The sequence below is a fragment of the Pseudoalteromonas sp. TAE56 genome (genome assembly GCF_000497955.1).
Classification (GTDB): Bacteria; Pseudomonadota; Gammaproteobacteria; order Enterobacterales; family Alteromonadaceae; genus Pseudoalteromonas.
The window spans coordinates 1-48961 of sequence record NZ_AUTN01000131.1 but is presented as its reverse complement, the minus strand read 5'-3'; the positions used below and the strand labels follow the sequence as shown (position 1 = coordinate 48961).

At 37.5% G+C, this 48961-nt stretch carries 39 protein-coding genes and 2 pseudogenes; 32 read left to right on the top strand and 9 right to left on the bottom strand.

Annotation, left to right across the window (positions count from 1 at the left end; genetic code table 11):
- The first annotated feature begins 256 nt into the window (after nt 1–256).
- A complete protein-coding gene (locus tag L656_RS0115425) occupies nt 257–823 on the top strand; it encodes a phosphoribosyltransferase (protein WP_007377478.1) in 567 nt (188 codons plus the stop codon).
- Nucleotides 824–871: 48 nt separating this feature from the next.
- On the opposite strand, the gene L656_RS0115420 is transcribed toward L656_RS0115425, so the two are convergent.
- Nucleotides 872–1528, bottom strand: coding sequence for a Crp/Fnr family transcriptional regulator (locus L656_RS0115420; protein WP_002962665.1), 657 nt, complete (start codon nt 1526–1528; stop codon nt 872–874).
- Between the two features lie 288 nt (nt 1529–1816).
- Between L656_RS0115420 and L656_RS0115410 the strand changes: the two genes are divergently transcribed.
- Nucleotides 1817–2053 carry a YgjV family protein gene (locus L656_RS0115410; protein WP_002962663.1) on the top strand — a complete coding sequence of 79 codons (237 nt, stop codon included), beginning with the start codon at nt 1817–1819 and terminating at the stop codon, nt 2051–2053.
- 533 nt (nt 2054–2586) lie between these two features.
- Here the strand turns inward: L656_RS0115410 and rdgC are convergent.
- Together rdgC and L656_RS0115395 are read right to left on the bottom strand one after the other, a co-directional pair.
- Nucleotides 2587–3504 carry a recombination-associated protein RdgC gene (gene rdgC, locus L656_RS0115400; RefSeq protein ID WP_024599872.1) on the bottom strand — a complete coding sequence of 306 codons (918 nt, stop codon included), beginning with the start codon at nt 3502–3504 and terminating at the stop codon, nt 2587–2589.
- 112 nt (nt 3505–3616) lie between these two features.
- Entirely contained in the window at nt 3617–5386 is a 1770-nt protein-coding gene (locus L656_RS0115395) for a sensor histidine kinase (protein WP_024599871.1), read from the bottom strand.
- Between the two features lie 363 nt (nt 5387–5749).
- Between L656_RS0115395 and L656_RS0115390 the strand changes: the two genes are divergently transcribed.
- From L656_RS0115390 to L656_RS0115320, 14 genes are all read left to right on the top strand, one after another.
- Nucleotides 5750–6118, top strand: coding sequence for a response regulator (locus tag L656_RS0115390; RefSeq protein ID WP_007587152.1), 369 nt, complete (start codon nt 5750–5752; stop codon nt 6116–6118).
- Nucleotides 6119–6346: 228 nt separating this feature from the next.
- Nucleotides 6347–8764 (top strand): bifunctional aspartate kinase/homoserine dehydrogenase I, encoded by a 2418-nt coding sequence (gene thrA, locus L656_RS0115385; protein WP_024599870.1) that lies wholly within the window; start codon nt 6347–6349, stop codon nt 8762–8764.
- 9 nt (nt 8765–8773) lie between these two features.
- The gene (thrB, locus tag L656_RS0115380; RefSeq protein ID WP_024599869.1) at nt 8774–9709 is read left to right on the top strand and encodes a homoserine kinase; all 936 of its coding nucleotides are present in this window, start codon (nt 8774–8776) and stop codon (nt 9707–9709) included.
- Nucleotides 9710–9720: 11 nt separating this feature from the next.
- Nucleotides 9721–11004 (top strand): threonine synthase, encoded by a 1284-nt coding sequence (gene thrC / locus L656_RS0115375; RefSeq protein ID WP_024599868.1) that lies wholly within the window; start codon nt 9721–9723, stop codon nt 11002–11004.
- A 269-nt stretch (nt 11005–11273) separates the two neighbouring features.
- Nucleotides 11274–12530: a serine hydroxymethyltransferase gene (gene glyA, locus L656_RS0115365; RefSeq protein WP_024599866.1), complete on the top strand. Its 1257-nt coding sequence runs from the start codon at nt 11274–11276 to the stop codon at nt 12528–12530.
- Nucleotides 12531–12898: 368 nt separating this feature from the next.
- Nucleotides 12899–13348 carry a transcriptional regulator NrdR gene (gene nrdR, locus L656_RS0115360; RefSeq protein WP_002961761.1) on the top strand — a complete coding sequence of 150 codons (450 nt, stop codon included), beginning with the start codon at nt 12899–12901 and terminating at the stop codon, nt 13346–13348.
- A 164-nt stretch (nt 13349–13512) separates the two neighbouring features.
- Nucleotides 13513–14637: a bifunctional diaminohydroxyphosphoribosylaminopyrimidine deaminase/5-amino-6-(5-phosphoribosylamino)uracil reductase RibD gene (gene ribD / locus L656_RS0115355; protein ID WP_024599865.1), complete on the top strand. Its 1125-nt coding sequence runs from the start codon at nt 13513–13515 to the stop codon at nt 14635–14637.
- A 27-nt stretch (nt 14638–14664) separates the two neighbouring features.
- Nucleotides 14665–15318 carry a riboflavin synthase gene (locus L656_RS0115350; RefSeq protein ID WP_024599864.1) on the top strand — a complete coding sequence of 218 codons (654 nt, stop codon included), beginning with the start codon at nt 14665–14667 and terminating at the stop codon, nt 15316–15318.
- A gap of 29 nt (nt 15319–15347) precedes the next feature.
- Nucleotides 15348–16460: a bifunctional 3,4-dihydroxy-2-butanone-4-phosphate synthase/GTP cyclohydrolase II gene (gene ribBA, locus L656_RS0115345; protein WP_024599863.1), complete on the top strand. Its 1113-nt coding sequence runs from the start codon at nt 15348–15350 to the stop codon at nt 16458–16460.
- Between the two features lie 101 nt (nt 16461–16561).
- A complete protein-coding gene (ribH, locus tag L656_RS0115340) occupies nt 16562–17026 on the top strand; it encodes a 6,7-dimethyl-8-ribityllumazine synthase (protein ID WP_002961753.1) in 465 nt (154 codons plus the stop codon).
- Nucleotides 17027–17041: 15 nt separating this feature from the next.
- Nucleotides 17042–17452: a transcription antitermination factor NusB gene (gene nusB / locus L656_RS0115335; RefSeq protein WP_024599862.1), complete on the top strand. Its 411-nt coding sequence runs from the start codon at nt 17042–17044 to the stop codon at nt 17450–17452.
- Between the two features lie 45 nt (nt 17453–17497).
- On the top strand, nt 17498–18472 hold the full coding sequence (gene thiL, locus L656_RS0115330) for a thiamine-phosphate kinase (protein WP_024599861.1): 975 nt from the start codon (nt 17498–17500) through the stop codon (nt 18470–18472).
- Complete coding sequence (locus tag L656_RS0115325; RefSeq protein ID WP_024599860.1) at nt 18469–18954, top strand: phosphatidylglycerophosphatase A family protein; 486 nt, start codon at nt 18469–18471, stop codon at nt 18952–18954. Before thiL ends, L656_RS0115325 begins: the two co-directional genes overlap by 4 nt.
- 38 nt (nt 18955–18992) lie before the next feature.
- A complete protein-coding gene (locus L656_RS0115320; protein WP_024599859.1) occupies nt 18993–22079 on the top strand; it encodes a ligand-binding sensor domain-containing diguanylate cyclase in 3087 nt (1028 codons plus the stop codon).
- Between the two features lie 73 nt (nt 22080–22152).
- Here L656_RS0115320 and dxs read toward each other — a convergent pair whose 3' ends face one another.
- From dxs to L656_RS0115305, 3 genes are all read right to left on the bottom strand, one after another.
- Nucleotides 22153–24015: a 1-deoxy-D-xylulose-5-phosphate synthase gene (dxs, locus tag L656_RS0115315; RefSeq protein WP_024599858.1), complete on the bottom strand. Its 1863-nt coding sequence runs from the start codon at nt 24013–24015 to the stop codon at nt 22153–22155.
- Nucleotides 24016–24121: 106 nt separating this feature from the next.
- On the bottom strand, nt 24122–25009 hold the full coding sequence (gene ispA, locus L656_RS0115310; RefSeq protein WP_024599857.1) for a (2E,6E)-farnesyl diphosphate synthase: 888 nt from the start codon (nt 25007–25009) through the stop codon (nt 24122–24124).
- 2 nt (nt 25010–25011) lie between these two features.
- Complete coding sequence (locus tag L656_RS0115305) at nt 25012–25254, bottom strand: exodeoxyribonuclease VII small subunit (RefSeq protein WP_024599856.1); 243 nt, start codon at nt 25252–25254, stop codon at nt 25012–25014.
- Between the two features lie 321 nt (nt 25255–25575).
- Here L656_RS0115305 and pomA point away from each other — a divergent pair, with 321 nt between their 5' ends.
- The 11 genes and pseudogenes from pomA (at nt 25576) to L656_RS0115250 (ending at nt 40288) form a co-directional block, all read left to right on the top strand.
- Nucleotides 25576–26343 carry a flagellar motor protein PomA gene (gene pomA, locus L656_RS0115300; protein WP_024597197.1) on the top strand — a complete coding sequence of 256 codons (768 nt, stop codon included), beginning with the start codon at nt 25576–25578 and terminating at the stop codon, nt 26341–26343.
- Nucleotides 26344–26345: 2 nt separating this feature from the next.
- Complete coding sequence (locus tag L656_RS0115295; protein WP_024597196.1) at nt 26346–27266, top strand: flagellar motor protein MotB; 921 nt, start codon at nt 26346–26348, stop codon at nt 27264–27266.
- Nucleotides 27267–27478: 212 nt separating this feature from the next.
- Nucleotides 27479–27985 carry a hypothetical protein gene (locus L656_RS0115290; RefSeq protein WP_024599855.1) on the top strand — a complete coding sequence of 169 codons (507 nt, stop codon included), beginning with the start codon at nt 27479–27481 and terminating at the stop codon, nt 27983–27985.
- Between the two features lie 45 nt (nt 27986–28030).
- A pseudogene (locus L656_RS0115285) lies at nt 28031–29014 on the top strand (DNA topoisomerase); the annotation flags it as partial.
- 80 nt (nt 29015–29094) lie between these two features.
- On the top strand, nt 29095–30681 hold the full coding sequence (locus L656_RS0115280) for a site-specific integrase (protein WP_024599853.1): 1587 nt from the start codon (nt 29095–29097) through the stop codon (nt 30679–30681).
- Nucleotides 30671–32551 carry a hypothetical protein gene (locus tag L656_RS0115275; protein ID WP_024599852.1) on the top strand — a complete coding sequence of 627 codons (1881 nt, stop codon included), beginning with the start codon at nt 30671–30673 and terminating at the stop codon, nt 32549–32551. Before L656_RS0115280 ends, L656_RS0115275 begins: the two co-directional genes overlap by 11 nt.
- On the top strand, nt 32544–34502 hold the full coding sequence (locus L656_RS0115270; RefSeq protein ID WP_024599851.1) for a tyrosine-type recombinase/integrase: 1959 nt from the start codon (nt 32544–32546) through the stop codon (nt 34500–34502). The genes L656_RS0115275 and L656_RS0115270 overlap by 8 nt, the downstream gene beginning before the upstream one ends.
- Nucleotides 34495–34947 (top strand): hypothetical protein, encoded by a 453-nt coding sequence (locus L656_RS0115265; protein ID WP_024599850.1) that lies wholly within the window; start codon nt 34495–34497, stop codon nt 34945–34947. Before L656_RS0115270 ends, L656_RS0115265 begins: the two co-directional genes overlap by 8 nt.
- 147 nt (nt 34948–35094) lie before the next feature.
- Nucleotides 35095–35385 carry a hypothetical protein gene (locus L656_RS0115260; RefSeq protein WP_198923574.1) on the top strand — a complete coding sequence of 97 codons (291 nt, stop codon included), beginning with the start codon at nt 35095–35097 and terminating at the stop codon, nt 35383–35385.
- A 44-nt stretch (nt 35386–35429) separates the two neighbouring features.
- Nucleotides 35430–37379 carry a site-specific DNA-methyltransferase gene (locus tag L656_RS0115255; RefSeq protein ID WP_024599848.1) on the top strand — a complete coding sequence of 650 codons (1950 nt, stop codon included), beginning with the start codon at nt 35430–35432 and terminating at the stop codon, nt 37377–37379.
- Nucleotides 37379–40288 carry a type III restriction-modification system endonuclease gene (locus L656_RS0115250; protein ID WP_024599847.1) on the top strand — a complete coding sequence of 970 codons (2910 nt, stop codon included), beginning with the start codon at nt 37379–37381 and terminating at the stop codon, nt 40286–40288. The genes L656_RS0115255 and L656_RS0115250 overlap by 1 nt, the downstream gene beginning before the upstream one ends.
- Nucleotides 40289–40366: 78 nt before the next feature.
- Here the strand turns inward: L656_RS0115250 and L656_RS0115245 are convergent, their stop codons facing one another.
- The gene (locus L656_RS0115245; protein ID WP_024599846.1) at nt 40367–42322 is read right to left on the bottom strand and encodes a DNA topoisomerase III; all 1956 of its coding nucleotides are present in this window, start codon (nt 42320–42322) and stop codon (nt 40367–40369) included.
- A gap of 198 nt (nt 42323–42520) precedes the next feature.
- Here L656_RS0115245 and L656_RS0115240 point away from each other — a divergent pair, with 198 nt between their 5' ends.
- Together L656_RS0115240 and L656_RS0115235 are read left to right on the top strand one after the other, a co-directional pair.
- Entirely contained in the window at nt 42521–43627 is a 1107-nt protein-coding gene (locus tag L656_RS0115240) for a hypothetical protein (RefSeq protein WP_024599845.1), read from the top strand.
- Nucleotides 43624–44064 carry a hypothetical protein gene (locus tag L656_RS0115235; protein ID WP_024599844.1) on the top strand — a complete coding sequence of 147 codons (441 nt, stop codon included), beginning with the start codon at nt 43624–43626 and terminating at the stop codon, nt 44062–44064. The genes L656_RS0115240 and L656_RS0115235 overlap by 4 nt, the downstream gene beginning before the upstream one ends.
- 124 nt (nt 44065–44188) lie before the next feature.
- Here L656_RS0115235 and L656_RS0115230 read toward each other — a convergent pair whose 3' ends face one another.
- The gene (locus tag L656_RS0115230) at nt 44189–44437 is read right to left on the bottom strand and encodes a helix-turn-helix domain-containing protein (RefSeq protein ID WP_442961390.1); all 249 of its coding nucleotides are present in this window, start codon (nt 44435–44437) and stop codon (nt 44189–44191) included.
- A gap of 153 nt (nt 44438–44590) precedes the next feature.
- Between L656_RS0115230 and L656_RS1000000122625 the strand changes: the two genes are divergently transcribed.
- Both L656_RS1000000122625 and L656_RS01000000122340 read left to right on the top strand, forming a co-directional pair.
- The gene (locus L656_RS1000000122625) at nt 44591–45121 is read left to right on the top strand and encodes a hypothetical protein (protein ID WP_024599842.1); all 531 of its coding nucleotides are present in this window, start codon (nt 44591–44593) and stop codon (nt 45119–45121) included.
- A gap of 194 nt (nt 45122–45315) precedes the next feature.
- Nucleotides 45316–46279: pseudogene (locus tag L656_RS01000000122340) on the top strand (DNA topoisomerase); the annotation flags it as partial.
- A gap of 138 nt (nt 46280–46417) precedes the next feature.
- Here the strand turns inward: L656_RS01000000122340 and L656_RS0115215 are convergent.
- Nucleotides 46418–47728, bottom strand: coding sequence for a M20 metallopeptidase family protein (locus tag L656_RS0115215; RefSeq protein ID WP_024599841.1), 1311 nt, complete (start codon nt 47726–47728; stop codon nt 46418–46420).
- Between the two features lie 111 nt (nt 47729–47839).
- On the opposite strand from L656_RS0115215, the gene L656_RS0115210 reads away from it, so the two are divergent.
- Nucleotides 47840–48697, top strand: coding sequence for a tetratricopeptide repeat protein (locus L656_RS0115210; RefSeq protein WP_024599840.1), 858 nt, complete (start codon nt 47840–47842; stop codon nt 48695–48697).
- Nucleotides 48698–48961: the final 264 nt, after the last annotated feature.

Genomic DNA, 48961 nt, shown 5'->3' with positions numbered 1-48961 from the left:
AAGCCAATGGGCAGCGGGCGCAACAACGCAAGGTATGCGTACGGTTGCTCGTACTTTACAAGAAAAAGCATAATATTTACTAAATTACGCTTTTTACACTAAAAATAGGCACCCTCGGGTGCCTATTTTTTAATTTACAGACAAGCAATTTTATTTCATTTACGGTAAAATCCGTCGCCAATACCTGTTTGAGTTTAATTTTTGCTTAACTCTAAGCTGCGCTCAAATCTTATATCCACCACTGGGGTTTCTAATTATGTCAGATAAGTGCTACATCACAGCTCAACAGCTGCTTGAAGATTCGTTCCGCGTAGCGGCACAAGTATACCAAGATGGCTTTCGTCCTGATTTTATTATTGGTATTTGGCGAGGTGGTGCACCGATCGGTATTGCTGTTCAAGAGTATTACGATTACAAAGGCATTGAGACTGACCACATTGCAGTACGTACATCGTCTTATTACGGTATTGGTAAGCAGTCGAAAGAAATTAAAGTACACGGCTTACATTACATTGTAGAGAACGCAAATGCAGGTGATTCATTACTAATTGTTGATGATGTGTTTGACTCAGGTCGTAGTATTGTTGCATTAAAAGAAAAGCTTTCAGAGCTTATGCGCTTAAACTTGCCACGTGATATTCGTATTGCATGTCCGTACTACAAGCCAAAAAACTCAAAAGTAGACACTGTTCCAGATTATTATATTCATGAGTCTGAAGAGTGGTTAGTGTTCCCGCATGAACTATCGGGTTTAACACCGGATGAAATTATTGCTGGTAAATCTGATCTTGCGAAAATTCATGACATTTTGCTAGAGAAGTAATTAGTAATTTGTATAAATAAAAAAAGGCCGTTAAGGCCTTTTTTTATTTTAAAGCTGAGCAAAGCTATCTACATATTCACTTAGCTTTGGAATATCGACGGCTTGTAAGCCATCGTTACTTCTAAGTACCAAGCCTTTTTCTACGAGTTCTGTAACAACACGTCTGTAAGCTCGCTCAGTGGTAGCAAAGCGTTCGGCTTCAGCATTTACAGTTGGGTAGGCTCTAAGTAGCGTAGGGTTGTTGTTCTCGGCCCTTAGTAAGCAATCTTTAGCTATGTTATAGCTAAGTGGTAGTAATAACTTATCTAAATTGATTTTTTGGTTTTCCTGAAACTTAGCCGCAATAGTTTGTGCGGTGTATAAGCTTAGTTCTGGTTTTTCAAGCAGTAGAGCACGCCAATGCCTTAATTCAATAAGGTTATAAGTTACATCGCTAAAGCACGTTACCGTATATATACACGGATTATTATTTAGCGCTTCTATTTCACCAATAAGGGTGTTGTTACAATCCAATTGTCCTAACAGCAGGCGTCGTCCATTACCTACGTCGTAACTAAACGACACAGTGCCACTGCGTACAAGCACAAGCTTGCTTAAAGGCTGATCTTGATGGATCAGGACTTCTTTTTTTGATTGTTGATAGCTACTACCGGCAAAGGTTAAAAGCTGATCAACCAGGTAACTAGAAAAATGGTATTGAAACATCAATGTGCTCTTCGGACATTTGTCCTATTTATTACATCTTAATGACGATAGCATTAAGACACTAAGAATTTACGCTAACTTGCTATTAATATAATTAGCTTTGCTAAGAGTATTATTTTACCTTCATTTCCCGTGTAATGATTTAAGAATTTGCTGGTATTTTCCGGCAAACTTTTTCAGGTTTTTTAAGCAGGTTAGCTTTTTTATTTTGTTGTAACTTTGCAATACTTATAAGTGCCATAAGCTAGCAGTACATGTAATGCTAACCTAAAGGCTAGGAGAGAACAATTGAGTTGGGAATATTTAGGTTATATTGCATCAGCTTTATTGGTTGCATCGTTAACAATGACAGATGTAGTAAAACTACGTTGGTACAACATGTTTGGTTGTATTGTATTTACTGCATACGGTGTTGCCATTGGCGCAGTGCCTGTTATTTTTACCAACGGCTTATTGTCGCTTGTAAATTTATACCACATTATAAAAATATATCGCCAACCTAAAGTTGAAGACGCTAAAAGCTAAAATAAGTTATCTGCACAAAGTAAGTTAATGGTTTTAATTAAAATCAAAAACTTTAGTTTTTGTGCAGTCCAGCTTGAAGCGTATATAGATAATCTCATATCACTCTACATAACTTATCTTGATGATCCTTTGAACCATTCTGTAACCTCCTATTTGAAAGGTGATTACCATAGGTTTTAATACGTCGAACGTTAGCTAATACCAACCTGCATAAATCTTTGATCAATTTAACGAATTAAATTGCACTATAACGTCGTTAAAAATTTTTTATTTAGAACAACTAGATACAAAAATTTTTGCCTAGTTCTAGCGTAATTTTCTCAACGTTAAATAGACCCCGTATATAAGCAGATTGGTATAAACTCTGTTCGCGGTTAATAAATATATAAATAAGTGCTTCAAAAAATTCCATAAAAAAATCCGATAACAGTAAACTGCTATCGGATTTTTATCTGTTATAACAACCTGCTTATATATGGGGCTATTTAACTCGTTAAATATTTACGCAGGTTGGTACTATGGTATTTAGGTATTTACGCTTTTTCTAAATCTTCAACGTCACCTAAGCCAGCAGTTAGTTCTTCAAGTAATTGCTTTATCTCTTCAGAAGCTAAAATAAAGTCAGCATCAAGTTTTAAAGCCATATCTTCTTTAGGAATATCTGCGTTTTCTTCTTTTAGAGTTTCAGAGTAGCTTAAACGTTTGATAGAGCCATCGTTTTGTAGCATAAACTTAAGACGCTCTTGCCAATCAAGTGCAAGTTTAGTTACGCGTTTACCACTTTCTAAATGCGATTTAACTTCATCACACGATAGGTCATGACCTTTGAGCTTTACTTGTGCGCCGCTGTCGTCTGCTTCTTCAAGTTCAGCGTCTGAGCCAATAGCAAAGCCTTCTGGTGTACTAAAGTTAGTTAACCAATCAGTTAAAAACACATCTAAATCGTAGTTAGCAAACGCAGGTACAACCGGAAGCGTTCCTAGCGATTTACGAAGTAGTGCTAGTAGCTCTTCTGCTTTATTAAAGCTGCCACTATTTACAACAACCCAACCGTTTTCTTGGTCAATAAAGGCAAATTGTAAGCTCGACTTTTTAAATGCTTGAGGTAGAAGAGTATGAAGAATGTTTTCTTTTAATTCGTCTTTTTCTTTCTTTTTAACTGGGCGGTTTTCTTCAGCTTCTATCAGATCAACTTTCTCAGCGACTAGTTCGTTGATAACAGAAGCAGGGAGTACTTTTTCTTCACGTTTAGCGCAAACTAAAATACTTTTTTGAGAAAAGTGAGCTAGCGTTTCGCCGTGTTTTCCAAATGCTTTTGTCCAACCAAATGTTGCAAGCTCTTGACCAGTACATGGGCGAAATAAATCTTGCTCTAATGCTTTATCAAAATCTTCTTGAGTGTATGAAACGTCTTGCTTAAAGCGGTAACAAATAAGGTTACTAAACCACATAGGGGAATTGATCCATTTAAAAATTTGTACAATCATAGCAATAAAAACAGTATCTCGAAATGACTGATTTGTTACCGTTGAATATGAACAAATTTAACGCATGTAGTTTTATTTATTCATATTTATCAAAAATAGGCAGTGGCTTAGCCATGTTCTTCGGAAATTGAATATAGTAACGCAGACCTCTGCCTGGTTCACTCGTTGCATCAATCGATCCACTTAGGGTTTGCTTAACTAAATTAAGCATTATATGGGTACCTAATCCGCTACCGCCTTCATCGCGCTTGGTAGTAAAAAATGGGTCGAATAATTTTTTCAATTGCTCGTTGGTAACGCCATTCCCATCATCTTTGTAATCAATAGTTAAATTGGTGTCATCTGCGCTGATTTTAATATCCATTACACCGTTACTTTTACCTTCAAAGCCATGAATAAGTGAGTTCATAATTAGGTTAGTAAAAATTTGGCTTATAGCCCCTGCGGGTAAATTTAAAACTAAATCATCTGGGCATTCTAATTTTATAGTATGAGATGTCTTTTTTAATTTTGGGTGCAGTGAGCGTATGACTTCGTTAGTGTAATCTTTGAAGTTAATTGTTCTCACTGCCTCACTGGCCTGATCGACCGCTATTTGTTTAAAGCTAGCAATAAGTTCAGAGGCTCTATCTAAATTAGTTGTTAGTAAGCTAGCGCTTTGCTTCGCTTCGTTAATGAATTCTTCTAGTGCTTTTGGCGAAAGCGTTTTTTCGGTATAAGCGTTTTCGAGTTTATTTAAGCGTTCTTGTAAAAATGATATTGCCGTTACACCTATACCAATAGGGGTGTTTATATCGTGTGTAATACCTGCGACAAGTCCACCTAGCGCGGCCATTTTTTCTGTGCCTAATAAACGTTCCTGTGCAAGGCTCAACTCTTCTATATAACGCTGAGATTCAGTTTGCTTTGTAATTAGTTCTTGTTCTGTACTTCGGCGTAAATCAACTTCTTCTGTGAGTACAATTTTTTGTTTTTCGAGTTCGTACTTTTGCTGCTGTAAATCCATCATTGCTTGGCTTAAATTTGATGTTTTACGGGCTACATCTTGTTCAAGTTGTATGTTGTGCTGATCGAGCTTTTCGTTACTTATAATGAGTTCTTTTTGGGTGTGTTCCAGCTCTTTTCTATACTGAACTACTTTATCAATTAGTTTGTTAAACGACTGCTCCATCACTTTTAGTTCGTTATGCTCCTCTGTTTCTATTTCTATGTGTTGACCTTCTAGCTCATCCAGTTCTAAATTTTCTAGCTGCTCAGTGAGCTCAGCTAAAGGGTCTGTAAGAAGTTTTCTAAATGCCATTAAAAATAAAATGATCAAAAAAGTGGTTTTAATCATTGCGTTACCAATCAAAAAGTAGATTGATACCATAATGCGGCTAAAAACAACTTCTCGACTTGAGAATAAGGTAACGTCGCCAACTTGGGTTGCACGGCCTGAAAATTCGAAAATAAGTGGAAAGGTATAACCAAATAAACCCGATTTACTATCTTCTAAAATTACTTCTTCTTGTACTAATTGTTGGTTATATAGTTTATGTATATCGAGCGAACGTCCTAGCTGTGAAATAATTTCACCGCTGTCATCTCGAACTATAATCCCTTCAATCATGGGGATGGCGAGTAGACCTTCTGCTGTTGTAATTGTTTGCTTGGTATTAAGTTCCCAAATAGCGCGTGTTAAGCTGCGACTAAAGGTTTTTTGTAATGTACTCAATTCATCACGGATATAGTCTTTAGTATTAACGTATTCAGCAAGCACTTGTCCGCAAGTCACTACAAAGGTAAGCAAAAAATAGACGGATAAAACGCTAGTCAGCAGCTTCTTAGAAAGACTTTTTTGTAACATGAGTGACTTGTTCATCCTTTATTATTTTTGTAACGTTACGATAGTAATTTAAAAGTTAGTCAATAAACCTCTAAAAATAAATAAAAAAGTTAAAATTTAACAAGATAAGCCCAAAAAGCAGGCGTGTAGCATCAAAGCAATTAAAACAAGCTATGAGTTAGTAAGTTTGTTATCTATTAAGTATTTAAGGTTTTATTGGTATTTGCCTTGGTTAATTATATCTTAAACGGATTTATTCTATATTTATCATTGTATTAAATTATTAATGCGCTGAGTGCTTGGAGGCGTGTTAAAGTGTCTAAAATGCGAAGGAAGGTATTTTAGTAACCTTTTAATAAATTTGATGGTTGTGTAGTAGTAAACATGATGAAATTTTCGATATTAGTCTGTGACGATTCTGCAGTCGCCCGTAAACAAGTTGTGCGGTGTTTGAATGAATGTATAGACGCTCAAATACAACAAGCTACAAATGGAGCGCATGCTCTAGAACTTTTACGGGCACAAAGCTTTGATTTGCTATGCTTAGACCTCACGATGCCCGAAGTTGATGGTATACAAGTACTCGAGACTATAAAAACAGAAAAAATAGAGTGTTTTGTTTTAGTTATTTCCGCCGATATACAAGAGAAAATGAAGCAACGAGTCGCTCAACTTGGCGCAATAGACTTTATCGATAAACCTATCAATAAATCTAACTTAAACGAAATATTGCATAAATTTGGCATTCATTAGGTTTTTTCATGTTAAAAAAGGATGTTTTATCTTTTGATTTAGGGTTGACAGCATAGCCTTTGTTAAGGCAGTCTTAACATATGAAAACAATTAATCGCGTACTGACCATAATTATTACAACCATCATTCTTACTGGATAGTGGCATAGGTCGGTGCAACAAATTTAAAGGCCTGTGTTCACTTAGAACACAGGCCTTTTTTCGTTTTATGGGATGAGGAACATAAACAATGCGAGTTTTAAAATTTGGTGGGTCTTCGCTTGCCGACTATGCATGCTTACAACAGGTAGCTCAGCTAGTTAAAGCACAATTAAAAGATGAAATGTTATTGGTACTTTCTGCTCCCGGTGGAATGACCGATTCGCTAGTTGCACTTGCAAGTGCCGCAGAGCAAGGCTCAGATTTTTCGCAGCAATGGCAAGCATTGGTTAGCCGCTGTGAAGGTTTAAAAGCTGACGTTGAAAAAAGTGGTGGTGTAGTTACAAGTTGGCCAAACTTAGGCGAGCTTAAAAATAAACTAGATGGCGTGTCACTTATACAGTGTTGCCCTGATCAGGTTCGCGCATTTGTGATTAGCTTTGGAGAGCGCGTGAGCGTTTCTTTAATGCAGGCTTTATTGAGCTCGCATGATGCAAGATACTTAGAAGCAACCAGCTGCATTGCTTCAACGGGTGGCTACATTGATGCAGAGGCTGATTTAGTAACAAGTAAAGCGCGCTTTCAAGCTGTGCTTAAAGAAAGCCCTGCAACTATTTATATCATGCCTGGTTTTACAGCGAGTAATGATAAAGGTGAGCTTACAACGCTTGGTCGTAATGGCTCAGATTACTCAGCAGCAATTGCAGCAGCATGTTTAGAAGCTGAAATTTGCCAAATTTGGACAGACGTTGATGGTGTATACAGTGCTGATCCTCGTTATATTAAAAAAGCGACTAAAGTAGATTTTTTATCTTATAAAGAAGCGATGGAGCTTTCTTACTTTGGTGCAAAAGTACTTCACCCTAAAACAATTTTACCATGTGCTAAAGCGGGCGTGCCGTGCGAAATTAAAAATACGCATAACCCAGACGCACAAGGCTCATTAATTGGTAACGATTATTCATCAGATGAGCCAGTAAAAGCGCTTTCGAGCCTACAAGACCTTGCAATGTTAACTGTTTCAGGGCCAGGCATGAAAGGCAAAGTAGGTATGGCGTCTAAGGTATTTAACGCGCTTGCTCACGATAACGTATCAATTGTATTAATCACTCAGTCATCATGCGAGTTTAGCATTAGCTTTTGTGTGCACGAAACAGACCTAGCACTTGCACTTGACGCGCTACAAACTGCATTTGAGCTTGAGTTACAAGCAGGGCTTATTGAGCCTGTACAAGTGCAGCGCAATTTAGCCATTGTTACTTTAGTGGGCGATAACATGCGCGCGCACCGTGGCTTAGCGGCTAAGTTTTTTGCATCTCTTGCACAAGCTCAAGTAAATATTGTGGCAATTGCACAGGATTCTACAGAAAGTGCTATTTCTGCGGTAATTGATGGTGAGTTATGTAACGACGCCGTGAAAATATGCCATGAAAACTTTTTCACGCATGTGCCGTCAATTGATGTGTTTTTACTAGGTTGTGGCTTAGTAGGGCAAGAGCTTATTAATCAGCTTGAGCGTCAGCAAGCGTGGCTTGAAAAACGTAATATTAAACTTAACTTGTATGGTGTTGCTAACTCTCGTCAATTACACCTAGATAGTGAAGGTATTGCTTTTGGCGATTGGCAGCAAAAATTGGCCTCATCTGAGCAGGCATTTGATTTAAAACTAGTAGAGCAGTTTGTTAAGCAAAATCATTTAGTAAATCCTGTACTTGTTGATTGTACGTCGTCGGATGCACTTGCTGCGCAGTATGTAGACTTTTTAAATGCAGGTTTTCATGTGGTTGCTGCCAATAAAAAAGCAACAACAAGCTCATACACGTATTACCAAGATTTAATTGCAGCAACGCAAAAGAATAATCGTAAATTTTTATACGAAACAAACGTAGGTGCAGGCTTACCAGTAATCGACAACTTACAGTCATTATTTGGTGCGGGTGATGAGTTATTAGAGTTTAGCGGTATTTTATCAGGTTCACTTTCGTATATGTTTGGCGCACTTCAAGATGGTTTATCACTTTCTGAGGCAACTATTAAAGCCAAAGAAAGCGGTTTTACTGAGCCCGATCCTCGTGATGATTTATCGGGTACCGATGTAGCACGTAAGTTATTGATCATTGCTCGCGAAGCCGGTATGAAATTAGAGTTAAGCGATATTGAAGTTGAGTCTGTATTACCATCAGGTTTTGCACAGGGCGATAGCGTTGATGAGTTTATGGCAAAACTACCAAGCTTAGATGCTGATTTTAACAAGCTTATTCAAAGTGCTGCTAGTGAAGGCAAAGTACTTCGCTATGTAGGCACAATTAAAGAAGGCCACTGTAAAGTAGGTATTGAAGCAGTAGATGCCAAACATGCACTTAGTGTCATTCGTGATGGTGAAAACGCGCTGGCTATTTTAAGCCAATATTATCAGCCACGTCCGTTTGTAATTCGTGGTTATGGCGCTGGCTCAGAAGTAACAGCCGCAGGTGTATTTGCTGATATTTTAAAAACGTTATCGCGCTAGGAGATCGTTATGATTGAAGTATATGCTCCGGCGTCTATTGGTAATTTTGCTGTAGGTTTTGATGCACTTGGCGCAGCGCTTGCGCCAATTGATGGCAGTTTATTAGGCGATGTAGCCGTTGTAAGCGCAGCACCAAGCGACGAATTTATTTGCACAGGCGAGTACGCTCACAAGTTACCAAGTGATGCTAATGAAAATTTAGCGTACCAGTGCTTAGTGCATTTTAGAGCGCATGTTGCGCCTAATATGCCAAGCGTAAAGCTCGAGCTTAAAAAGAACTTACCAATTGGATCTGGACTTGGCTCTAGTGCGTGTTCGGTTGTGGCTACTTTTGCTGCCCTTGATAAGTTTGCAAAAACTAATTTAAGTCAGGTTGAGCTTATTGAACTGATGGCTGACTTTGAAGCTGTAGTAAGCGGCGGTCGTCATTACGACAACATCACGCCATGTTATTTAGGTGGTTTGCAGTTAACTGGTGATTTAATTCCTGATAAATCAATTACACTGCCTGTTGATGAAAACTGGTACTACGTTGCTGCGTTTCCTGGTTTTTCGCTTAATACCGCAAAAGCGCGCTCTGTTTTACCAAAAGAGTTGAGCATGCATGCAAGTGTTGAGTTTGCTCAGCGTTTATCGGCATTTAGTAGCTTGCTGTTAACTAATCGTTTTGACGATGCGCTAAGCATAATGAAAGATGAAATAGCAGAACCTTACCGCGCACCGCTTATTAAAGGTTTTAGTGAAGCCAAAGCAAGCTTGCCAGCGCTGGGCGCTGAAATAGTCAGTATTTCGGGCGCAGGACCCACCTTGTTTAGCGTATGTAAAACACTTGAAGCTGCACAGCAATGCGCGCAGTGGTTAGAAACCAATTACATTAACGAGCAAGGCTTTTGCCACATTTGTAAATTAGATAACGACGGCACGCGTCAACTAACAGTTTTATAGGATAGGTAGTCATGCAATTACATAATTTAAAAGATAGCTCACAAAAAGTGTCGTTCGTTGAAGCCGTAAAAACAGGTTTGGGTCGTAACCAAGGTGTATTTTTTCCAGAATCACTAGCCCCACTGTCCGATGTTGATGCATTGCTTGATATGGACTTTGTTACGCGCAGCGGCAAAATATTATCTCACCTAATTGGAGATGAGCTACCAAGCGATACTGTGGCACAAATGGTTAAAAATGCATTTAACTTTCCCGTTAAGCTGGTGGAAGTACAAGATAACACATACTGTTTAGAGCTGTTTCATGGTCCTACACTTGCGTTTAAAGACTTTGGTGGTCGCTTTATGGCAGAGTGTTTAACGCAGTTTAATAAAGATGAAAAAGTAACTATTTTAACAGCAACATCGGGCGATACCGGTGCAGCTGTAGCGCATGCTTTTTACAATAAACCAAATATCGACGTAGTAATTTTATACCCTAAAGGCAAAATTTCACTTGCTCAGCAAAAGCTATTTACTACGCTAGGTAACAATATTCATTGTTATGCAGTTGAGGGCAGCTTTGATGATTGCCAAGAGCTAGTTAAAAATGCCTTTTTAGATGAAGAAGTTAAATCAACACTTGGGCTTAACTCAGCTAACTCAATTAATATTAGCCGTTTAGTTGCTCAGGTTTGTTACTACTTTGAAGCCATTGCACAGTTACCGAAAGAAAAACGCGCAACAGCGCATATATCAGTGCCTAGTGGTAACTTTGGTAATGTGTGCGCCGCAATGATTGGTGCGGTTATTGGTTTACCTGTAGGTAAATTAAGCGCAACAACAAACCAAAACGATACTGTGCCGCGCTTTATGCTTGATAAAAACTGGACGCCAAATGCAACACTTGAGTCGCTTTCAAATGCGATGGATGTAAGTAAGCCAAACAATTGGCCGCGTGTACAAACAATGTTAGATAATAACTGGTTTAGCTACGATAATTTTTATTCAACAAGCGTAAACGAGCAAGACACGCAAGCCGTGATGAAAAAAATTCAACAAACTGGCTATATTGCAGAGCCTCATACTGCTATTGCTTACCAAGGTCTTGTTGAAAATCGTGCACCTGGTGCCGCGGGTATCTTTTTAGCGACCGCTCATCCTGCTAAGTTTAAAGAAAGCGTAGAGGGTATTCTAAATATTGAATTAGGTATGCCAAAACCACTTGCTGATGCACTAGCAAAACCATGCCTAGCAAGCGATATGAACGCCGATTACGACGCGTTACGTACCGAAATACTTGATAAACTAGGCTAAGTTAAATTACAAGAAAAAGCGGCTTGAGCCGCTTTTTTTATAACTTTAAACGGATGAATACATTTAGTTATATTTACTAATTAAATGTAGTAAATATAATTCATTTAAAATTATTATGGCTTTATAAAAAAATATCATCTTAAAAGGGCTGTGAAATAGTTTCAATCCCTGTTTAAATATCCTCAACTTAAGAGCGTAGGCAAAGAGTCGTTTAAAGCGTACAATAAAGCCTCTAAAAAACACCATACACGTTGCCCTAGGAGACCCCAATGTTAGAACGTAGCATGAATATTTCGGATTTTGATCCAGAGTTATTTGACGCGATAACCAAAGAAACTGCTCGCCAAGAAGAGCATATCGAACTAATCGCTTCAGAAAACTACTGTAGCCCACGCGTACTAGAAGCGCAGGGTTCACAGCTTACAAACAAATACGCAGAAGGTTACCCTGGCAAACGTTATTATGGCGGTTGTGAGCATGTAGATGTTGTTGAGCAATTAGCAATTGACCGTGCTAACGAATTATTTGGTTCTGACTACGCTAACGTACAGCCACATGCTGGTTCGCAAGCAAATGCAGCTGTTTTTCTAGCATTATTAGATGCTGGCGATACTGTACTAGGTATGAGCTTAGCTCATGGTGGTCACTTAACTCACGGTTCTCACGTAAGTTTTTCTGGTAAGCTTTACAACGCAATCCAATACGGACTAGATGAAGCTACGGGCGAAATTGATTATGCACAAGTTGAAGCACTAGCACTTGAGCACAAACCAAAAATGATCATTGGTGGTTTCTCAGCGTACTCAGGTATTGTTGATTGGGCTAAATTCCGTGAAATTGCTGACAAAATCGGTGCTTATCTGTTTGTTGATATGGCTCACGTTGCGGGTTTAATTGCGGCAGGCGTTTACCCAAGCCCAGTTCCTCATGCACACGTTGTAACTACAACTACGCATAAAACACTTGCAGGCCCTCGTGGTGGTTTGATTATTTCTGCATGTGGCGACGAAGCAATCTACAAAAAGCTTAACAGCGCTGTTTTCCCTGGTGGTCAAGGCGGTCCTTTATGTCATGTTATTGCAGCAAAAGCAGTGGCATTTAAAGAAGCACTTCAACCAGAGTTTAAAGTATACCAAACACAAGTTGTTAAAAACGCAAAAGCAATGGTCGCAGTTATGCAAGAACGTGGCTACAAAATCGTATCTGACAAAACTGAAAACCACTTATTCTTACTCGATTTAATCGACAAAGATATTACTGGTAAAGATGCAGACGCAGCCCTTGGTAACGCTAATATCACCGTTAATAAAAACTCAGTGCCAAACGATCCACGTTCACCGTTTGTAACATCTGGTTTGCGTATTGGTTCTCCTGCAATTACTCGCCGTGGTTTTAAAGAAGCAGAATCAAAAGAGCTTGCTGGCTGGATTTGTGACGTACTAGATAACATCACTGATGAATCTGTACAGGCGCAAGTTAAAGAAAAAGTTAAAGCAATTTGTGCAAAATTACCTGTTTACGCTTAATTGCATAAGCAGCAGTAATTGAGAGCACATAGGCTAAGGGCCTGTTTATCTTTCGAGGTTTAATTTGCAGTAGTATGTTTGGTTTTTAGGCAAGGCAGAGTCTATGTAGTGTGGTTACTCCACACAAATAGGCGATAACGCAGCATAAATGCCAAACATGCACTGCCCTCGGGTTCGTCCTAGGGGCGATTTACTCTTTGTTGCTCGGTTTTTACTTAGCCCACTAGGTTACAAACCTCGCGCCGCGATTAAATCGCCCCTAGATAGAACAAATTTAATCCTGAAAGGTCAACAGGCCCTATTTTTTTGCTAAGATAAAAGACCGCTATTTAGCGGTCTTTTTTGTTTTAAAACGGAAGTACCGAGCTATGCATTGTCCATTTTGTACCGCAAAAGATACTAAAGTTATTGACTCACGCCTTGTTGGCGGAGGCCATCAAGTTCGCAGGCGTCGTGAGTGTAACGACTGCCACGAGCGCTTTACTACATTTGAAGGCGCTGAACTGGTTATGCCTCGTGTTATTAAACAAGACGGCAGCCGTGAACCATTTAACGAAGATAAATTATTAAATGGCTTAAATCGCGCACTCGAAAAGCGCCCAGTGAGCACAGAGCAAGTAGATGAAGTCGTGAATATAATAAAATCGCAACTACGCGCAACGGGTGAGCGAGAAATTTCAAGCCATTTGGTGGGTGAATGTATTATGGAAGCCCTCAAAAAGCTCGATAAAGTAGCGTACGTAAGATTTGCATCTGTTTATCGCTCGTTTGAAGATATACGCGAATTTGGCGAAGAGATTGCCCGCTTAGGGGAGTAATACCAATTTTATTAAAACATGATCATTCTATCGCATTAAATAGCGCACTCACTGCGTTAAAAATTATTTATATAGAATAACTATATGTCATAATTTTCGCCTTGTTATTACGCTATTTTCTTAGCGCTATAATAGAACACTTATTTAACGCAATTGGTATAACAATGCAAAGCCAAACTACTTTTACCGAACATGACGAAATGTATATGGCACGCGCCATAGAACTTGCCAAAAAAGGCGAGTTTACTACCACGCCTAACCCTAATGTTGGCTGTGTATTAGTTAAGAATAATCAAATAATTGGCGAGGGTTTTCATCAATTAGCAGGTCAAGGCCATGCAGAAGTAAATGCACTGGCAATAGCGGGTAATAATGCACAAGGTGCAACGGCTTATGTAACGCTTGAACCTTGTAGTCATTATGGGCGTACGCCACCGTGTGCTGAAGGCTTAAAAAAGGCGGGCGTTGTAAAAGTAATTGCCGCTATGGTTGATACAAACCCACAGGTTGCGGGCAAAGGCCTTAAAATACTGAGCGATGCCGGTATTGAAGTTGCTTATGGATTACTTGAATCACAAGCACGCGCACTTAACGTTGGCTTTTTTAAGCGAATGGAGCAAGGCTTACCTTATGTGACCTGTAAAATGGCAGCAAGTATAGATGGTAAAACAGCGCTTAAAAATGGACAAAGTAAGTGGATCACAAGTCCAGCGGCTCGCCAAGACGTACAATTATACCGAGCGAAAAGTTGCGCTATTTTAACTGGTGCCGATACCGTGTTAGTAGACGATGCTAAACTTAATGTACGACTAAGCGAGTTGCCTTGCACGCTACCTACCAATTTACCGCTTCGCCAGCCCGTGCGTGTTATTATTGACTCTCAAAACCGTTTAACGCCTAACCTTGCTTTATTTAAAATCCAAAGTGATGTAATAATATTTACGACTAAGGTTGATAAATCATTGCAATGGCCGCATTTTGTAAAACATATTGAAGTAAGTGAAAGCAATGGCAAAGTTGATTTACAGGCTGTTTTAGAAAAGCTTGGGCAACTAGAGTTTAATAATGTTTGGCTTGAAGCTGGGGCAACACTTGCTGGTAAAATGACAGAGCTTGATTTAATAGATGAGTTTGTTTTTTATTTAGCGCCTAAACTCATGGGTCATGATGCAAAAAGTTTAGTTAATTTTCCTGAATTGACGAGTATGCAAAACACCGTTGATTTAACATTTAATGAATGTGCGCGCATTGGTGACGATTTACGTATCACCGCGTTAAAAACTCATTAAAATCACTTAATAAAAAAGAGTAGCGCTATGTTTACTGGGATAATAGAAGCCACAGGCAAAATTGCTTTATTACAAAAAAAACAAGGCGACTTAGCCATTCGTATCCAAAGTGCTGATCTTGATATGAAAGACGTAAAGCTAGGCGACAGCATTGCAACCAATGGCGTTTGCTTAACCGTAGTTGATAAACATATTGACGGTTTTAGTGCTGATTTATCTAACGAGACGATTGGTTTAACCGGTTTTGCTCACTATGCTTTAGGGCAAACGGTGAATCTTGAAAAAGCCATGCAACCTGTATCGCGTTTGGGCGGTCATTTAGTGTCTGGCCATGTTGATGGCATAGCAACTATTACAAGCATTACAGCAAACGCTCGAGCAACAGAATATTGGCTTACAACCGAAGAAAGTTTAATGAAATACATTCCGTACAAAGGTTCGGTATGTATTGATGGTATAAGCCTGACAGTAAACGCTGTAGAGGGCAATAAATTCAAATTAACAATTGTCCCACACACGAGTGAGCAAACCACAATTGCTCATTTTAAAGTAGGTACCCAAGTTAATTTAGAAGTCGATCAAATTGCACGTTATTTAGAGCGCCTTATAAAGGGTGCAGAGCAACCAACGGGCTCTGATATTTCGATGAGCTTACTCGCTAAAGCGGGTTTTATTAAATAACGAAACTGACAACTTACACGAGCAAATTTATGAATTTACACAGCGCGCAAGAAATCATCGATGATATTAAAGCCGGTAAAATGGTTATTTTAATGGATGATGAAGATAGAGAAAATGAAGGCGATTTAATAATAGCTGCTGAGCATATTAGCGCAGAAGCGATTAACTTTATGGCCACTCATGGCCGTGGTTTAATATGTTTAACCATGACGCAAGAGCGTTGCGAGCAACTTGATTTACCGTTAATGGTTAAAAACAATGGTGCTGCATTTTCGACTAACTTTACAATGTCGATAGAAGCATCAAAAGGTGTTACAACCGGTATTTCAGCTGCAGATAGAGCGCGTACAGTACAAGCGGCTATAGCTAAAGGCGCAGTCCCAAGTGATATTGTTCAGCCTGGTCATATTTTTCCCATTATGGCACAACCTGGTGGCGTGTTAACTCGTGCAGGACACACTGAAGCAGGTTGTGATTTAGCGCGTTTAGCTGGGCTTGAAGCATCATCTGTTATTGTTGAAATACTTAATGCCGATGGCACTATGGCACGACGCCCTGATTTAGAAGTTTTTGCGAAAGAGCACGGTATTAAAATTGGTACTATTGCTGATTTAATCGAATACCGTAACTTAAACGAAACAACAATTGAGCAAGTTGCAAAATGTAAGTTACCAACTATTCACGGTAAATTTGATTTAGTTACTTACAAAGACACAATTGACGGCCAATTACATTACGTTTTGCTTAAAGGCGATATAAAAGAGCAAGAGCCGACAAATGTACGTGTACATTTGCAAAGTACCTTTAACGATATTCTACTTTCAGATAGAAGTGCTGACCGTAGTTGGGGCCTTTCAGAAGCAATGGCTTATATTGCTAAAAACAAAGGTGCTTTAGTTATTTTAGGTAAACAAGAAAGCACTGAAGAATTAGAGGCGACTGTAAAAGCATTCGCAGCAGCTGATGCTGGCGAAAGTGTTACGCCACGTAAATTTAAAGGTACATCGCGTACTGTTGGCGTAGGCTCGCAAATACTTGCAGATCTTGGAATTAAACAAATGCGATTAATGAGTCGGCCTAAAAAGTACCATGCACTTTCGGGCTTTCATTTAGAAGTTGTTGATTACGTTGAGCCGCAATAAGCGCTCTGCTTTTAACTAGTCTATTATTTTATTTTTATGGTATGATGCGCAGCAATTTTTGCGCAATCGCAACCGCTTGAACTTATTTTTAGGGTTATCAAATGAAAATTATTGAAGGTAATAAGTACGCTCCAGGCAAGAAGTTTGCCATTGTCATTTCTCGTTTTAATGACTTTATTGGTAGCAGTCTCCTTGCAGGTGCTGTTGATGAGCTAAAACGCACTGGTGGCGTATCTGATGACGACATTACCGTTATTTATGTACCAGGCGCGGTAGAATTACCTTTAGCGGCTAAACGCGTTGCGGCAAAAAAAGAGTATGATGCAATCATCGCATTAGGCGTAGTGATCAGAGGTGGGACACCACACTTTGACCTAGTTGCTGGCGAATCAAACAAAGGTCTTGCGCAAGTATCACTTGAGTATGATATCCCGGTTGCATTTGGCGTATTAACCACAGAAAGCATTGAACAAGCAATTGAGCGTGCTGGCACCAAAATGGGCAACAAAGGCGGCGAAGCTGCTTTAGGCGCGCTTGAAATGGTTAATGTGTTAGATAAAATTTAAGTTTAAGGAATTTTTGTGAAACCAGCAGCAAGACGTAAAGCACGTATCTTAGCACTCCAAGCCGTTTATTCTTGGCAAATAAGTGGCAATCTAATTGCCGATATCGAACAACAAATGTTGATCGAGACAGACGTTACTAAAATAGATGTTGAATACTTTAAAGATTTAGCGACAGGGGTTGCTGTAAATTACAAGCAACTAGATGAAGCTGTATCACCACATTTAACACGTCCGTTTAATGACTTAGATATGGTTGAGCGCGCAATTTTACGTTTAAGCAGCTATGAACTTAAGTTCCGTGACGATGTACCTTACAAGGTTGCTATCAACGAAGGTATTGAGCTGGCCAAAATATTTGGCGCTGAAGATAGTCATAAATTTGTAAACGGTGTACTTGATAAAGCTGTTAAGCATTTACGCAAGTAAGTAACCGTTAAAGAGGGGAGCCGGCATAGGCCGGCTTTTTTGTGTATGAAGGAATTTGAATTAATTAACCGCTACTTTAAAGGTCGCGGGATCACCCGTCGTGATGTAAACCTAGGTATAGGGGATGATTGCGCTTTAGTAACCGTTCCACAAAACTGCCAACTTGCCGTTACAACAGACACTCTTGTTGCTGGCGTACACTTTTTCGATGATATTTCCCCTCGAGCATTAGGTCACAGAGCGCTTGCTGTTAACTTAAGTGACTTAGCGGCAATGGGCGCTGAGCCAACATGGGTTTCAGTTGCGTTAACTTTGCCAAGTATTGACCCACAGTGGATTGAAGAGTTTACTGAAGGCATGCATGAAATTGCTGAGTACTTTAATGTGCAAATTATAGGTGGCGATACCACACAAGGTCCATTAACTATTACTATTTGTGCTAAAGGGACTGTTCCAGAAGGTACTGCACTTCGCCGTAGTGGTGCAAAAGTAGGTGATTGGATTTATGTTACGGGTCCGCTAGGTGATGCTGGACTTGCAATTGAATCTCGCAAGCAAGGTATAAATATTGAGCCAGAGCATTTAAAGTACTTAAATAAACGCTTTGACTTTCCAACACCACGAGTTGCTGCAGGGCAGGTGTTACGAGGCCTTGCATCATCCGCTATTGATGTATCGGACGGTTTAATCGCAGATCTAAGTCATATACTAGATATGTCGCAAGTAAACGCTGTGGTGAACATTGAAAGCATTCCGACCTCAGATGCAATGCAAGCAAGCCTTGATTTTAATCAGCAGCTTCCATTTATTCTCAGTTACGGTGATGATTACGAATTAATTTTTACTGTACCTGATAGTAATAAAAGTATGTTAGATATAAAACTACGTCAGTATGGCGTAGATGCAACATGCATAGGCCAAATTAAAAGTGGCGATGGCCAAATTGAGCTTTTACACAACGGTGAAAAGTTTGATTTTAAGCAGCAAGGTTTTGAGCATTTTGCAAAGGAGCTGGTTTGAACAAAAACCGAAAGTTTAATTTAAAGCGTCCACATCAGTTTTTTGGTCTGGGCTTTGGTACTGGGTTAGCCCCTAAAGCACCTGGTACATTTGGTACATTTGCTGCACTGCCATTTATTTTTATGACTATGTATTATCCACTATGGCTGCAAATTGTGTTTGCTGTAGTGATCAGTATATTTGGTATATGGGCGTGTGGTAAAACAGCTGATGATTTAGGCGTACATGACCATCCTGCTATTGTATGGGATGAAGTGGCGGGTTATTACATTACAATGATTGGCGCAGCACTTAGCTGGCAAACATTACTCGTGGGTTTTTTGTTATTTCGCTTTTTTGATATAGCTAAACCTGGCCCAATCCGTATGCTAGATAAGCGAGTACATGGTGGTTTAGGTATTATGGCCGACGATATACTAGCGGGCATTTTTTCGCTTATATGCTTACAGGCGTTAATAAAAGTGGGTTTACTACCCTTTTAATTTTTTATATTTGATTTGTTTAACTAGGTGGCAGCAATATGATGCGATTTTTACTGGTTTGTGTACTGATGTTGTGCGCGACACCAAGTTGGGCTTCAATTACTGATTACGTAGTTAAGCAATGGAATATAAAAGATGGTTTACCTTCGCAATCGCTTAAAAGCGTAGTACAAGACCAGCAAGGATATATGTGGCTTGGTACTCAGTTTGGCTTAAGTCGTTTTGATGGTACAACATTTACAAACTACAATACGCAGAATAGCCCATTCTTGCCTAGTAATGGTATTAATAAACTTTTAGTCGATTCAAGTGGTTTGTTGTGGGTGGGTACCAAAAGTGGTTTAGTAGTTATTAATCCAGCCACATTTGCAGCGCAAGAGTTTAATATTAAAGGTCCAGTAAGAGATATTCTTGAGGACTCTAAAGGCAGCATATGGATTGCAGCCAATGGTTTGTACTATGTAGATAGAGGGCAAGTTGATTTACGCACTCAAGTAAATGGACCCCTACCTATTGTAAATGCTACCGTAATTACCCAAATTGTTGGCTCTGTTAGCCAAATGGCACTCTCTCCTGAAGGTATTTGGCTGGTTAACGATCGTCATTTATTACGCCTTACAAAAAATTCATCTGATTTTTCTAAACTACGTTTAGAACTTACCGCTAAAATATCGTTACCAGAGCGCTTAGCGCAAACCATAGTGCACGATTTATCATTCTTAAATGGTAATTTGTATATAGCCTCTGAGCTAGGTGCATACTTTTTAGATTTAGATGACGAACTAAGACCTTTTCCTTTACCTAATGCAAATAACTCAGCCGTTTATAAGTTTATGAGTGATACCGATGGTGGGTTGTGGGTCTCAACTTACGGGCGGTTATTGTTCAGAGATAAAACTGGTGAGTGGCAATGGGTAGAGCCAAGCCAACTTGATCAAAGCATATGGTTTGCTGATATTTTTAGAGATGATAAAAATAACGTTTGGTTAGCAAGTTTTAGTGAAGGCTTATGGCTTGCCCACGAAGGGCGAGTAGAAAGGCATTCAGCAGTTTCAAATATGACCGAATCTGTTATGGCTATTAGCCAAGCTCCCGATGGAAAACTGTGGGTTGCTAACAAAAGTGGCATTGGTTATTTCGATTTAGATAAAAGTTTTATTAATTTAGTTCCAAGTAGTAAATATGGATACGCGTCAGTACACGATCTCCAATTTGACGGTGAGCGATTATATATAGCCACTGGGCGTGGCTTATTTGTTTTTGAAAACAAGACACTCTATACAGTCCCTGGTCGAGCGCTTCGCGATAACCCGGTATTTGCAATAAGTCGCTCTAGTAAAGGCGGTTTTTGGATTGGTACAGGACGTGGTTTATACCGATTAAATTATGCTGGTTTAACACCTTTTGCATATAACGCTTTTTTAGGTAGTAAGTTTATTACCTACGTATTGGATAAAACAAATTTTGGTGTGATTGGTACTAGTAAAGGCGCATATTACTTTACAGACCGTGGCATTGAAAAAATTGGTGACCAAACAACACTTGAAAGTGCATACGTAACTAGCGTGCTACATATAGATGGCGTGGGTATTTTAATTGGCTCTCTTAACGATGGGCTTTTTTACAGAAGTACACAAGGGCAGTGGCGCCAACTCGATGCAGCTAATGGTTTACCGTATGGTTCTATATTCAGCCTAGAATATGATGAAAAGTTAAAACATGTTTGGGTAAGCACCATGAAAGGTGTTTACAGAATGCCTGTAGCGCAATTTAAAACAGAGATAAAAAGCTTAAAAGTTGAAGAAGTAATTTCATCTTTTGACCGCCAACTCGATGGTAAAGCGAATCAATGTTGTAGTGGACTAGGGCATGATGCAGTAGCTGACACTGGCAATTCTATTTGGTATCCAAGCTTACAAGGTGTTGTTGAAATCCCTAAAAATGTAGAGCTATTTGGCGTGCTGGCATTAAAGCCAACAATTGAAACAATAACAACACCACTTCGTCATTTAACCACCGCTGCACTTGGTAAAAAACCATCATTAGAGACAGACGAACGTGATATAACGCTTACTTACACTGCTATTGATTACTATGCACCAAACAGTATTGAATTTAGATATAAACTAAGTGGCTTAGATAGTGACTGGCGCTATGCTAATACTCGACGTGAAGCTATTTATACTAACTTACCTCCAGGTTCGTTTTTGTTTCAATTAGAAGCAAAACGCCAGGGTGAAGACTGGGCTAAAGCACAAGAGGTAGAGTACGGTTTTGTAGTGCCTGAGCGCTTTGATGAAACCATTTACTTTAGGCTTTTAATTACCAGTGGCTTTATTTTGCTTTTTTATCTCATTTTTTGGGTGTTTAGAGCGCAAGAGCGCAGAAAACAAGAAGCATTAGAGGGCTTGATCACCGAGCGTACCCTAGAGCTTCGTCAAGCTAATGATAAATTAGGCCAAGTGAATTCACAGCTTAAATTAGTTAGTCACTCAGATGAGCTAACAGGGCTTCGTAGTCGTCGCTTTTTGTTTGATCAACTCCCTAAAGATATTGAACACTTTCAACGTAATTCACAATCGCTGCAGGCACAAGGCAAGTCACTGGTGCTGGTAATTATTAACTTTGATAACTTCAGTCGTATTAACGATGCCTACGGCCCAATTGCTGGTGATAGCTGCTTACAACAAATGGCTGCATTATTAAATTCACGTACGCAGGGCTCTGACTATGTGGCGCGTTGGAGTGGTGATGAGTTTTTATTATTATTACGTGACTTCAAATGTAATAAAATAGACAGCTACGCAGCGGATCTTTGTAAAGTAATCGCGGCTAATTCATTCCAATTACCAAATGGAAAAACAACTAATATTACAGCTTCAATTGGGTGGTCATTCTATCCGTTACCACTTCTAGGTGGGCAGGTAATTAGTTGGGAGACATCTATTAACCTAGCGGATATTTCACTGCACCAAGTTAAAAAGCGCGGTGGTGATGGTGTTGCAAACATTACGTTTGATGATCAGCTTGATGCATTTGAGTTTGAACAAAATTCTAACGTTGATCAACAATTGGGTATTTTACAAAGTAATGGTTTAGCTGATATTAAAGTGTGGATGCGCTGATGAGCAATATTTGACATTAAAAAAGGAGCCTAGGCTCCTTTTTTAATGTGCTGAACTTTAGATGTATAGGAAGTTAATTTATAAATGCTTTAATAGCAGTTAATATACCTTGCTCGCCTAGTCCCATTTCATTGTGCATTTCATCTTGGGTGCCGTGTTTAATAAACTCATCAGGAATACCTAAGTTAAGGATATTAATATTAGCTTTTAGCGTTGCTAAAAATTCGTTAACTGCAGAGCCGGCACCGCCAGCAATCGCATTATCTTCAAGCGTAACAATTACATCGTGGCTAGTTGCAAGCTCATTTAAAAGTGCAGTATCAAGTGGTTTAATAAAACGCATATTAACAAGCGTTGCATCTAATTCATCTGCAGCAAGCTGTGCATTTTCAAGTAATGTACCGAACGATAAAATGGCAATTTTACTGCCTTCCTTAATTGTATCCGCCTTACCTATTTCAAGTAGTTGCATAGTGCTTTCAATGTCTGCAGTACCTGCACTACCTCGAGGGTAACGAACTGCAACAGGGCAGTTTGTTTTATAACCGGTGTATAGCATTTGGCGGCATTCGTTGGTATCGCTTGGTGCCATAATTATCATATTTGGAATGCAGCGCATAAAGCTTAAATCGTACGCACCTTGATGAGTTTCACCGTCGGCTCCAACAATACCTGCGCGGTCAATGGCAAATAATACAGGTAAGTTTTGCAGTGCAACATCATGTATTAATTGGTCATACGCACGTTGTAAAAAGCTTGAGTAAATAGCAACAACAGGTTTTAAACCTTCACAGGCAAAGCCAGCGGCTAAAGTAACGGCATGCTGTTCAGCAATAGCTACATCAAAGTATTGATCTGGATGCTCTTTAGAAAAACGTACCATGCCTGAACCTTCGCGCATTGCAGGCGTGATAGCCATTAACTTGCTGTCTTGTTCGGCCATATCGCATAACCAATCGCCGAATACTTTTGAAAAAGTAGCAGCACTAGGTTTAGATTTAGGAAGACTAGTTGTGCTCGGATCGAATTTTGGTACACCATGGTAGCCAATAGGATCGGCTTCAGCCGGTTTGTAGCCCTTACCTTTTTGCGTTTTTATATGTAAAAGCTGTGGGCCTTTTAAATTACGCATATTACGCAGCGTATCAACAAGCATGTTTACATCGTGACCATCAATGGGACCAATGTAATTTAGGCCTAATTCTTCAAAGAAGGTACCCGGGATCATCATACCTTTAATGTGCTCTTCCATTTTACTGGCAAGTTGCTTTACCGGAGGCACTCCTGAGAGTAACTTTTTACTACCTTCACGAATGTTTGTATAAAAGCTACCTGATAAAATTCGAGCAAAGTGATTTGTTAATGCGCCAACATTTTCAGAAATCGACATTTCGTTATCATTTAAAATAATAAGCATGTCTGATTTTACATCACCTAAATGATTCATTGCTTCAAATGCCATGCCTGCGGTTATAGCTCCATCACCAATAATGGCTACAGACTTTCGACCTTTACCTTCTTTTTGTGCGGCAATAGACATACCTAAAGCAGCTGAAATAGAGGTGCTCGAATGGCCTACGCTAAACGTATCGTATTGGCTTTCATCACGAAAAGGAAAAGGGTGCAAACCGTCTTTTTGGCGAATAGTGTGCATTTGGTCGCGACGACCAGTAAGGATTTTATGCGGATAAGCTTGATGACCCACATCCCAAACTAGGCGATCATCTGGAGTGTTATAAACATAATGCAGCGCAACGGTTAGTTCAACCGTCCCTAAACCAGAAGCTAGATGACCGCTACTTTGCGATACTGAGTTGAGTAAATAATCGCGCAGCTCATTGCTAAATGCAGGGAGTTTGTCTTGCGCTAAGTCGCGCAATTGGGCTGGCTCGTCAACCAAATTAAGTAATGGATACTTGCTACTATCAAGTGTCATGGTTTTATTTATATCCTTCGCTAACATTAATTTGATTCAAAGCTATTACGAATAATTAATGTTGGGTAATAATGTCAGTGCTAATTGCAATACGTATGAGCAAAAATTAGTGGTCACGCTCAATTAGATAATTTGCTAGCGACGCAAGAAGTGTTGTGTCAGCATCTATATTTGCCAACGCTTCATGGGCTTGTTGTATTAAATTCTGCGCCTTTACTTTAGCGCCTAGCATACCTAATAACGCCGGATATGTCGCTTTATTCGCGGCAATATCGGAGCCTTGCGGCTTACCTAAAGTAACCGTATCGCCTTCAACATCTAAAATGTCGTCGTGTACTTGAAATGCTAGCCCTATAGCATACCCAAAAACACTTAAGTTTTCTAAGGTTTGTTGATCTGCCTTTTCACTGCACAGTGCACCAAGTGTAATTGCGCAATTAATTAGAGCCCCAGTTTTTAGTTTATGTATTCGCTCAAGCTCTTGTACGGTAATTACTTTATCCGTAGCAGCTATATCGAGGCCTTGTCCGCCAACCATACCTTGTAGACCTGATGCTTGGGCTAATTGTGCAATCATTTTTACTTGTGTTTGTGATGAGCATTCAAATTTGTGATTTGCAATAAGCTCAAAGGCAAGAGTTTGTAGAGCATCACCGGCTAAAATTGCGTTTGCCTCGCCAAATTCTATGTGGCAAGTAGGGCGTCCGCGACGTAAATCGTCATCGTCCATTGCAGGTAAGTCGTCATGAACTAACGAATAGCTATGAATGCACTCAATTGCAGCAGCAAGTACGTTTAAGTCTTGTTGGTTTGCGCCTAGCATTTTACCTGTGGCATAAACTAAAAATGGACGTAATCTTTTACCCCCATTAAATAATCCATACTGGGTGGCGTTCTTTACAGTTTCTTCTGTATCGAGAGGCTGTTTAAAATGCAGTTGTAAAGTTGCTACTACATCTTTTTGAGCACGTTCAATATGATTTTTTATGCTCACAGCTATTCCATATCACTATCAAAATTTGTAAGTACTGACTTTTCGCCATTCCCCATCAAAATTGATACTTTTTGCTCTGCTTGCTGTAATTTCCCTGATGAAGCACTTGCTAATGCAATTCCACGCTCAAATTGCTTTAACGATTGCTCAAGCGATAAGTCACCTTGTTCCATGTCACTAACGATTGTAGATAATTCTTCTAGTGCTTGTTCGAAACTTAAGTTTTCAGGTTTTTTAGTCGCCATCTTTATTTCAGCTTACATAATAAATTTAGGGGTCAATTTTAGGGGGAATGCTAAACTAGGTCAAAGGATGATATTGGTTTTTTACCTTTATCACGTTAAATTATATTTCAAGTGCACTAATAAAGCCTTAATAGCGGTCTGTTGGTTTAATAAATCAATTGATAATTAGGTAGCCTCTATAACTTGATCTAAGATAGTGCTAAAGGCTGCTTTTTATGTTTATTTATAAAAATGGCTTAAGCAATTCAATATGTTGCCGATAAGCAGTTAATAATAAAAGTTTATGATAAGGCCATTAAGCATGAAACTTCTGGAGGAAATGTGGATTTAGCAACCATAATTGGGATCCTAGGCGCAATTGGCTTAATTGTCATGTCTATGTTTATGAGTAGTAGCGGTGAAATGGCTATGTTTGCCGATGCCCCTTCAAGTGTAATTGTATTTGGTGGTTCGCTCTTTATTGTTTTATCAAACTTCACCATGTCGCAATTTTTGGGGATAGGTAAAGTTGTTGCTAAAGCGTTTATGTTTAAAATTGAAACGCCAGAAGAACTTATTGAAAAAGCTGTAGAGCTTGCTGATTCAGCTCGTAAAGGAGGCTTTTTAGCACTCGAAGAAGCTGAAATCCCAAATCCATTTATGCGCAAAGGCGTCGACATGCTTGTTGACGGACATGATGCAGATGTAGTTCGCGCTACACTTCAAAAAGATATTTCTCTAACCACGACTCGCCATGAAATGGGCGCAGGTTTATTTAAGTCATTAGCCGATATAGCACCAGCAATGGGAATGATTGGCACCCTAATTGGCTTAGTTGCAATGTTATCTAACATGGATGACCCAAAAGCAATTGGCCCGGCAATGGCGGTAGCACTATTAACAACTTTATATGGCGCGTTTTTAGCTAATGTTGTAGCAATCCCAATTCAGGTAAAACTTGAACTGCGTAAAGACGAAGAAGCTATGAATCAACGTTTAATTTTAGATGCTATTTTAGGTATTCAAGATGGTCAAAATCCAAAAGTAATCGAAGGTATTTTGAAAAATTACTTAGCTGAATCTAAGCGCAAAGTAGATACCGAGGAGTAACTATGTCTGATCAAGAGTGCAAATGTCCACCACCAGGCTTACCTGCATGGATGGGAACTTTTGCCGATTTAATGTCATTATTAATGTGCTTCTTTGTACTCTTGCTTGCGTTTTCAGAAATGGATGTACTTAAATTTAAACAAATAGCAGGCTCAATGAAGTTTGCTTTTGGTGTACAGAATAAAATTGAAGTAAAAGATATCCCCAAAGGTACCTCTGTTATTGCCATGGAGTTTACTCCAGGTAAACCAGAACCAACCCCAATAGAAACCATTCAGCAACAAACTGTAGAAATGACCCAGCAAATGCTTGAATTTCAAGCAGGTGATGAAAGCTCCGCTGGTGGTAGGCAAGAGCAGCGAGGAGATAAACGAGGGGGGGAATCTCGTAGCACATCGCAAGAACAATCGTCAGAGCAAGCAACTTCAGCTGCCGATCAGGAACAAACTAACGAGCTTGTTAAAAAAATAGCGCAGCAGCTTGAAAAGCAAATTATAGATGGTGCAATAGAGCTTGAATCTTTAGGGCAGCAAATTATTATTCGTATTCGTGAAAATGGTTCATTTCCCTCAGGGAGTGCGTTTTTACAACCTAAGTTTAAACCTATTATTCAAGATATTGGTGTGCTGTTAAAGGATGTACCTGGTGAAATTACTGTTTCGGGACATACCGACGATTTTCAGGTTTCAAATGAGTTATATATTAATAATTGGGACTTATCGTCAAAGCGTGCTGTAGCAGTAGCAAGCGAACTGCAAACAGTGCAAGGGTTTGATAAAAATCGGATGATGGTAGTAGGGCGCGCTGATACTCGTCCACTTGTTCCAAACGATTCAAATGAAGATCGCCGAAGAAACCGTCGGGTAGAAATATCAATCCTGCAAGGTAAGGCTAAAGAGTCTGCTCCTATTGATGTGCGCTAAGTTATTGCTTGTGTTATATTTCACTATGTTTGTTTTAATTTAAGGTACTTAATTGCCTTAAGTATCTTGGCAATTTCATCATTTTAGCTTACAGTACATTTCCTTAACATATGTAATGGAGTGCCTGTGAAAATAATCAATAAATATTGCGACATGCCGGGTAATGGTGATGGTACTGATGACGATAAAAAAACAAAATAGGGCAGAGTATTTTGCCTGAATGGTTTTTATATATTGTTAGTATTTTAAGCAAAAGCTGGGTTTTAATGCTAAGTCCGGCTATTTTTATATTTTTTGTATTTAAAGATCGCCTAGCCTTTCGATTTGTATTACTTACCGCAGCTTTTTTCCTCTTTGGTAACCTAACTGCTTCAAGCCTACGAGCGTTTGATGACATTTATATTTATCGTTATTTAGTTTGGGCGATCACAGATATTATTTGGATGGCACTCATAGCTTACTGGGGTATAAAGGATAAAGTTTATTTATGGCAATGTGTTATTGGGCAACTAGTTGTTATTGGCGCACCTATATTACAACTATTCCGATTAGTTGATCGCCATTTGTGGGATTTAGCTTACAGTACCGTTATTTATCAGACCCTAATGCCATTTATCAATATTGCCACGGTGGTTGTATGCTATTTACCTTTAATTATCCTTTTCACTAAGCAAGGTAGTGTAAGGTCAAAAATAGAAAACTCCCCACCTTCAAAATAGCTGTGCTAAACTACTGTTTATATAAACAGTGAGTGAGCGACTCCCATGAAACTCTACATTGCAGAAAAACCATCACTAGGCAGAGCAATTGCTGATGCCTTACCAAAACCACATAAAAAACATGATGGTTATATAGAAGTCGCTAATGGCGATTGTGTATCGTGGTGTATTGGGCATTTGCTAGAACAAGCAGAACCCGATGACTATGATGAGTGCTTTAAAAAATGGCAGTTTGAACACTTACCTATAATACCTGAACAGTGGAAGTTAAAAGCCAAAACCAAAACTCGCAAACAGCTCACTGTTTTAAAAAAATTAATTAAACAGGCCTCGCAACTTATTCACGCTGGCGATCCAGACCGTGAAGGCCAGCTACTAGTCGATCAAGTAATAGAAGAAGCCAAAATAAGTCAGGCTAAAAAGCAGAGTACGCAACGTTTACTCATTAGTGATTTAAATTTGTCCGCAGTAAAAAAATCACTGGGTACTATGCGCTCTAATCGAGATTTTATTCCGTTAAGTGTATCTGCCTTAGCGCGCTCCCGTGCTGATTGGCTATTTGGTATGAATTTAACGCGTGCATATACGTTAGCAGGGCAAAAAGCAGGGTTTGGTAATGTACTTTCGGTAGGGCGAGTACAAACCCCTATTCTAGGTCTTGTTGTTAATAGAGATAACGAAATAGCACACTTTGTGTCTAGGCCTTTTTACGATGTATTAGCGCATTTGCTTACTCCAGATAATCAACCTTTCGCTGCTAAGTGGATCCCTAGTAAAGCATGTGAGCCACACCAAGATGAAGAAGGGCGAATACTTAATAAAGCACTTGCAGAAAATGTTGCATCACGTATTACAAAGCAAAATGCTGAGCTTACGGCACTTGAGCAAAAACAAAAAAAGCAAAGTGCTCCATTACCTTATAATTTATCTGCTCTGCAAATAGATGCAGCTAAAGCATTTGGCATGCCTGCTCAAAAAGTGTTAGATATTTGCCAAATACTTTATGAACGACATAAATTAATAACTCACTAAAGCTATTTACTTACTAATATGTAATTGTTGACTTTTAAAGTTGAGAATTAGTTACTTTTATTAGAGTGAGTTATTTAATGACAACCTTCAGGGCAGAGACAACAAGCTTTAAAAATTATACTTATAGAACCCCTATAGTCGTAGCAGATGAATTTGGAGAATTAACAGTAAAGCATAGCCAGTATGATCGTGGTGTTCTTATAAAAAAATTAGTTTTGTTAAACGAAGTTGGTTACGACAAAAATAATAAATTAGTTTCATTTAAGCCAATAGATATTGTGAATGAATTTATACTTTCGCACCACTTAGATGATGGCAAGCTAGAGTCATCTCAATTAGCTCAAGGTATGGCACATTACTTTCAGTTTATTATTGAGCATCAAAAAAAGTGGGATGATGATTATGATGCTGACGTCTATGATCCAATATATGACGAGCCTAGACCAAGTTGGGACTATTTCCCTAAACGTAAGGTCGAACGGCTTACTTATAAGTATAGGGATGCACTTAAAAAGCTTGTTATCGACCCTACGAATAAAGAGAACAGTTTAGCAAGTACAACAGCTAAGGCTTATATTTCTTCAGTAGTTAGGTTCTACAAATATTATCTACGTAAGGGGCTAAAATTTAATAACCCTCCTTTCTCGCATGAAATTATTACGTTAAATCTGCAATCCTCTTCAACGAGTATGAACTCATTCCACCAAAAAGTAATTCATACAACGGATCTTCGTCTGAGCTTTAGTAAACCTCAAGTTAGTAGCGGTATGGCTCTTGAAAACTGTCGTCGTGACTTAAGGCCAATGAGTGATAAACAATGGATGGTAGCTCAAAATATTTTGACAAAATCAAAACGTGTAATTCGTTTTGGTCAAGACGAAAATAAAACGGCTTCGTTGCCTATTGAGTTTTCACTAGGTTTTATGATTTGTCGTTATACAGGACTTCGAAGAGAAGAAATGGCTAGCCTCCATTTAGGGCAAATTATCAAGCCTAAAAAAGTTATCAAAGAAGGCGAAGAAGTTTATGAAAATGATATTTTAAGATTGAGTGTGGGCGATGGATATGGCTCTTTGACTAAAACTAAAGGTAAAGGTAACAAACCAAGAAAAACTATTATTCCAGCACGGTTAATGGAAGAAATTTATAATTACACCCAATCAGAACGATATTTTAAACGCTTGAACAAATTTAATGATTTTTGCAGAGTCCAAGTTGAAAAAGGTAATACATCTATTTTTGAAGGTGATGATGCTATTGATAAAACTAAAGAGTATCTTTTTATAACGCAAACTGGTGTTCCTTTATTTACTAGACCAAGTGATTTTACAGGGCGTTGGATCGAAGTCAGAAATACAATCAACAACATGCTTGATTTAGAGCATAAAACACTAGCTTCAATACATAACCTTCGTTCTACGTTTGCTGTTGATATATTTAGACGTTTGTTACGTAACCATGTTAAGCCTGATATTTCATTAGATTATGTAGCTTCACTTCTTGGCCATGAAGACCGTCAAACCACTATGGAGTATTTGAAAATTGCACAGAATGCTCCTACTGGAGATGAGATATATGAAGATGTATTAACTTATTTAGGGGTTTTGAATGGTTTTACTGAACAAATTAATATTAAATTAGATGGGAATATTAATGGCGCGTAAACGTGTAAACCTCGAAACAACAATAACGCTTAAAACAGCATCTATAGATATTTTAAACATCGAAGATATGGTTTGTTTTAACAAAACGGGAGGAAAGTTTGAATTTAAACGATTACGTTACCGAGGTGTTCCCACAACGATTGAGGCCGGTAAAAGAAAGGGGGAATTTAAGACTCCTGAGTTGATTTTAGCTAATCGTGATGACTTTATACGTGCCGTCTATAAGATTAAACCAGATAGCCCTTCTTGTACTTTTCATAGTCATGTAAAAGTCGGCTTAGTCTCGTACTTAAGGTATATTGACGAGTATAGCTCGCAGTCTACGCCTTTTTCCTTAGATGAAATGAACAGATGTATTAAACATTTCAATCAGCTTGCCTTGCAAGGTGTAACCACCTCAAGAGCGAGCCGAGTTCGTGCTGCTTTGTCTATTATTTTAAAAGGATTTAGTCGTACTCATGATGCTGAAAAATTAGCTTTAGTATCTAATTATCAAGCTAGCGGCAAACAATGTGCGTATGATATTGAAACTGAACTAAAGCCCGTTTCACGCCTTCTTATCAAAGGTTACCTCGAACTTATTCAACATATAAAAAATGATACACATCCAGAAGTACATCCTTTTTTTGATGAGCATTTATTCAATAACATGGTAGAAAAATTTGGGTGGAAGAATATAAATATAAAAAAAAATGCGTTCAAACACGCGATGTTGATAAATAACGTTATAAAAAGCCAAAAAGATTTTAGTGATAGGATCTTGCAACGTCAGGCATTATTTAATCAGGCCTCTCGCTGCGCCTTATATTTATTTTTTATGTGGACAGGTATGAATGATTCTGTTTTAAAGAAAATGAAGCGTAGTGACATTTCCTTTAAAAGTGTTGGTTCTGATGTATATGTTTTTGAAGGTGTCAAAGGAAGAGCCAATTACAAGAGTGTTGATCACTCGTTAGGTTTTTCTAAATACGCAAAAAACTTGATAACAGACTGGCTTGAAGTATCAAAAGCTCATTTTATATTAGCAGGTATCAATGATATTGAAGATCAACCATTCATTCCGTTTGTTGATTCGAATTTGAAAATTAAGGACTTTTCGGATCATGGTGCAGGTTCGGATAGGATCAATAAACTTATCGGGAAATTATTTCCTTTTAGGATCAACTCTTCACGATTTCGCAAAACTAAATCAGATATCTTAATGCGCGTAACTGAAGATATGTACCTTGTTTCACAGGGGTTGAACAATACAGTAAATGTTGTTGCTAGTTCCTATTCATCAGGTGTAAAAGCTGATCATGAACGACATTTATCTGCCACATTTGAATCATTAGCCTTAATTAGTAAAGGTAATTCCATCAAAGATTCAGTGAATAATGCCAAGGTACTCCATAGTGATATATTATCTGATTATGACTATAAGCAACGTTTAAAGCGCAATGATATACAAGTGAGCACTATTTCTCCACATGGCATCCGGTGCTCTGGAGATAAAGGCAAAAAGGAACTTATCGTGCGTAAATATAAGAATTTAGCAATAGAAGTCAAAGAAGATGAGAAAAAATGCACAGATTTCTTATCGTGTTTTAACTGCGAAAACCATGTTTTAATCGCATCAGAATCTGATATTTGGTTAATGCTATCATTTTATGAACAAGTGGTTGAACTAAAAAATATACCTTCTCAAAATTCCATTCCCAAAGAAAAGCTATACCAATTAGAGGCAATACTGAACAGAACGTTAGATAGATTTAAACAGAAAGCACCAAAAGAATATGCCGGTGCAGAATTGAAAATGACTAAATCTGATCATCCCTTATTTATGGGAGTGAGAGGGCTTAACGATACTTTGCAGGTTTTTAATGTTTAATACTTTAGAAAAATTAGAGGATGAGTTTAAAAACAATCCTTTTATATCATTTGATTCTGATGGAAATGGTATCTCTCGTATATTTGACGATAAATGGGATTTTGTTTCACGCCGAGAATCAACTCGTTATGTTCTTTTTCACAAACTTCCTCCCGAACATAAGAAAAATATACAAAGCTTTACTGCTAAATTGTCCTTTTTAGAAATGGATCAAGCGATAGACAATTATGTGCCAGTAGCAAAACTACTAAGAACAAAAAAACTTTTGTGGGCAATTACAAAAATATGGGGGAAATCAGATTTTTCACTTCTTTCGAACAACATAGAGTGGCTTAAGTTTAAGGAAAATATTAAAAGGAGAATGCCGTTAGGTTCCCTTAAACAAATATCTACTACTTTGAGGCGCTTGAGTAATGCAGGATTATTAAATAGATACATAGACTGTAAAGCCTTTAATGAGTTATCAAATGAGAAAAAAAGCAAACAACATTTATCTATCCCTACAACGATATATTCTCAACTTCTTCAACAAGCCGTAGAAGTCATTGAGGTATATCATCCACATAGGTACGAAATCTCAACGGTTATGAGAAAAACGATAGCTCATTTTGATAACGATCTACTTAAAAGAATACACGTTCATAGGTTAGATGAAAATGGAGCAAAATACTTTAATTATACTATGGTGAAATATGGTAATGAACTTGGAAAAGGAATACCTAATTTTAGATTTCACCTTAAAGGTGAATGGATTAAAAGTATAGTAAAGTATTGCTTAATGGTTGTTGTGATGTTTACTGGCATGAGAAGTCGAGAATCGCGAACTACTAATCCAAATAGCTATAAGGTATTCGCTGGTATACCAATGCTGTGTGGTAATACATATAAAAGTAATAAAGGAGTAGCAAAGAAAGAGGTATGGGTAACCCACCCTATAGCCTTAAAAGCATTAGAGCTTGTCCACGAGGCTACTATGTATGCAAGAGAACATTTTAGAAATGCCTTAGAAGAAAACTTTACCGAAGGCTTAATTAGTAAAGATGAATATGATCGAGGTTCGGAAGAACTAGCGTCGTCATTTATTACAACGAGTTTGAGTAGTGAAAGATATAACAAAGTATTGTCTGGTTATATCTTATCAGTTGGGAGCAAAGATTTTTTGAATCTAAAACAACTTAAAATAAAGGCAACTCATGAAGAGGTTGAAGAGTTTAATTTATTAAACCCTGACTGGTATGGTGAATTAAAAATAGGTGGTTCACTACCTAAATTGTCTTTACATGATCTAAGGCGCTCTTTTGCGGTTTTTATGGTAAGGAATAAGTTAGGAAATATACAAACAATTAAGCACCAGCTAAAACATAAAAATATTAACATGAGTAATTGGTATGCAAATAATGCTGAACTTATTCGGTCTGAGGATTTATTAATTGACAAAGACTTAATGAGTGAAGTTGATAAAACGACGCAGAGCCTAGCTATTGAAGCATTTGATGATATTTATAATGGTACTCAAAGTTTATCCGGTGGAGGGAGTGTTCGTATTATAGAAGAGAGAAAAAAATTACTCGGTAAAGGCGAAACTATAGTTTTATCTCGCGATGAATTAGAGTCATTAGTTCGTAATGGCACAAAGTCGATAGTATTATTACCAACAGGAGGTTACTGTACTAACTCATCATGTGAAAGAGTTTGCTCAATTGAGTCATTTGTAGCAGAGAGTAAGCCATGCCAACACTTAATAATTACCGATAAAAGCGCAAAACAAATGGCTGCACAACGTAAACGGTTAATCGTAGCTTTTGAAAGTTTAAATGAAATGGAAGACTATGCATATAGCCGTATTCTTATTGGCTACACTGTAAAAATTCGTCAACTTGAGCAAACGCTAAAATCACACAATATTGATTTTGAGCCCTTTATATACACTATCAAGGCAAATCATGAGTAGAGATAAACAAATAACAGAAGCTCGCTTACATGAAGCCTTACAGCGACTCTTAGATGGTCAGCAGCGGCACGTGAAGAGAAATGGCCGGTTGACACTAAATAAAATCAATACCGAAGCTCAGCTTGGAAATAGTTATATCCATAAATTTTCTGATTTCGTAGAGCACGCAAAACCTTTAATTAAGAAATATAATGATAACCGAGAAAGACTGATGGTAGTCGGGTTAGATATTGAAATTAATACCTCACTATCTGAAGTAGACAAGTTAAAGTCAGAGTTACAAAGAGAACGAGCTTTAAAACAAAAGTATCGTAAAGAGCGAGATAATGCGCTTCAAGCAAGAAGCTTACTAGAACAAGCTTACTCAGAGCTGGTTAAAAGAGTTGCTGACTTACAGGATGAACGACAAGTGCATGAATACGTTGTTTCACCAATTAAACGATAACTTACTATTTTTATAGTCCTACCTTCATCGATACCGCTAACTATTATCACATCTAATAAAATTTATTCTTTTGTGATTCATTAACAGCACTGTGATTTTGAAACGATATTTGATATCGTTTCAAAAAATAATATTGAAAGCATTAATATGACTTTGATTTCAGGTATTAACAGAGGTAACTGCATTCTAAGCTCTATGGCTAAAGAGCGAGTCAAGAGTGGGATTATAGATCAAGCTCAAATTTTAGGTATCAAAAGCGCATACACGGTCGTTTTTGATGGTTCTGAATGGGATGGTGAACCATTGGTGTTAAGTAGTTCTAGACAGCCTTATGAACCGCGTATTTTCAAAAGTTTAGACGGGGCTTTAGCTGAGTTGTTGCGTATAGGTCTAACTGAAGCATCAATCAAAATTACTGAAAAAACTGACGCAGAATAAAATCAGTATTACCTAAATCAAGAAAATAAATTCGGATACACAAAATGACAATTAAAGAAGAAACACTTCATTCGAACATCGAGACTGTGAATAGTAAGCAACTTGCAGTCCTAAAAAAGCATTTCCCTCAATGTTTTGATAAATCTGAAAATTTCATTCAAGAGAAAATGCTTGAAGTTGTTAATGCAAATGAAGTTGAGCTTTCAAAAGAATCATACACGTTAAACTGGCTTGGTAAGTCTTATGCTCGACTATTGACTAATCTCCCTCCTAAAACATTGATCAATGAAGACACTGCACATAACCAGTTAGAGCAGAATAAGAACAGTAAAAACCTGCTTATAAAGGGCGATAACCTTGAAGTGCTTAAGCATATGGTTAACGCATATAGTGAGAAGGTAAAGATGATTTATATCGATCCTCCTTACAACACTGGTTCTGATGGTTTTGTTTATAATGATGATCGTAAATTTACAAAAGAACAATTGATGGATCTTGCAGGTGTCGACTTTGATGAAGCCTCACGTATTCTAGAGTTTACTGATAAAGGTTCGAGTAGTCATAGTGCTTGGCTTACTTTCATGTATCCTCGGCTTTATATTGCTAAAGAGTTACTTCAAGAAGATGGTGTTATATGTATTTCCATCGATGAAAATGAAGTGAACCAATTAAAGTTGCTATGTGATGAAATTTTTGGAGAAAGTAACTTTTGTAGTCAATTCGTTGTAAAAAGCAATCCTCGTGGTAGTCAATCAAATAATTTCTCAGCAAGCCAACACGAGTATGTTATTTGTTATGCCCGCGCAGCTTATAAAGCTAAGGAGTTTCGCGTTTCTCTAGGCTCTTCAATGGAAGCTGAATACAATTTAACGGATGAGGGTGGAAGGTATCGATTATTGGGCCTAAGATTGAGAGGAGGGTCATGGCGTAGAGAACAAAGACCACTACTCCACTATCCTATTTATATCACCCAGGATGGGGAATTATCACTTAATAATAACTCTGGCGAAGTTATATTCCCAATTAAACCAACTACAGAAGAAGATGGTACATGGAGGTGGTCAAAAGATAAGTTTACAAAAGATAAACATCTACTGGTTGCAAAGAAAGTAAAAAGAAACAGTAGTGAAGTGTGGGATATTTTTACTAAAGATTATTTAAATAGCTCTGAAAGTGGTAGTCAAAAAGGTACTAAACCAAAATCTATTTTGGATGGACCAGAAATGAATTATCAAAATGGTACAAACGAGCTAAAGGACTTGTTTTCTGGGAATAATCCTTTTCCATTTCCTAAACCAACAACGTTAGTTAAAAAGTTTATAGAAATGGTAACTGATTCTACTAGTTGTACTGTTTTAGATTTCTTTTCAGGCTCAGGCACAACAGCTCACAGCGTTTTCAGTTTCAATATAGATAATGATACTAATCATCGCTTTATTTCTATTCAATTAAATGAAAAAAATAAACTCGCTGAGAAATATGGCTATGAGACAATTTTTGATATTACAAAAGCGAGAATTATCAAGGCATCTGAAAAAATTAGTAAAGAAAACCCTGAGCACCAAGGTGATCTAGGATTCAAAATATTTGAAACGATAAAAGATTTTAGGGTTGAAGATGATAAAGAGCTCTCTTTAATGACGATGACAATGTTTGATGATGTGATGTTGACTGATGAGCAGTACCATACGCTTCTTACTACTTGGCGTTTATATGATGGAAGTGACTTAACGACTCCAGTTCGAGATATTGATCTAGATAATTATACCGCTCACCTTTGCGACAATCGCTTGTATATGATTGCCTCTGATTTCTCTAGTGATGCTTTGAAATCCCTTCTTTCTAAGCTTGATACAGACAAGGAGTTCTCGCCTAACAAGATTGTTTTCTTTGGTAAAAACTTTGATAGCGTGAAGCAAATGGAGCTAAATGAAGCCCTAAAAAGTTATGCTAATAAAAAGTCATTAGAAATTGCTCTGGTAGGAAGAAACTAATGTCAAAGGGATTCACATTTGAGAAAAACCTGCCACATCAAAAAGCAGGTGTAGATGCATTGATGAGTATGTTTGTCGGAGCTGAACCTCAACAATCAGTCGATCCTATCGTTCGCTTTAGAGCAAATCCTGCTCTTAGTATTACAGACCCTCAATATTATGCGAACATAAAAACAGTTCAAGAATTCAATGGAATCGAACATAAAAGAGAACATTACAATGCTAAAAGCAATGTAATTGATATCTCGATGGAAACAGGCACAGGTAAGACTTATACTTATGCTAAATCCATGTATGATCTCAACAAAGCATTTGGTATCAATAAGTTTATTGTGATTGTCCCTACGCTTTCAATCAAAGCAGGTACAGTTAACTTTCTGAAAAGTGATGCACTTAAAGAGCATTTCCGTGATGATTATGAGCGAGAATTAAAAACTTATGTCGTGGAGAGTCAAAAAAGCTCTAGTAAGAATACTAAATCTTTTATGCCTCAAGCGGTTCATGATTTTGTAGAGGCAAACAATTTTAATAAAAAGCATATCCACGTATTGATTATCAACTCTGGAATGATTAACTCAAAATCATTGGTTGAGACTTACGACACAGGATTGTTAGATAACAAATTCGATACACCTATTGATGCTATCAGTGCCGTAAGACCGTTTATTATAATTGATGAACCTCACAAGTTCCCTACTGCTAAAAAAACATGGGAGAACATCAGTAAGCTTAATGCTCAATACATTATTCGTTTTGGTGCAACTTTCAACGAAGACTACGAGAATTTAGTTTATCGCTTAACGGCTGTTGATGCGTTCAACAATGACCTAGTAAAAGGGATTAACGCCTTTATTGAAGATGTGGTTGGTGATGATTTCGCAAATCTTAAACTTATTAAATCTTCGGCTCAGGAAGCAACATTTGAGTTAAACGAAAGTGAAATTAAAACCGTTTATAAACTGGCTAAGGGTGAGCCATTATCAAAGACACATAGTGAGATTCATGATTTGTATATTGAATCACTTAATACCAAAATGGTTTTGTTAAGTAACGGTATTGAGCTTAAAGTTGGCAAGTCTATCAATCCTTATTCATATTCAGACACGCTCGAAGACAATATGATCCGTAAAGCGATTAAGGAGCACTTCAAGCTTGAACGTGAATTACTGACTCAACGTCCAAGAATTAAACCATTATCGCTTTTCTTCATTGATGATATTGAAGGTTATCGTGATGGCAACAACCTCTCAGGTAGCTTAAAAACTAAATTTGAAGAGTGGGTTGTCGCAGAGGCTAAAGAGTGCTTAAAAGTTGAAACTGATGCCTTTTACAGAGAATACTTAGAAAAGACTATCAAAGATGTGTCAGTTGTTCATGGTGGCTATTTTTCAAAAGATAATAGCGATAAAGATGAAAAGATCGAACAAGAAATAAGTGAAATTTTACACGATAAAGAGCTACTCCTTTCGTTAGATAATCCAAGACGTTTTATTTTTAGTAAATGGACACTTCGCGAAGGTTGGGATTCTCCTAATGTTTTCCAAATTTGTAAACTGCGCTCAAGCGGGAGCACAACATCAAAACTTCAAGAAGTTGGTCGGGGGCTTCGTCTACCTGTAAATGAGTATATGGGACGAGTGAAAGACCGTACATTCATGCTTAATTATTACGTAGATTTTACGGAAAAGGATTTTATAACTACTCTTGTTCAAGAGGTAAACGACTCTTCATTCAAAGAGACAGTGCCAAGTAAATTGACTCAAGAAATCAAAGATAAAATTACAGCCGAATACCCAAATTTATCTTCATTTAAAATTATGTCGGATCTGTTGGGTGAAGGTATTATTGACGAAAATGAAAATCTACTTGGTGCTGGTGCCTATACAAAACTGAAAGATAGATATCCTAAAGCATTCCCAACAGGCGTTAAACCTAACAAGATTAAGTTTGATAAGGGGGCTAAAAAAACTTCTAAGATGCGCGTTGGTAAGTTCGATGAGCTAAAAGAGCTTTGGGAGATGATTAACAAAAAAGCGATTTTAGAATACAAGATTGCAAGCGAAGATGACTTCCTTGAGCTGTTTAAAAAGTATCTGATTGAAGAGTCAGATAAGTTCAAGAAAACTGGCGTTCAGACTCGTATTGAAACTGTATACATCCATAATGATACAGCTATGTCTAAGTCAATGTTTGGTAACGATGATGATTTCACCAAGTTTTCTACTATGACTTACAAAGAGTTCCTTAATCGCTTATCACAAGAGGCCTTTATTAAATTGTCTACACTGCATAAAGCATTTGTAAGCGTGCAAAGCATTATAGATATAACTGACTATTTGAATATTCAAACAGTTCGAAAAATAAAATCAGGGTTCAGTAAGTTCTTGTTAAACAATTCATTTAATAAATTTCACTTGGACTATAACTTCATCACAAATGACGTTCATCCTACGAAGTTTACTGACGACAAAGGTGAATGGTTAAGTGAAGTTATGGCTAGCGATTTAGGTGTTCACACAGATGAAGTTAAACCTCCTGTGAAAAACTACCTATTTGAGGATGTGTTTTATGATTCAGATCTTGAAAAAAAGAATATTACTGAAGATGAGATTATCTCTGTAACTGTTTTTACCAAAATTCCGAAGAATTCACTTAAAATTCCTGTTGCTGGGGGATATTCTTACTCACCTGACTTTGCGTATATAATGGAAACAAGTAAAGGCGACTTTTTGAACTTCATCATTGAAACTAAAAACGTTGAAGGTAAAGATAATCTTCGTAAAGAAGAAGAGAGAAAAATAGAACATGCAAAATTACTATTTAAAAAGATAGACAAAAAAGTAAAGGTAGATTTCAAAACACAATTTGCTGATGACCGCATCTACGAGTTAATCAAGCAACATATATAATGAAATACGACTGCCCTTGTTATACAAGGGCAGTATTGAATTTTGTTAGTTATTTTCTTTATCAGGCGAACAAAATCTTTAACTCTTATTTAAATTATTTTTTATAGTACGACGAGATTGAGTTGATTTACGTCTTGTTTTTGGCTTGAAAGATGACTTTCCTTTACCTTTTAGAGCCTGAAAATCAATAGATTGAATATTCTGCACTAATTGGTTCAACTGTATTGTTAATGGTTGCATGAAGTTGTTATATGTCATCTCACGTTGATTGATTGATTCAAGTTGTGATTCCCAGTGCGCGGTCATATCAGGTACGACCATTTTTACAGGAAGTCCTGTAATTAATTCTTTGCCCACATCAGTGGCACGAATTTCTTTACCATTGCGTTTTAAAAACTGGCGTTTAAATAACAGTTCAATAATACCAGCTCTCGTTGCTTCAGTTCCAAGCCCATCAGTCTCACGCATTATTTTCTTTATCGATGAGTCTTGAACATACCTTGCAATACCTGTCATGGCAGATAGAAGCGATGCATCATTAAAGTACTTGGGTGGCGAAGTTTGTTTTTCAATAAGCTGGGCGTTAATACATTGAACCAGCTCATTTATTTTGACGTTTGGCAGTTTTTTAGCTGAAAAGTCATTATCTGAGTTTTTATTGTTTGATAATTTCGCTGGGAATAGTACTTTCCATCCTTGTGATATTACTTCTTTTTGTTTAGTAACGAATAGCCCACCTGAAATTTCTGTATCAATTTGTTTTTCTTGATATTCAAAATTTGAATAAAACTGAATTAAATATTGCCTTGCAATCAGCTCATAAATATTAGTTTGGAAAGAAGATAGATTACTCATATTTAACGTTTTACTTGTTGGTATTATTGCGTGGTGAGCGGTCACTTTTGAGTCATCCCACGCTCTACTTTTTAGGTTTAGATTTGCATTATCTACAGTTTCACCTAAGGCATTATGATTTGATTTAATGGCATTAGTAACTTGGTTAACTTCTTTTAAGTGCTCTTTAGGTAAGTGACGGCTGTCCGACCTCGGGTAGGTAATAAGTTGAAAACGCTCATAGAGCTCTTGGCATGTATCTAGTACATTTTGAGCGCTCATGCCAAAACGCTTTGAAGCATCAATTTGTAATGCAGATAAGCTATAAGGTAATGGGGGAGCTTGTTTCTTTATCGTCTCTTTAACATCAGTTACAACACCTTCTTTGTTTGTAATTTTTTCAACAACAGTCTCTACTAATTTTTTTGAAACTACATGGTTATCTTCATCCATATAAGGCTCGCAAGCCTTACTGGGTTTCCATTTTGCTTCATAGCATTCACCATCATTTGTTTTAAGAGTTGCTAATACTTCATAAAAAGGTTTAGAAACAAAATTTTCAATCTCCATATCACGATGAACGACTAAGCCTAAAACAGGGGTTTGAACTCTACCAATAGAAAGTACGCCCTGGTAACCGGATTTTTGTCCTTGAAGTGTACATAACCTGGTCATATTAATACCATAAAGCCAATCGGCTCTGGCTCTGGCCAATGCTGAGGTAGCAAGAGGAATAAAATTAGAATTTTTTTGAAGCGAATTTACTGATTTTTTTACAGCAGAAGGATTAAGGTCACTTATTAAGCATCTCAATGTTTTAGCATTTTTAGCTTTAGATACACCACAAAAGTTAATTACTTCGTCGACTAAAATTTGGCCTTCTCTATCTGGATCACCTACATTGACCAGTTGATCGGCTTGTTTAATTAGCTTTTTGACAACTGAAAGCTGCTTCTTAGTTTTTGTCTTAGCAACAAGTTTCCACTCATCAGGAATAATAGGCAAATGGTCAACTGACCATTTTTTGAATTCAGGATTGTAAAACTGAGGTTCTGCTTGTTCTAATAAGTGGCCTATGCACCAAGTGACGATATCACCGTTACCAGTTTCAGTGTAACCATCATTTTTTTTATGAGGCTTTGGTAATACAGCTATTAGAGCTCTGGCTAGGCTAGGCTTTTCAGCAATAAATAATCTCATTTTATATCTATTATTCGGTTTTAGCTTTTAACGATGCTGTATATAATAACAGTATTTATGTGTTTGTACATTTACCTATCTAAAATGCTAATCTCATGGTTAGTATCTGATTTAATGAGTGAGCCGCAAGTTTTTCTATTTAACACAATTTTATAAACGCTCAATACAATAATAATTATCGGCTATAGGGATATATTAATGGCAGGAACAAAAGTAAAAGTATCTGGTTTTGAAATGCAGTTTTCAGAAGGTATTGAAGTCAATGACTTCTATCAAGAGCTTGAATCAATTAGTAAAACTCAAGATATTAATGTTGGGCAATATACTACAAGAGTTTTTACTAGGATTGTAGATGGTTTAGCTGTTGGGTTAATTTTGACATTTAGGGATGATAAAAAAAAACTTGCAACAGAGAGGGATGACTCAGGGCAGTTGAAAGTTAATAGAGTTGAGTTAAAAGAAGATCAAACTAGTACTGAAGCGAGCTTGTTTTGTTTTAACCCTACGACCAAATGTGGTGTTTTTACGCATTATTCTGGTTCTGCCTCCGTTTCCGTTTACGCATCTATTTTTGGACAAGCCCATAAAAATGTTAAAAATAGATTGGTATCTCAAAAAGTTGATGAATACTCTAGGGGTGGTTCTCGCGGTGATATTAGTAAAATAAAGAGTAGAGTTCAAAGGGAGTTAGGTGGTTCTTTTAGTTTTAAATATATATATCAAGAGAAAGATTTAGACCAAATTTTAGATAATGTTAAATCTCTTTCAGAGGTTGAAGTCATAACAGAGCTTGGTGTACCGGATGAACCTATATTTCGACATATAGGTTCTATAGCTAAGAAAACAACACAGACTATTACTTTTCTAGATAAATTTAAAGTTATAGATAATCTAAGAGGACATCTATCTAATTTTATACATGATGTTTTAGGGAAGAAAGATAAAAAATATGCGTTAAGGCTTATTGGTGCCAGTTTAAGCGGGCAAAGAATACAGTATTGGATTGGTAATAATATTGAGGAGTATGGGCATTTTGATTATGACCAATATGTTGATGATCTTCCTGAGAAGGTTTGGGACGAATATTATGAATGCCCAGCCCTCGCAAATATAATTTCAATTGTGTTAAGAGGAAGTGAAACTTTTGGAGAAATTAAAAGTGTTAATAAATGGGATAAATATAAATCTTTATCTGACTCACTTCCAAAACCAGATCTTGAATCAGTTAAAACTGACTCCTTGAAATCAAATGAGGATTTTAAGGATGATAAACTGCCACCGCTACAGATAGAAATGTACCTATGATACCTTATGAATTAGCTATACAAATATTAGCTTATCAATCTAAGTGGAGTGTTGGTCTATTCACAGCAAGCATTACTCTTGCTAGTTTTCTTTTTACAATGAAATCATTTGTCATACAAACTGTAAAAGATAAAATATACGACACGGATAGTTACAAAAAGAAGATCAATCAGCGGAGAGCATCTGGCGCTAATATAGAATATTATGGTGCATTAAAGAGGTTAGCATTGCTGTTAAGATGGACAATACTCATAGCTTTAATAAACGCTATGTTCCAATTGATTTTAACTATTTTTAATTGTGTATGGCTTGCGCTTCTATGTTTATTGACAAGTGTTATTACAGGCTTCCTTTTCTTTTACGTCGTTTGGGTTGTTTCTGAAAATATTAGGGATTTGATTGCACAAGCAGAACAAAAGGCTGAAGATGAGGAGTAGCTCGCTTGCTAGTAACCCTGCGTAGTATTTTAATCGTTAAATTTTAGTTTTCCAATTTCATATGAGTGCAGCCTTCTAATTAATAGTACTAATAGTAGAAGGTTAATAATTCATTTTATAAAGATTAAGATCCAGTTAATTTCTTAATTAATCTTCGCTTCTCTTCAACTGACAAATTATCAATTAAACAAGCTAACTCTGCCGACTCTTGAGAATCACAAAATAAGTAATTTAAAGGTACGCTTAACTCATCGGCCATGCGCTGTAATGTTTGAATATCAGGAGTGTGTCTGTCTTTTTCGTAGTGATTCATCCTGCTACTTGCTGAGCTTTGATCCATGCCAATACGAATGCCTAATTCTTTTTGAGTCATGTTCGCTCGCTTACGAGCTTCTTTAAGCCTGATTGGGATTGGATTTGGTTTAGACACTTAGCTTTCATCTTGTTCACCTGAATAACTTAGATTGTCTAAGTTTTACTTATATTAGTATACTTAGCAATCCTAAGTTTATGTTGGTAGCTCTATATGACTAAAGAAATTAAGCTCAATGAAAATATTTATCATCTTTTGGTAGAAAAAAACTTTAACCACTTTACTATCACTTCACTGCGTAATACTTTGCAAGCGATTAGTGATGCTTATAAAGATCCAGATGAAGTTAGGCGCTTTGTTTATAGGCAGGTGATACGCTTGGTTAATAAAGGGTTATTAATAAGAGACAACAACCCAAGCCCTAAAAAGGCTCAATATAGTAAAACATCACTCTTTAAAGCTTCTATTTTTACTAAAGTAGTTAAGTCGTCAAGTCTTGAATTTACAAAATCAAAAGAGGATACTGATGTTGATTATTTTCAGAGTGAGCTAGGGCAAAAGAAAACTTTGTATGAAGAAGAATCACTCATGATAGCTAGTGAGATTGAAGAATATATTTGGCTTAATGATAAGTATCCGAATAATCGAGAAATAATTGTAGGCCTCCTCAAAAAAAAGCAATTGCGGTTATTATCACTAAAAGGAAAATTAGCTGCGTTAAATAATGTTCAGGAATTAAAGTAATCATTATTAAATTATGAAGTGAAGCTTATGCAATTTTATAATCTTTAAATTCGAGTAATGTTTAAAAAGTTGAGAATTTGATAATGAAAATTCTCACAAAATTTGTAAAGTTCAGTTTTATGGAGAATGATGGGGAAACCAAGACTACATATGGTTTTCTCATATTTTATAATAGTAAAAGTCAATTAGTGACTACCTACCCGCGTTCAGATAATCGTTATTTACCCAAAGATCACCATCAAGAAGCATCCGCTATTTTTAAGGCAATAATTGCTAATGGTGGTCAAAGTAGTGAATTAGTAAATGGGGCTGATGTAAAAAAGCGTAGTAAATGTTTTAACGATTCAAAAGTGGCTGCGCATCATGCCATTGTGCCAACAGCTAAACAGTTAAAGTCAGCGAGTTTGAGCGGTGACGAAGCGAAGGTATATCAATTAATAAGCCGCCATTACTTAATTCAGTTTTATCCCGACTATATATATAACGAAACTAAAGCAGAGATAACAATTGCTGGCGGATTATTTAAAGCAAATGCAAAACAAGATGTAAGCTTAGGCTTTAAGGTATTAATGGGTAAGTCTGAACTAAAAGATGAAGCTACGTTACCTCCTTTAACAAAAGGTATGTCTCTTTTTTGTGAGCAAGGCGAAGTAGTCGAAAAGCATACATCACCCCCTGCTTATTTTACCGATGCTACATTATTGGCTGCGNATGACGGGCATTAGCCGTTACGTTAAAGATCCACAAATTAAAAAAGTATTAAAAGACACAGATGGTTTAGGTACGGAGGCAACACGTGCGGGAATAATTGAGTTGCTATTTAAACGGCGTTTTTTAAAGCGTGAAGGTAAGTCAATTAGAGCGACCGAAACAGGGCTTGCACTTATTAGCGTATTACCGCAAGGTTTAGCGAGTCCTGATTTAACCGCAAAGTGGGAATCGAGTTTAGGTGATATTGCGCAGCAAGTAATGAGTTATCAGCAATTTTTGCAATCGTTACTGGCTGATCTAAATGGGTTTGTACAATTAGCAGCAAACTGTGATAACAATGCATTTGCAAGGTTGCCAAAAATCTCACCTAAAAAACGTTTTGCTAAACGAGGTGGAAAAGCGACCTTTAAAAAGTCGAGTTATAAAAAAAGCTCTGTTGCTTGTTAACTACAGAGCTATTTTATTAAACGATATTGCTTAATGTTGAATTGGTATTACTTAACCTGACTGGCCTATTGCAAATAGTTCAACGCAGTTAGCGCTGAAAATAGCTGCTTGAGATAGATTTATTATCCAGAATTTAGGTTACTTATTAAATAAACCAACAGCAGCGTTACTCATTGCTTTTATTCCGGTAGGAATGGCAACTTTGTAATCTGGTGCAAATTTACTAGAGTGTAGGGAAGGGAGTACTTCACCTGTTTTTATCGAATCTGCATATTGTGCTTGGTTTACGCCTCCTAGCCAAAATAAGGTAATAGGGATATTTTCATCGGTGCGTCCGTATAGGCCAAAATCTTCACCCGCCATTACAGCTTGTGTTTCAAGCACATTAGTATCACCAATTGCGCTGGCAATAGAGTGTCTAACAATATCTGTCTGTGCAGGGTTATTATAAGTAGATGGAATAGATTCATCTTCATGTACATATACTACAGGGTAGTTTGATTCATCCAATCCAGAGCTTTGTGCAATACCTGCCGTGATTCGTTTTATTGCTGTTATTTGAGCATTTCTAACATTTGGGTTATAGCTTCTGAGAGTAAGTTGTAGTTTTACTTCATCCGAAATTACATTATGTTTTGAGCCACCATGAATAGACCCCACTGTAATAACAGAAGGCTCAAGCGGTGAAAGTTCTCGGCTTGTGATTGTTTGCAGAGCAAGTACTGTGCGTGCAGCTATAATCACAGGGTCTATAGTTGTATGCGGATAAGCACCATGACCACCTTTACCTTTTATTGTAATATCAACAGAATCTACACTTGCCATAGTGTATTCATTTTTCATTGATACCTTACCAGCGGGGACGCTAGCACTTACATGCAAAGCAATTATATGATCAGGTTTTTCATATTTACTAAATAGCCCTTCATTTAACATAGCTTTAGCACCCCCACCAACTTCTTCGGCAGGCTGTGCAACCATCATCAGAGTGCCTTTCCATTGAGATTTGTGTACTATCAATTGCTCAGCAGTACCAATAAAAGAGCTCATATGAATATCGTGGCCACAACCGTGCATTACACCTACTTTCGCACCATGCTCGTCTATTACTTTAACTTTTGAGGCATAGGACTTTCCTGTCTGCTCTATAATAGGTAAGCCATCGGTGTCAGTACGGATCATTACGGTTGGACCGTTTCCGTTTTTGTAAATGCCGACAACACCAAAGCCACCTACATCACTTGTTACTTTAAAACCCAGCCGAGTTAATTTATCCGCTATTTTATTACCTGTTTCTTGTTCGTGATAAGAAAGCTCTGGCGATTGGTGTAAATCGAGGTAAAACTTTTCAATAGCTGGCATGGTTTTGCCTAAATTCAAATCGAGTCCATTTGCCTGTACAAATGGACTTGCTAATAAAAGTGCTGCACTTAGGTAAGTTAATTTCATGTTTTCCCTCATTGTTGAATATGTATACCGAGTGATTTAGGTATATGACTTGTAATTATTATGTTCACCACCATATAAAAACCTAAATAGATGAATATGGCAATCAATTCAATGAGCAACATAGTTAGTATTAATGCGCAAAACCTTCAACAAGTACTCGGTGAAACATCACAGCAAAAATTGGTGTTGCTTAACTTTTTCTCCCCTCAAAGTCCTGACTGCATCGGACAAGCTGCAATTTTAGATAAAGTAGCGGCTGAATATGCAAGCTATATAGTAGTAGCAAACCTAGATTGCGATACAGAGCAAGCACTCGCTTCTCAACTTGCGCAACAAGTTGGTCTCCAAACACTGCCTACGCTTGTATTATTAAAAGACTCTGCACCAGTAGATTTGCTTGCAGGTGTTCAAAGTGAGGCACAAATACGCGAAGCCCTAGCAAAGCATTTACCTGCGCAACAAGACTTACTGTTAGAGCAAGCAAAACAGGCGTTATTAAAGTCAGATTTAAATGCTGCATTTAATTATGCAAAGCAAGCTTATGAAATAGACAGCGGCAATGCACGCATCAAATTAGTGCTTGCAGACATATGTATTCAAATTCACAAGGTAGATGAAGCCCAAGCGCTTATAAATACTATAGATGCACAAGAGCAAGATGCTTACTTTAATAATATAAAAGCAAAATGCGAAGCTGCGCTTGAAGCAAAAGACTCACCAGAGATTAAAGAAAAGCAACAACAAGTAGAAAAGTACCCAAATGACCTAGAATTAAAAGAAGAGCTCAGTATTTTACTCAATGAAGCAGGCAGAAAAGAAGAAGCATTGGATATACTATTTACAGTGCTGCAAAAAGATCTGAATTTCAATGAAGCAAAACTAAGCTTTTTAGCCATTATTGCTTCTTTACCCGATGGTGATGCCCTCGCAGCAAAATATCGTCGCAAGTTATATAGTATTTTATATTAGATTTTTATACCTATTACTTTTAAGAAGCACCTACATAAGGTGCTTTTTGCATTTTTAGGGTATTAATTAAAAGCTTTAGCAATGTTTAACTATGTAAAAGTAAGAGTTATCAACAGCATTTTGTGGGTAACTTGTGCTTATCGTGTGTGCTTGCTTGGGGCTTAATTTTAATTACTCTTTTGTGTAAATAACGCTTGCGTAAAATTCGCCGCTCCCTATAATGCGACCCCACTGAGACGGGAAACGCCAACGCATAGCGAGGCA

Bases quoted from the DNA above. Each gene is read 5' to 3' on its own strand.
- L656_RS0115425 (WP_007377478.1), top strand. From the start codon at position 257: ATGTCAGATAAGTGCTACATCACAGCTCAACAGCTGCTTGAAGATTCG.
- L656_RS0115420 (WP_002962665.1), bottom strand. From the start codon at position 1,528: ATGTTTCAATACCATTTTTCTAGTTACCTGGTTGATCAGCTTTTAACC.
- rdgC (WP_024599872.1), bottom strand. From the start codon at position 3,504: ATGTGGTTTAGTAACCTTATTTGTTACCGCTTTAAGCAAGACGTTTCA.
- L656_RS0115395 (WP_024599871.1), bottom strand. From the start codon at position 5,386: ATGTTACAAAAAAGTCTTTCTAAGAAGCTGCTGACTAGCGTTTTATCC.
- L656_RS0115390 (WP_007587152.1), top strand. From the start codon at position 5,750: ATGATGAAATTTTCGATATTAGTCTGTGACGATTCTGCAGTCGCCCGT.
- thrA (WP_024599870.1), top strand. From the start codon at position 6,347: ATGCGAGTTTTAAAATTTGGTGGGTCTTCGCTTGCCGACTATGCATGC.
- thrB (WP_024599869.1), top strand. From the start codon at position 8,774: ATGATTGAAGTATATGCTCCGGCGTCTATTGGTAATTTTGCTGTAGGT.
- thrC (WP_024599868.1), top strand. From the start codon at position 9,721: ATGCAATTACATAATTTAAAAGATAGCTCACAAAAAGTGTCGTTCGTT.
- glyA (WP_024599866.1), top strand. From the start codon at position 11,274: ATGTTAGAACGTAGCATGAATATTTCGGATTTTGATCCAGAGTTATTT.
- nrdR (WP_002961761.1), top strand. From the start codon at position 12,899: ATGCATTGTCCATTTTGTACCGCAAAAGATACTAAAGTTATTGACTCA.
- ribD (WP_024599865.1), top strand. From the start codon at position 13,513: ATGCAAAGCCAAACTACTTTTACCGAACATGACGAAATGTATATGGCA.
- L656_RS0115350 (WP_024599864.1), top strand. From the start codon at position 14,665: ATGTTTACTGGGATAATAGAAGCCACAGGCAAAATTGCTTTATTACAA.
- ribBA (WP_024599863.1), top strand. From the start codon at position 15,348: ATGAATTTACACAGCGCGCAAGAAATCATCGATGATATTAAAGCCGGT.
- ribH (WP_002961753.1), top strand. From the start codon at position 16,562: ATGAAAATTATTGAAGGTAATAAGTACGCTCCAGGCAAGAAGTTTGCC.
- thiL (WP_024599861.1), top strand. From the start codon at position 17,498: ATGAAGGAATTTGAATTAATTAACCGCTACTTTAAAGGTCGCGGGATC.
- L656_RS0115320 (WP_024599859.1), top strand. From the start codon at position 18,993: ATGATGCGATTTTTACTGGTTTGTGTACTGATGTTGTGCGCGACACCA.
- dxs (WP_024599858.1), bottom strand. From the start codon at position 24,015: ATGACACTTGATAGTAGCAAGTATCCATTACTTAATTTGGTTGACGAG.
- L656_RS0115305 (WP_024599856.1), bottom strand. From the start codon at position 25,254: ATGGCGACTAAAAAACCTGAAAACTTAAGTTTCGAACAAGCACTAGAA.
- L656_RS0115295 (WP_024597196.1), top strand. From the start codon at position 26,346: ATGTCTGATCAAGAGTGCAAATGTCCACCACCAGGCTTACCTGCATGG.
- L656_RS0115280 (WP_024599853.1), top strand. From the start codon at position 29,095: ATGACAACCTTCAGGGCAGAGACAACAAGCTTTAAAAATTATACTTAT.
- L656_RS0115275 (WP_024599852.1), top strand. From the start codon at position 30,671: ATGGCGCGTAAACGTGTAAACCTCGAAACAACAATAACGCTTAAAACA.
- L656_RS0115270 (WP_024599851.1), top strand. From the start codon at position 32,544: ATGTTTAATACTTTAGAAAAATTAGAGGATGAGTTTAAAAACAATCCT.
- L656_RS0115265 (WP_024599850.1), top strand. From the start codon at position 34,495: ATGAGTAGAGATAAACAAATAACAGAAGCTCGCTTACATGAAGCCTTA.
- L656_RS0115260 (WP_198923574.1), top strand. From the start codon at position 35,095: ATGACTTTGATTTCAGGTATTAACAGAGGTAACTGCATTCTAAGCTCT.
- L656_RS0115255 (WP_024599848.1), top strand. From the start codon at position 35,430: ATGACAATTAAAGAAGAAACACTTCATTCGAACATCGAGACTGTGAAT.
- L656_RS0115250 (WP_024599847.1), top strand. From the start codon at position 37,379: ATGTCAAAGGGATTCACATTTGAGAAAAACCTGCCACATCAAAAAGCA.
- L656_RS0115245 (WP_024599846.1), bottom strand. From the start codon at position 42,322: ATGAGATTATTTATTGCTGAAAAGCCTAGCCTAGCCAGAGCTCTAATA.
- L656_RS0115240 (WP_024599845.1), top strand. From the start codon at position 42,521: ATGGCAGGAACAAAAGTAAAAGTATCTGGTTTTGAAATGCAGTTTTCA.
- L656_RS0115235 (WP_024599844.1), top strand. From the start codon at position 43,624: ATGATACCTTATGAATTAGCTATACAAATATTAGCTTATCAATCTAAG.
- L656_RS0115230 (WP_442961390.1), bottom strand. From the start codon at position 44,437: ATGACTCAAAAAGAATTAGGCATTCGTATTGGCATGGATCAAAGCTCA.
- L656_RS1000000122625 (WP_024599842.1), top strand. From the start codon at position 44,591: ATGACTAAAGAAATTAAGCTCAATGAAAATATTTATCATCTTTTGGTA.
- L656_RS0115215 (WP_024599841.1), bottom strand. From the start codon at position 47,728: ATGAAATTAACTTACCTAAGTGCAGCACTTTTATTAGCAAGTCCATTT.
- L656_RS0115210 (WP_024599840.1), top strand. From the start codon at position 47,840: ATGAGCAACATAGTTAGTATTAATGCGCAAAACCTTCAACAAGTACTC.